Origin of the sequence: Nocardia sp. NPDC019323 (assembly GCF_044389845.1) — a bacterium.
In the GTDB taxonomy this organism is placed as follows: domain Bacteria; phylum Actinomycetota; class Actinomycetes; order Mycobacteriales; family Mycobacteriaceae; genus Nocardia; species Nocardia implantans.
This window is the reverse complement of sequence record NZ_JBIRYN010000006.1, coordinates 1-40940: the sequence shown is the minus strand read 5'-3', so window position 1 is coordinate 40940 and position 40940 is coordinate 1. Positions and strand designations below refer to the sequence as shown.

Below are 40940 nucleotides of genomic sequence, written 5' to 3'. Positions count from 1 at the left end.
GTGACCACGCAGGGCCCCGCTCATGCCGGAAAGGACAGAGCATGAGCGGTCAGGCCCGGAGGCGGCAGCGCAGCGTGACCACGCAGGGCCCCGCTCATGCCGGAAAGGACAGAGCATGAGCGGTCAGGCCCGGAGGCGGCAGCGCAGCGTGACCACGCAGGGCCCCGCTCGCGCCGGAAAGGACAGAGCATGAGCGACCGAGAGGTCCTTCTCGAACGGCGTGACGGGCTCGGCCTGATCACGCTGAACCGGCCCAAGGCCATCAACGCCCTGAACCACTCGATGGCACTGACCATCACCGAGGCGCTGCGCGAGTGGGCCGAGGACGACGCGGTGCGCACCGTCGTGGTCACCGGCGCGGGGGAGCGCGGCCTATGCGCGGGCGGCGACATCGTCGCCATTCACGCCGACGCGAAAAGCGGCGCGAACACCGCGGATTCGGCCACCGGGCGGTTCTGGCGCGACGAGTACGTCCTCAACGCCTTGATCGGGCGCTACCCCAAGCCGTACGTGGTGGTCATGGACGGCATCGTGATGGGCGGCGGCGTGGGGCTCTCCGGGCACGGCAGCCACCGCATCGTCACCGAGCGGTCGAAGATCGGCATGCCCGAGGTCGGCATCGGGTTCGTCCCTGACGTCGGCGGCACCTACCTGCTCGCGCGGACGCCGGGCGAGATCGGCACGCACGTGGCGCTGACCACCGCCCGGATGAGCGCGGGCGACGCCATCGCCGCTGGCTTCGCCGACTATTTCGTCGCTTCCGAGCATCTGCCCGCCCTGCTGGAGACGCTGCGCACCGAGAGCGCCGACATCGCGATCGCCAAGTTCGCCACCGACGCGCCGGACTCCGCGCTGGCCGCAGGGCAGGACTGGATCGATGCCTGCTACGCAGCCGACTCCGTGGAGGAGATCGTCGCGCGGCTGCAAGCGCACGACGCGCAGGAGGCGCGGGCGGCGGCCACCGAGATCCTGGCGAAATCCCCGGTCGCGCTGAAGGTCACGCTGCGCTCGCTGCGGGCGGCACGCACCGCGCCGAGCCTGGAGGCGGTGCTGAACGAGGAGTACCGGGTGTCCATCGCGTCGCTGTCCTCCCATGATCTGGTCGAGGGCATTCGCGCCCAGGTGATCGACAAGGACCGTGCTCCGAAATGGTCGCCCGCGACCCTGGCGGAGGTCACGGACGCGCAGGTGGACGCATACTTCGCCGAGTTGGGCGATCGAGAGCTGGGTCTGCGGACCCCGGAGGTGGGTAGATGAGCAAGCGAATCGGTTTCCTCGGCCTCGGCCACATGGGCGGTCCGATGGCGGCGAACCTGGTGCGGGCCGGCTACGAGGTGCTCGCCTTCGACCCGGTGCCCGCGGCGCGGGAACAGGCCGAGCGCGACGGCGCGCTCGTGGTCGGTTCGGCCGCCGAGGCCGCCGCGGCCGAGACCGTGATCACCATGCTGCCCAACGGCAAACTCGTCCTGGACGTGTACGCCGAACTGCTGCCGGTCGCCGCGCCCGGCACCTTGTTCATCGACTGCTCCACCATCGACGTGGCCGATGCCAAGGCCGCGGCCGAACGCGCCACCGCCGCCGGGCACCGCGCGCTGGACGCACCGGTTTCCGGCGGCGTGGCCGGCGCGGCGGCGGGCACGCTGACCTTCATGGTCGGCGGTGCGGCCGAGGACTTCGCCGCCGCGCTGCCGGTGCTCGAGGTGATGGGCGGCAAGGTCGTGCACTGCGGCGGCTCCGGCGTGGGCCAGGCGGCGAAGATCTGCAACAACATGCTGCTGGGCGTGTCGATGATCGCGCTGTCGGAGTCGCTGGTGCTCGGCGAGAAGCTGGGCCTGAGTCATCAGTCGTTCTTCGACGTGGTCTCCACCGCTTCCGGCCAGAGCTGGGCGCTGACCAGCTACTGCCCGGTGCCGGGCCCGGTGCCGACCAGTCCGGCCAACAACGACTACCAGCCCGGTTTCGCGACGGCGCTCATGTCGAAGGACCTGGGCCTGGCCGCGAACGCGTTGCGGGAGAACAACGTCGACGGGCAGCTCGGTTTGCTCGCCGCGACGATCTACGACCGCTTCAACCAGACGGATGCCGGGCGGGACTTCTCGGCTATCGTCACCGATATCCGTAACCGTTCCGACAAAGAGGGTGCATAAATGGACGCATCGCGAAGCGATTCCGTGGGGGGCGGCGGCCGGGTGACGGGTGGGCGTGAGTTCGAGACGATTCTGCTGGAACGCAAGGGCCGGGTCGGCTGGATCACGCTGAACCGCCCGAAGGCGCTGAACGCGCTGAACGCGCAGGTCCTCGACGACGTCATCGCCGCGCTCGACGAGCTCGAGCACGACGACGAGATCGGCGCCATCGTGATCACCGGTTCGGAGCGGGCCTTCGCGGCGGGCGCCGACATCAAGGAGATGCAGCCCCAGTCGTACATGGACATGTTCATGAACGACTACTTCGCCCGCTGGGACCGGCTGGCGCAGTTCCGCAAGCCCACCATCGCCGCGGTCGCGGGATACGCGCTCGGCGGCGGTTGTGAGCTGGCGATGATCTGCGACATCCTGCTCGCGGCCGACACCGCGAAGTTCGGCCAGCCGGAGATCAAGCTCGGCGTCATCCCCGGCATCGGCGGCTCGCAGCGCCTGACCCGCGCGATCGGCAAGGCCAAGGCGATGGATCTGGTGCTCACCGGCCGCAATATGGACGCCGAAGAGGCCGAGCGGGCCGGGTTGGTCTCGCGCATCGTTCCCGCCGCGCAGCTGCTCGACACGGCGCTCGAGGTCGCGGAGACCATCGCGGGGATGTCGTTGCCGGTCACCATGATCGCCAAGGAAGCGGTGAACCGCTCGTTCGAGACCACGCTCGCCGAGGGCCTGCGGTTCGAACGGCGGGTCTTCCACTCGCTGTTCGCGATCGAGGACCAGAAGGAAGGCATGAGCGCCTTCGTGGAGAAGCGTCCGGCGAAGTTCACCAACCGCTGACGGGGTCCCGCCCGGCCGTATTTCCGGGCCGGGCGGGTTATCCGGTGGGTCCCAAGGTGGGGGCGACGATCTCCGCGGGCACCTTGTTCCCCTCCGGCGGGGGAGCGTTGTCGCCGGTGGCGAGCAGTCCGGCGATCGTGGCGCCCAATGCGATGGTGACCGCAGCCGCCGCGATGAGTTTGCGCCGGTCGACGGCGGCCGGAACCAGGGTGGCTCCGGCGCGCAGCCTGGCCATCCTGACCTCGCCGCCCCTGCGTTCGGCGGCGAGCAGCACGGCGCCGCGCGCGGAGACGAAGTCGGGTTCGGGGTCGTAGACGATCGGCAGATCGATCAGTTCGGCCAGCTCGGCGCGAATGCTGGGACTGCGGGTGCAGCCGCCGAGCAGCACCATGGCCTCCGGTCGCACGCCGGTCTCGTCGATGATCTGCCGCACGAACGACACCGAGTGATGAATGCCCGCCGCGCACAATTCGGCCAGGTCGCTGCGGGTCAGAACGGCTCGGTCGCCGGTGCCGTCGTCGATCGCGGTGACCACCCTTGCCTCGCTCAGCTCTTCGCGATGGCGCCGGACGGTGGTCGCGTCGGTGAGCACGCCGTCGCGGGCCAGGCGCCAGCGCAACAGCGTGTCGTAGCCGTCGCCGCCGAGCACCGTGCTGCGTTTGCTGGACAGGATGGTGTCGGTGCGGCAGTCGGCGTGGGTGATGGTCAGCCCCGAGCTGCCCAGGTCGTAGAGGATCACCGAGCCGCTGTCGGGCAGTTGGCCGGTGAAGCGCAGGTAGCGCAGCTGGGCGAGCGGTTCGTCGACGATGGTCACGTCCCGGCGGCCGATGCCCGCGCGGATGGCCTCGGCGTGCAGCGGGCAGCGGCAGGTCACCGCCGTGCCCGAGATCAGCTCGTCCCTGCGGTCGGCGGCGCCGTTCATCCGGCGGATCGCCTCGAAGACCGGTTCCTCGACGCCGCGACCCGCTCGCCGCGGCACTTCGCAGCTATCGATCGGGGGTAGGTGCGGCTGATCGGAGTGTGTCAGCATCGCGTGGGCGCCGCCAGCGCCCGCCGATACACCCAAGACCAGCACCATGTTCTCCATGGTGGACCTTTTCCGTTCCGCTGCCAAGACGGCATGCCCGGTAATTCGCCGGTTGGATGCCGGAATGTCACCCAGCGGTCGGGCAAAAGGTGTATGCGACCGACCGGTACGCCGAATCAGTCTGTGGCCGTGGCCGACCAGCGCGCCGTGCCCTCCGCGGTGTCGAAGTCGCCCGCGGCGTGTCGGAATTCGGCGAGCAGTTGCAGGAGGGTGCGCAGTCGTTCCGGGGGAAGTCCGGGCAGTGCGAAGACCTTGGCGTTGAGTTCCTCGGTCGCCTTCGCCACCAATTCCCGTCCGGCGTCGGTGATTTCGATCAAGGTAGCGCGCCGGTCGCTGGGATGCGGCACCCGCTCGACGAGTTTCGCCGCCTCCAGCCGGTCGACGGTGTTGGTGACGCTGGTCGGGTGCACCTGCAAGCGGGCGCTGGCCTTCGCCATCGGCAGCGCCCCGGTCTTGCTGAAACTGAGCAGCATGAGCAGCTCGTAGCGGGAGAAGGTCAATCCCGTGGGTTTGAGCGCCTCGTCCACCCGTGCCATCACGATTTGCTGAGCCCGGACCAGCGAGGTCACCGCGGCCATGCCGTCGGCGACATCGCCCCAGCCGTGGCCGACCCACTGGCGGTGGGCCTCCTCGATCGGGTCGTTCGGAAGCGGGCGTGGCCGAGACATGTTCCGATCATTCCATGCCGTCGCAGGAGGGCGGGGGCATCCGGCCAGGCTTCGGATCACCGTGAGCGTAAAGGTAGGCCGCGGCGACCGGCCGCGGGCACTATCTAGGGCGAGGCGGGCGTGGCTGAGTGGTTTAGGCAACGGTCTGCAAAGCCGTTTACGCGGGTTCAATTCCCGCCGCTCGCTCCAAAAGTCCTCGGTGCTCGGTCCACGCCGAGCACCGAGGGAAGCGTGGCCGGGACGAATCCGGGCGCTCGTTTCAGGAGGCTCCGGTCGGCTCGGAATACGCCACGGCCGAGCCGATCACTTCCAGACGCACGCGCTGCCCGGTTACCGGGGCGGCGACGCTGGCCCGGCGCACCCGAATGGGCGTGGCGGTGCCTTCCAGTTCGATGGTCAGGATGACATCGGCGCCGCGGAAGTCGACGGCGCGGACCCGGCCGGTTTCCGTCTCGCTCTCCGAAGCAACATGGGCGACAAGCTGTTCCGGGCGCAGCATGATCGTCGCCGGTCCGCTCGCGGCATCGCGCTGCACCGGGATCCGGCCCAGTGCGCACTTGGCCACGTCGGCTTCCACCACCGCGTCCAGCAGCACGCAATCGCCGAGAAACCGGGCGGTGAACAGGTCCTTGGGCGTGGCGTAGACCTCCTTCGGCGTCCCCACCTGAGTGAAGCGCCCTTCCCGCATCACCGCCACCTGCTCGGCGAAACTGAGCGCCTCCTCCTGGTCGTGCGTCACCAGGATGCTGGTCATGCCCGCCTCGCGCAGCGTGTCGGCCACCGCCTGCCTGGTCGTCGCGCGCAGGCCCGCGTCCAGCGCGCTGAACGGCTCGTCCAGCAGCATCACCGACGGTTTGCGCGCCAGCGCGCGAGCCAGGGCCACGCGCTGCTGCTGGCCGCCGGAAAGCTGATGCGGCCGCCGGTCGGCATAGGACGCGTCCAGCGACACCATCTCCAGCAGTTCGTGCACCCGCCCGCGGCTGTTGCGGCGCAGGCCGGGCAGCCCGTAAGCGATGTTCTGCCCGACGGTCAGGTGCGGGAACAGCGCGCCGTCCTGGGCGACGTAACCGATGTTACGGCGCTGCGGCGGAACCGAGACGCGTTCGCCGACAACGGTTTCCGATCCGATCGACACCGAACCCGTATCCGGCGACTCGAATCCGGCGATCACCCGGAGCAGCGTGGTCTTGCCGCAACCGGACGACCCGACCACCGCGGTCGCGGTGTGATCCGGCACGTCGAGGTCGATCCCGCCGAGCACCCGGGTGTGGCCGAAGGTCTTCGAGACATCGGCGACGACAACGCGACTCATATCCCGGCCGCCTTCCGCGAGTTGGTGAACAGCAGGTAGGTCACCGGCACCGCGGCGACGATCATGATCAGCGCGTACGGCGCTGCGCCCGCGTAGTCCAATTCGCCGGACAGGCCCCAGAACCGCATCGCCAGCGTGCGGGTTCCGTTGGGCGCCAGCAGCAGGGTCGCGGTGAGCTCCGTCGCCACGGCGACGAACACCAGTGCGGCGGCCGCCGCCGCGGCAGGCGCCGCGAGACGCAGCGTGACCAGGAAGAACGTCGCGGGCCCCGATTTGCCCAGCGACCGGGACGCCTCCTCCAAGCCGACCGGCACCTGGGCGAGCCCGGCCCGCACGCTGACCAGGGCGCGGGGCAGGAACAGCAGGAGATAGGCGGCGATCACCATGCCCGCCGTCTGGTAGAGCGCGGGCGCCCACCGGATGGTCACGGTCACCATCGCCAGCGCGATCACGATGCCCGGCAGCGAACTGGTGATGTAGTTGGCGCCCTCGATCAGCCGGGCGAACGCCGAGGTGGAACGCACCGCGATCCACGCGACCGGGAACGCGCACAGAGTGGTGAGCAGTGCGGCGACGGCCGCGAGGCCGATCGTCTGCCCGAGCGCGTTGCCGATGTCGGTGAGATCCCACACCGCCGTGCCGCCGATGCGCAACCAGCGACCGATGGTCCACAGCGGCACCCCCAGCGCGCCCGCCGTCACCGCGACGAGCGCGGCCAGCACCGGCAATGTCCCGGCGCGCAACCGGATGCGGGTCGCGGCGCGCGGCGCACCGCTGCCGATCCGCGCGTAACGTGCCCGGCCGCGCAGCCCCGCCTCCGCCCCGAGCAGCGCCAGGCAGCACAGCACGAGCACACCGGCCAGCATGCTGCCGGCCGGCCCGGCGAAGCTGGACTGGTACTGCTCGAAGATGGCCGTGGTGAACGTGTCGAACCGGACCATCACGAAGGCGCCGTATTCGGCGAGCAGATGCAGTCCGATGAGCAACCCGCCACCGAGGATCGCCAGGCGCAGCTGCGGCAGCACGATCCGCGCGAACACCGCGACCGGACCCGATCCCAGGGCACGCGCCGATTCCTCCACCGCGGGGTCGAGACGGCGCAACGTGGCCGCCGCAGGCAGATAGACCAGCGGGAAGTAGGACATCGTCGAGATCACCACGCCCGCCCACAGGCCGTGCATGGTGGGGAAGACGCTCACCCACGCATAGCTGTTGACGAAGGCGGGGACCGCGAGCGGCGCCGCGAAAACCGGCCCCCACCACGACTTCCCCGGCACGTCGGTGCGTTCGACCACCCAGGCCAGCCCGACGCCGAGCGCCACGCAGATCGGCACGGTGCACACCACCAGCGCGGCCGTGTTGCGCAGCAGCTCACCGACTCTGGGACGGAACACCAGCTCGGCCGCCTGATCGAGGCCGGTGGACAACAACGTCGAAACGATGTAGCCGAGCGGCACGAACGTCGCCGCGACCAGCAGCAGCGCCACGCAGGTGACCACCGGCCCCGGCCTGCCGACCCGGGGCGCGGCGACAGCGGTCCGCAGTGCCACGGCTACAGCAGACCCGCTTCGGTCATCAGCTGGGTGACCTTCTTCGAGTCCAGCTCGGACGGATCGACCGCGGGCGCTTGGAGGTCGGCCAGCGGCGGCAGCGCCGGGTTGGCGGCCACACCGGCGGCCACCGGGTACTCCAGCGACGCGCCGTCGCGCAACACCTCTTGCCCGGTCTTGCCGACGATGAACGCCAGGAACTTCTGCGCCGCCTCCTGCTTCTTGCTCGCCTTCAGCACGCCGCCGCCGGAGACGCTGACGAAGGCGCCCGGGTCCTGGTTCCTGAAGTAGTGCAGGGCGGTGCCTGCGCTGCTCTCCTTGGTGTTCGCCTGATCGCGGTACCAGTAGTAGTGGTAGATGACGCCGCCGTCCGGGCTGCCGGAGTTGACCGCCTTCATGGTGGCGACGTTGTTCGGGAACGGCGTCGCGTTCTCCTTCATGCCCTTCAGCCAGGCGCGGGTGACGTCCTCGCCCTTCAGCGCCAGCAGGGCCGCCACGATCGCCTGGAAGTCGGCGCCGGAGACGCCCGCGCCCCAACGCCCCTTCCACTGCGGCTGCGCCAGATCCAGCAGCGAAGCGGGCAGCTGACCGGGCTGGACCTTGTTCTTGTTGTAGACGAAGACCGTCGAACGCGCCGCGACGCCGGTCCACTTGCCGGTGGACGGGCGGAACTGCGCGGGCACCTGCTCCAGGGTCTCGGCGTCCACGTCGGCGAACAGGCCCGCGTTCTCCACCAGCGCCATGGCGGGGGAGTTCTCGGTGAGGAAGACGTCGGCAGGCGAGGCGGCGCCTTCGGCGACCAGCTGGTTGCCCAGCGCGGTGTCGCCGCCCTGGCGCAACGTCACCTTGATGCCGGTCTCCTCGGTGAACGCCTCGGCCCACTCTTTGGTGAGCGACTCGTGCTGCGCGTTGTAGACGGTGATCTCGTTGGCGTCGTCGGAGGAATTCGAGCAAGCCGTGCTGCCGAGCGCCGTCAAGGTGAGGACCAATCCAGCGGCAATCGTCTTCCATCTGACCGGCTTCATCCTCGTCCTTCCGACCGCGCTACCCGTGCATATGTTGAGGCTTACCTAAGGAAGATACCGCGTCCGACATGCGGGAATGTCCGCAGCCGCCGGCATTCGCCCGGTTCGTCACGCCAGTCCCGAGAAGTCGCGCGGCACAACGTGATTGCGGTCGGCGCAGGTGCCCAGCGTGTAATCCGGTTGCAGTCCGAAGTACTCGCCGCGGGTGAGCGCGCTCCAGCGCCGGGCGTCCTCGGTGCGGGTCTTGTAGAAATTCACCATGTAGCCGCCCTCGTAGAGGCGCAGCAGGCTGTAGCCGCCCGGATACTCCTTGACCGCGGCGACCTCCAGGAACTCCACCGCGCACGGCGCGTCCGGCCTGGTGCGGCGATTGCGGTGGGTGTGGCCGCTGTGCTGCAGGAACACCCCGGGACTGCGAGTGTAGAGCGCCTGCAACTCGGCGCTGTCGCGTCCGTCGAGCACGAACCCCGGTCCGGCGAGGTTGGTCAGCCCCGATTCCGCCGTGACCGGGTGATGGCCGAACACCAGCGTCGGCCGGTCGGGGTCGGCACGCAGGCGTTCGGCGAGGTGATCGAACTGCGGGCGCTCGATGGACCCGCCCGCGCCGTCGAGCCTGCTGGTGTCCAATCCCAATACCCGCAGGCCGCCGACCTCGTGTTCGACCAGTTCCTGCCGCGGGGAGAAGACATCGGCCCAGCAGTCGCGGTGGTCGGCGGGCGCGGGCGCGCAACCGGCGTATTCACCACCCACGTGCGGCCGGTCGTGGTTGCCGCGCACGGCCAGGTAGTCGTCGCCGAACTCGCCCCAGGCGTCGAGGCGCGAGCGCACCGTGCGGATGTCGTGCTCGGAGGCTTCGGCCGTGAGGTCGCCCGCGAGCGCGAGGAGTTCCGCCGCGCGGTCGGGCCTGCGCAAGTCGTCCAGCATCGCGGCCAGCATCACCTCGGGATAGGGCGTGAGGCCGGGGTCCTGCCGGAAGCCGGGCGGCAGGTCGCCGACGATCAGCCCGCTGACCTGCTCGCCGTAGTGCACGTCGTTGGCCAGTGCCACCGTGCGCAGCCTGCGGCCGGGCGGCGGGACCAGCGTGGTGAACTCACCGCGTGCTTCCGGCGCGGCGGGGTCGGCCGTGGTGAGCGACAGCGCCGGTGTGGCGCGCAGGCCCGCCGACCAGGCTTCGAAGCGGTAGGCGCGTCCCGGTTCGAGGCCGTCGATCTCGGCGTAGTGGAAGGGTGTGGGGTGGTCGTCGGCGAAAACCGGCGCCGGTGCGCGCGGGGAGTCGGCGGGAGCGATCCGCACCTGGGTGTCGGTGGCGACGGGCAGCAGGCGACCGGCCGGGTCGGGCGCGAGCGTGGTCCAGGTGACGATCACCGAGGTGTCGGTGACGGTGACCACTTCCAGGTCGGTCGCGATAGTCGTATCCGGTCGAGCCCGAGCAGGTTTCGTGTTGACGGCGAAGGGGAGCAGTGCGCTGAGGCCGAACGCGCGCAGGACGGTCCTGCGGCTGGGGCCGCAGCAACTCATGCGTGAGCGCAGGCGATCAGCGCGTCCCCTCCTGGGAGCAGACCTTCCACTTGCCGTCTTCTTTCTTCAGATGCTCGGTCGTGCTGGTCTCGGTATCGGGTTGCTCGCCAGGCACCGCGACGGTGAGTTTGCCGCTGACCTTCGCGGTCGCGGTGTCCCCGGTGACGACGATGTCGTCGATCCTATCGATGGTGACCGACACCGAGGTGCTGTCGAATTCCCGCTTCTCGCTTTCGGTCATCGCCTCGAACGCGGCGCGTTCGCGGACGCACGCCTGTTCGGCCGCCGCGCGGAAGCCGCGGGTGTCCAGGGTCTCGTAGAAGTCGCGGATCGCCAGCTCGATCCTCTTCTCTTCCGAGGCGAGCGGGCCTTTGCCTCGAGTGGTCAAGAAGAATCCGGCGATCACCGCGCCCGCGATCACCAGCACGACTATGACCACCAAGCCCGCGATCAGGCCGGTGTGGCTCTTCTTCGGCGGTGGTCCCCAGGGCGGGTAGCCGGGTGGCGGATAGCCCGGTCCGGGCGGAGGGGGAGGTTGCCCCGGCGGCGGAAAGGGTTGCCCTGGTCCGGGCGGTGGGTAGCCAGGGGGCGGCTGCGGTGGTTGGTCATCCGGCGGTTGCCCGCCCGGTGGATAAGCCATGTCGTCCTCCGGTCTGCCCCCGGGTGCCTGCATCGCTACGGCAAAGGCGTGCCCGGGTGGCCGGAAACCAAACCGGGCCGGATCATCCGCCGGAACGAGGCGGGCCATGTCGCCGAGAACAAGACGGTTGCGCGCGAGCGGTCCGGGTGTCCAGCCTGCGAACGGGCTGGCCCGCAGCGCGCGCGACACGCGGCGCCTCGTCCGTGTCCTTGTCCGCCCGGCCTGCACCACGCGAGTAGTGCAAGTCCCCCGGTTCGGCGTAATGGCCTGCGGTTCGCGCGGCCTGGAGGCAGGGGGCATCGCGGTGCGCTGTTCAGGCACCCAAGGCGGCATGCCAGCGTGCGGTGTCGGTGTACTGGTGCAGTCGCGTGATGCGGCCGTCGTCGTCGACTTGCCACAGGTGCACGAATTCGGCTTCGTACTCCCGGCCGGTGGCACGGGCCGCGCCGCGATAGCGCCCCGTCACCACAACGGTGCCGTCGGTGGTCTCCTGCCAGGTCTCGTCGTACGGTGCGGTGTCGAACTCTCGCGCGACCGCGCCCCAGACGCGCGCCATCACCGCCAGCGGACCGTGGAAGACGCCGCCCGCGCCGCACGGCAGGCCCGGTGCGGTTCGCGCCTCGAACTCCGGATGCAGCAGGGCCAGGATCGCCGGTCCGTCGCCGGTCTGAGTCGCGGTGTAGAAACCCTTGACGACCTCGGATTTAGTAGACATGTCGCACTCCTTCTAGTGTGATCGTTCTAGAACGAACATACTAGATCCCGGGGCGTGGCGGCAGTGTGTCCGTCGTCATGCCGCCCGATTCGGGCTGTGTTTGCCTGGTGCTTGCCGCATATGTCCGGCTAACATTCGAACATGGGTTCGATAAGCGATGAAACGCCGCGAACCGAGGGAACGGAACCCGAGCTGGTCTACCCGAACCGAACCGGCCACTACTACCGGACGCTGACCTATCCGCCGCGGCCGGTCTGGGTGCGACTGGACGCGATCCTGGTCCGCGATCCGGGGACGCCGCGCCATGTGAACGGCGCCGGGGTCATCATGCGCGGCGAGCGTCCGGGAACCCTGACGCACTGGCTGCCCACCGTCGACGGCGACTGGATGGGCCGGGTGAACTACAGCATCCAGTTCGCCGACGGCCGTCCGGACCTGCAAGTGCGCGACCAATTGGTCCCGGCGTACGCGCTGCGCCCGCGTCATACCGGACAATCCGGACCGGAAGCCGATTGATCCGGCCGCGCGGAAAGGTCGCGCGAGCCGGGCCCGATCCATTGCCGCGAATTCGCCGGTTCTGTCGGTATTCGCGCGACCGCTGCCAGTGTCGTGTGCTGTGCGGTTTGCTGCTCCCGGCTTCGCGGCCCGAATGGGTTGTCCGGTCGATTGCCGGCCCGGTTGTCGGCGTAGGGGGCCGGTGATACGTTGCCCGGCATGGGATTTCAGTTGCCGCATCCCGAGGTGCTGTGGGCGCGCGTGACCGTCTTGGACGTGATCACCTGCGCCACGCACACCGATCGGGCCGCGAGCGGACAGGAGATCGGGCAGACGGCCAGAGTGGAAGGCGGCCGGCTGATCAACGACGACGGCGAGGGCAATTGGTACTCGCTGGTCAGATACCCCGGTGAGCGCGCGCTGCTATTCGGGCGAGACGAGGACAACGAGGTCGCCGGAACCTCCTACGACCCGCTGGCCGCGGCGCCCGCCTGGGTGCGCTCGGTGGAACCGACGACGAAGCTGCCCGGCGGCGTCGAAGGCCCGGTCAGCTTCGTGCGCTGGTGGGAGTTCGGCCGCTGGCAGCACGCGCCGACCGACCTCGACGACGGCCTCGAGATCAGCCTCAGCGCCGCAGCCGACCGGGAGGACTTCACCGGCAGCGTCATGAGCGCCGCCATCCACGCGAACTGGGTGGAGATGGACTACGAGGCGGGCAAACTGATCGCCCGCACCGTCGACCCCACCGCCCTGCACGCCCTCTGTGACGCGACCGAGAACGGCGCCGTCACCAAGGCCCACTTCTACTTCCTCGAGCCCGGCCTCACGGCCCCCGCCTTCACCTACCTCACCAACGCGGGCGTCCTCACTTCCACCGGCAAACCCACCGAACCCCTGCCATAACCGTCGCGCGGCGTACGGCACCTACCATCCGAAAAGGGCTCCCGTCCAGGGAGCCCTTTTCCTATGACAACGGCATTCGCAGCATCGCCATGGAACCGCCCCGAAGACGCACCGCTCATCTGTCACCGGATCGGATATCGCCATGGGCCATCGTCTCGGCCACCTCTTGCCCACAGCGCTGAGCTTCCAGACGAGAAAGGCCCCCGACCGGTCTGGTCGGGGGCCTTCGCTCGGTGCCCTCGGCAGGATTCGAACCTGCGGCCTTCTGCTCCGGAGGCAGACGCTCTATCCCCTGAGCTACGAGGGCGGGATAGGGCTCGGTCGGGGCCGGAATGGCGGTCCGATCGGGCTGGGTCAGCCTATCGTATCGGCGGCCGTCCGCCAAAAAGCGCGGACGGCGGCGGGTTTTCGGGTTATGGGAGAGGGGCCGCGCCGCGGGCGGTGAGCATGGTGGTCATCAGGTCGGATTCGCCGCGCTGGGTGGTGGCCATGGTCTCGGCGAGGGTGCGCACCGCGGTGGTGTCGGCGTGCTGGGCGGCGTAGTCGATCATCGACAGCCCGCCCTGGTGGTGGCGCAGCATGAGCTGCAGGAACATCGTGTCCAGCTTGGGGCTGGTGGCCTGGCGCAGCGCGGCGAGTTCGGCGGGAGTGGCCATGCCGGGCATGGTGGAGACCGGGCCGGAGTGGTGGGGCATGCCGGCGCCGGAATGATCGTGGCCGTCCATCGGCTCGGCCATCCAGCCCATGAACCCGTCGACGCTCTGCGCGGATTCGCCCCACAGTTGCAGCCAGCCCTGCATGCGCCCGATCTGGCTCTGCTGGGTGGTGAGGATGTCGTAGGCCAAGCGCCGTACCTCGGTGTCGGTGGAGCGAACCAGCAGCACACCCGCCATCTCGACGGCTTGGGCGTGATGCGCCGACATGTCCTGGCCGAAGCCGACGTCGACCGGGCCCGGGTCGGGCTCGGCGGAACCGTTCAGCGGTATCCGGGCGAGCACGCCGATCGCGAACCCGATCAGGATGGCGCCGATGATGCCGAGAGTCAGCAGCGCGGTGCGCTGGCGGCGGAACTGCCCGCCGATGCCGGACTCCGCCGGAGCTTCGCGGTCACCGGCTCCGCCCGTCGCTTCCCGGCCGGATGCGGCGGCTCCGCGATCGCCTGATCCGGCGGGTGCTTCGCCGCCGGAGCCAGTGGAGGCTCCTGGATCGCCGGATCTCGAGGCCGCGCGATCGCCGGTCTTGCCGAATTCATGAGCACCGGACGCAGTGGGTGTCGCGCGATCTCCGGCCCCGGCAGTTTCGCGATTCCCGGACCCGCTGACGTCAGGAGCGCCGGACGTTGCGCGATCCTTGGTTTTGCCAGCGTCAAGAGTCCCGGACACTGCGGAGGCTGCCCGATCCTCAGCCCCGCTGACTTCATGAGCCCTGGATGCTGTGGACCCTGAGCGATCCCCGGACACACTGTCGCGAGCCTTGGACCCTCCGGATGCTTCCCCGGCCCCGACAGCTTCGCGCCTCGCGGACTCCGCACCCTTCCGATCGCCGGACACTACTGCCCCGCGGCGGGCGCGGGCGGCACGGGCGCGGGCTGCACCGGCACCGGAGCGCCGGGCACACCGGGAAGCCCAGGAAGACCGGGCACGCCGGGCACACCCGGCAGACCCCCAGGCATGCCGCCGAGCTCGGTCTGATCCTTCTGCGCGCCCTTGCCGTCCATCGGCACCGCGTCGGGGCCGGGCGGCGTCGGGTCGAACGGCGGCGGGTTGTCGGTGTCGAACACGATGGTCGAGCAGTCCGCGCCGACCTCGGGGTAGGTGTAGTTGTTCAGCCGCAGAGCGGTGATGAACTGGCCGACGCGCTTGTCGTCGGGGCTGTCCAGCTTCAACTGGTGCCCCCAGGACTGCAAGGAGACGGCGGAGTCGAGGCCGGGGTAGGGCGACATCAGCGTGTACGGCTTGCCCTCGACCTTCGCCTTCAGCGTCGCGATGCCGTCGGCGTCCACCTTGTCGGGGTTGTAGGTGATCCACACCGCGCCGTGCTCGAGCGAGTGCACCGCGTTCTCCACCCGGATCGGCTTGTCGTAGACCACGCCGGTGCAGGTCGCCCACGACTGGTCGTGCGGGCCGCCGAACGGCGGGGCCTGGTCGTAGGCCACTCGCTGGTTCGAGCCGATGTGCAGCCCGGCGGGGTATTCCTTCTTCACCACGCCCGCGATCCCGTCGGACGGATCCTTCTTCTGCGCGCTCGGCGTGTACTTGTCCAGGTCGGCCTTTTCCCGGTACTTGGGGACCAGGCTGTAAGCCAGCGCGCCGATCAATGCGATGATTACTACGGCCGCGCCGATGGCCAACCAGGGAATCTGGCGATTCTTCTTCGGAAGCTGTCCTTGTCCACCCCGCTTGCGGGGAGACGACAACTTCGCCGCGGCCTTGGCGGCCTTGGCCGATTTGGCGCTGGGACTGCTAGGCATCGCTCAGTGTGCTCTTTCGACGTGGATGGATCCGCTGGCTGCGCAGTGCCCACCCGAGGTGTACACCCGCCAAGACCATAGGATAGAGACTCGTGACTCCAGCTGACCTTGCAGATCTCCTTCGCTCCACCGCGGCGAAGGTGCTTGTCGAACGCGGACTGGACCCCGCGGTCCTGCCCGACGAGGTCACCGTGGAGCGTCCCCGCAACCCGGAACACGGCGACTATGCCACGAACGTCGCGATGCAGGTGGCCAAGCGCGCCGGAACCAAGCCGCGTGACCTGGCCACCTGGCTGGCCGACGCGCTGGCCGAGGCCGACGGCGTCGCCGCGGCCGAGGTCGCAGGGCCGGGATTCCTGAACATCCGCCTCGCGGCCTCCGCGCAGGGCGCGATCATCGAGCGGGTGCTCGCCGCGGGCGCGGCGTACGGCACCGCGGAGACGCTGAAGGGCACCAGGATCAACCTCGAGTTCGTCTCGGCGAACCCGACCGGCCCCGTGCATCTGGGCGGGACCCGGTGGGCCTCGGTCGGCGACGCGCTCGGCCGCATCCTGGCCGCGCAGGGCGCGGACGTGGTGCGCGAGTACTACTTCAACGACCACGGCGCGCAGATCGACCGGTTCGCCGCCTCGCTGGTCGCGGCCGCCACCGGCGCGCCGACCCCGGAGAACGGCTACGCGGGCGCCTACATCGGCGAGATCGCCGACAAGATCGTTGCCGCCAACCCCGGCGCGCTGAGCAAGCCGGAGGCCGAGCGGCTCGAGCTGTTCAGGGCCGAGGGCGTCGAGCTGATGTTCGCGCACATCAAGGAGTCGCTGCACGAGTTCGGCACCGACTTCGACGTCTACTTCAACGAGAGCTCGCTGTTCGCCTCCGGCGCTGTCGAGCAGGCCGTGGAGCGGCTGAAGAACTCCGGCGACCTGTACGAGAAGGACGGCGCCTGGTGGATCGCCAGCTCGGAATACGGTGACGACCAGGACCGGGTGGTCATCAAGAGCGACGGCAAAGCCGCCTACATCGCCGGCGACATCGCCTATTTCCAGGACAAGCGGGCGCGTGGCTTCGACCTGTGCATCTACATGCTCGGCGCCGATCACCACGGTTACATCGGCAGGCTGAAGGCCGCCGCGGCCGCGTTCGGCGACGACCCGGCCACGGTCGAGGTGCTGATCGGGCAGATGGTGAACCTGCTGCGCGACGGCGTCGCGGTGAAGATGAGCAAGCGGGCGGGCACCGTGGTGACCCTGGACGACCTGGTCGAGGCCATCGGCGTGGACGCGGCGCGGTATTCGCTGGTGCGTTCGTCGGTGAACTCGAGCATCGACATCGATCTGAACCTGTGGGCCAGCCAGAGCAACGAGAACCCGGTCTACTACGTGCAGTACGCGCACGCGCGGACCGCGTCCATCGCGCGCAACGCCGCGCAGTTCGACTACGACTCCGTCACCGCCGACCTCGCGCTGCTGTCGGCCGAGGAGGAGGGCGAACTGATCCGCACCCTCGGTGAGTACCCGCGGGTGGTGTCCAGTGCGGCGAGCCTGCGCGAACCGCATCGGGTGGCCCGCTACCTGGAGGAACTGGCGGGCGCGTACCACCGATTCCAGACCAACAAGAACCTGCGCGTCCTGCCGCTGGGCGACGACCCCGTCTCGCCGACGAACGCGGCCAGGCTCGCTCTGGTCAACGCCACGCGACAGGTGCTGGCCAACGGCCTCGGCCTGCTCGGCGTCAGCGCGCCGGAGCGCATGTGACCGGCCGGTCGACCAGAGCGAGGAAGGAAGCGACAGTGAGCGAGCGCAGCGAGGGGCAGCTATGAGCGTGCATCCCGCCGGTCCACGGCATGCCGAGATTCCGCACGCCCCGAACCTGCCGGAGCGTCCCGGCGATCCGAAGCAGATGATCGACCTGCCCGCGAACGTGTGGCCGCGCAACGCCACCCGAGACGACGCGGGCGTGGTCCACTTGGCGGGCGTGCCCGTGTACGAGCTGGCCGAGCGGTTCGGCACGCCGCTGTTCGTGGTGGACGAGGACGACTTCCGTTCCCGCTGCCGCGACATGGTCCGCGCGTTCGGGGCGAACGCGCGAGTGCACTACGCGTCCAAGGCCTTCCTGTGCGGCGAGGTCGCCCGCTGGATCCGGGACGAGGGCCTCTCGCTGGACGTCTGCTCCGGCGGCGAATTGGCCATCGCGTTGCACGCGGGCTTCCCCGCCGAGCGAATCGCGTTGCACGGCAACAACAAGTCCGTCGAGGAATTGGAAGCCGCGGTGTCGGCCGGCGTCGGCCACGTGGTGGTCGACTCGCTCATCGAGATCGAGCGCCTGGAAGCCGTCGCCGCCCGCGCCGGTGTGGTGCAGGACGTGCTGGTCCGGGTCACCGTCGGCGTGGAAGCCCATACCCACGAATACATTTCGACCGCGCACGAGGACCAGAAGTTCGGCTTCTCGATCGCAGGCGGCGACGCGATGGAGGCGCTCGCGCGCGTCTTCGACGCCGACAACCTGCGCCTGGTCGGCCTGCACAGCCACATCGGTTCGCAGATCTTCGAGATCGACGGCTTCGAGATCGCCGCGCGGCGCATGCTCGGCCTGCTGCGCGAGGCCATCGACAAGTTCGGCATCGAGCGCACCGCGCAGATCGCGACGCTGGATCTCGGTGGCGGACTCGGCATTTCGTACCTGCCGTCGGACGATCCGCCGCCGCTGGACCAGTTCGCGGCGAACCTGCGCGAACTGGTGGCCGCCGAAGCCGAACGCGCCGGGCTGCCGACGCCGACGATCGCGGTCGAGCCAGGCCGCGCCATCGCAGGCCCGGGCACGGTGACGCTCTACGAGGTCGGCACCATCAAGGACGTCTCGCTCGACGGCGGCCTGCGCCGCCGCTACGTGAGCGTCGACGGCGGCATGAGCGACAACATCCGGCCCGCGCTGTACCAAGCCGACTACGACTGCCGCCTGGTCTCGCGGTCGTCACAGGCCGGGCCGGTGGTCGCGCGCGTCGTCGGAAAGCATTGCGAGAGCGGCGATATCGTCATCCGGGACACCTGGATGCCCGCCGACGTCGGCCCCGGCGACCTGATCGCCGTCGCCGCCACCGGCGCGTATTGCTACTCGATGTCCAGCCGGTACAACCAGTTGACCCGCCCCGCGGTCGTCGCGGTGCGGGACGGACAGCCGCGCCTGATCCTGCGCAGGGAGACGGTGGCGGACCTGCTCAGCCTGGAGGTGGAAGCGTGACGGCCAACGCGAAGAACGGCGTGTGGGGGACCGATCGCCCGATCGGGGTCGCGGTCCTCGGCATGGGCAATGTGGGCACCGAGGTCGTGCGCATCCTGCGTGAGCACACCGAGGACCTGCGTTCCCGCGTCGGCGCGCCGGTGGTGCTGCGCGGTGTGGCCGTGCGCAGTCTCGACACCGACCGCGGCATCCCCGCCGAGCTGCTGACCACCGACGCGGACGCACTGGTCGCCCGTCCCGACGTCGACCTGGTGGTCGAGGTGATCGGCGGCATCGATCCGCCGCGCCGGTTGATCCTGGCCGCGCTGAACGCGGGCAAATCCGTGGTGACCGCGAACAAGGCGCTGCTGGCCGACTACACCGGCGAACTCGCCGCCGCCGCCGAAGCCAGCCGCGCCGACCTGTACTTCGAAGCCGCCGTCGCGGGCGCGATCCCCGTGGTGCGCCCGCTGATCCAGTCGCTGGCGGGCGACCGGGTGAACCGGGTCGTCGGCATCGTCAACGGCACCACCAATTTCATCCTCTCCGCGATGGACGAGACCGGCGCGGACTATTCGCAGACGCTGGCCGAGGCCACCCGCCTGGGCTACGCGGAAGCCGACCCGACCGCCGACGTGGAGGGTTACGACGCCGCCGCCAAGGCCGCGATCCTCGCCTCCCTGGCGTTCCACACCAGGGTCACCGCCGCCGACGTCTACCGCGAAGGCATCTCGCGGATCTCCGCGGAGGACCTGGAGACCGCCTCGGCGCTCGACTGCACGGTGAAATTGCTGGCCATCTGCGAGCGCGTGGACGCAGGCCCCGGTGAGCCGGGACCGGAGGACGGCGGCAAAGAGCGCGTCTCGGTGCGCGTCTACCCGGCGCTCATCCCGCGCAAGCACCCGCTGGCCGCGGTGAACGGCGCGTTCAACGCGGTGGTCGTCGAGGCGGAGAACGCCGGGCGGCTGATGTTCTACGGGCAGGGCGCCGGCGGCGCTCCGACCGCGTCGGCCGTGCTCGGCGATCTGGTGATGGCGGCGCGGAACAAGTTCTACGGGGGTCGCGCTCCCGGCGAATCGGTTTATGCTGAGCTACCGATCGCGCCGATCGGCGATACGCCCACCCGCTATCACGTGAACCTGCAGGTCGAGGACCGCCCTGGGGTCCTGGCTGCGGTGGCGGGCGAATTCGCCGCACACGGGGTGAGCATCTCGACCGTCCGTCAAGAAGGGCACGGCTCGGGTGCGCGCCTGGTCGTGGTGACCCACCACGCCGTGGAGTCGGCGCTCGCGGACACCGTGGCCGCACTGGCGGAAATGGAATCCGTCACATCCGTGACCAGCGTTCTGAGATTGGAAGGCACCGAAGAATGACCACAGCGTCGCGTAGCGACTCCATCAGGGGCGGCGGCCGGGACAGCGGTGGGCACACGCCTGGCGTCGCGCCCAAGGCCGGAGCGCACTCACGCTGGCCCGGCCTGATCGCGGCCTACCGCGACCGCCTCGCGGGCGCGGCCGACTGGGAACCGGTCACCCTGTTCGAGGGCGGAACGCCGCTGGTGCCTGCGCCGCACCTGTCCGAGATCACCGGCTGCGAGGTGTACCTGAAGGTCGAGGGCCTGAACCCGACCGGCTCGTTCAAGGACCGCGGCATGACGATGGCGATGACCGACGCCAAGTACCGCGGCCAGAAGGCGGTGCTGTGCGCGTCCACGGGCAACACCTCGGCATCCGCCGCGGCGTACGCGACCCGCGCCGGCATGAGCTGCGCCGTGCTGATCCCGCAGGGCAAGATCGCCATGGGCAAGCTGGCCCAGGCCGTGATGCTCGGCGCGAAGATCATCCAGGTGCAGGGCAACTTCGACGACTGCCTGGAGCTCGCCCGCAAGGTCACCGCCGATTTCCCCAGCATCGGCCTGGTCAACTCGGTGAACCCGGCTCGCATCGAGGGCCAGAAGACGGCGGCCTTCGAGATCTGCGACGTGCTCGGCAAGGCCCCCGACGTGCACGCCCTCCCCGTCGGCAACGCGGGCAATATCACCGCGTACTGGCGTGGCTACCGGGAGTACTACGCCGACGGCGTCACCGGCGGGCTGCCGCGCATGCTCGGCGTGCAGGCCGCCGGCGCGGCTCCGCTGGTCAACGGCGCCCCGGTGAAGGATCCCGAGACCATCGCCACCGCGATCCGGATCGGCGCGCCCGCCTCCTGGAACGGCGCCGTCGAGGCCAAGGAGCAGTCCGGTGGCGCGTTCCGCGCCGCCACCGACGAGGAGATCCTCGACGCGTACCGCCTGGTCGCCGCCACCGAGGGCGTGTTCGTCGAGCCCGCGTCGGCGGCCAGTGTCGCCGGCGTGCTCGCCGCACGCAAGGAAGGCTGGCTGGACGCCGGGCTCACCGTGGTGTGCACCGTGACCGGCAACGGCCTCAAGGACCCCGACACCGCGCTGTCGGGCATGCCGCAGGTGCAGCCGATCGCCGTCGACCCGGTCGCGGTGGCCGCCGAATTAGAGCTGGCCTGAGTTGAATTCGCGCGAAAGCCAGGTCATGAGCGCGACGCTGCCCGCTGGTCTGACCGTGACCGCGAGGGTGCCCGCGTCCACGGCGAACCTCGGTCCCGGGTTCGACTCGCTGGGTATGGCATTGGGGATCTACGACGAAATCCAGGTGCGCACCACCGATTCCGGGCTCACCATCCGGGTCGAGGGCGAGGGCGCCGACGATGTGCCTTGGGGCCCTTCGCATCTCGTGGTCCGCGCGATCGAGCGCGGCCTGGAGTCGGCGGGGGTGTGGGCCGATGGCCTCGATGTGGTGTGCCGCAACGTGATTCCGCATTCCCGCGGACTCGGCTCCTCGGCATCGGCGGTGGTCGGCGGACTGGCCGCCGGGTGCGCCCTCGCCGCGAAGCTGGACCCGGCGCTGGCCACGTCCACCGACCGAATGGTGCAGCTGGCCGCGGAATTCGAGGGACATCCGGACAACGCGGCGGCCAGTGTGCTCGGCGGGATCGTGGTCTCCTGGACCGAGACCGATCACCCGGCCGACGAGGCCCCCGGCACGGAATACCACGGTCGCGTCTACCGCGCGGTGCGGCTGGAGGCGCATGCGGCGCTGCGCCCGGTGGTGCTGATCCCGCAGGAGCGCTCGTCCACCGCGCACACCCGCGGCCTGCTGCCCGACGTCGTGCCGCACAGCGACGCGGCGTTCAACGTCAGTCGCGCCGCGCTGGCCGTCGTGGCGCTCACCCAGCGTCCCGACCTGCTGCTTCCCGCCACCGCGGACCGGCTGCACCAGGCCCAGCGTGCTCCCGCGCTACCGTTGACCACCGCTTGGATCACCCGCCTGCGCACGGCGGGCCTCGCGGCCACCGTCTCCGGGGCGGGACCGACCATCTTGGCCCTGGGGACCAGCGAATTTCCCGCGGAACTCCGCGAACTGGCGGCGGCCGACGGCCTGCGCGTGGTGGAGCCGGGAATCGCCGAAGGCGTCCTGGTCGACTGACGGCGAGTCTGTCTTGCCGAGATTCGCAATGGACAGCTATTCTGGGCAAGTCCGTACATCGTGCGCATCAGACGCCGGTGCTTCATCAGGGCAATCGCTCCAGCAGGCTCCAGGCTCGAGCCTCCAGGCCATGGGGGTGCTGCGTAGCTGCGCAACTGGAATGATCTCTCCCCACCTTTCACCAACGGTGGAGAAGCCGCCGGGCCGGCGGGGCAGGTGATACGGCACACAGCGCCCGGACGGACGCATCCCAGTCCGGCAGAATGCCCGGGCTGCGGGACGAACCCTCGAAACAGCACACGGCAATCGAGGGAAGGAAAGGATTTCCGTGACAGATACGGACCTGCTCGCGACACCCGGCGTGGAATCGAGCCCGACGGGCGAGCGCGAAAGTGAATCCGGACAGATTTCGAAGATGAGCGAACACACCGACGTCGCACGATCGGGGCTGACTGGAATGTTGTTGCCGCAACTGCGCGCGCTCGCGGGGGAGCTCGGTATCCGAGGCACCTCCGGGATGCGCAAGGGCGATCTGATCGCCGCCATCAAGGAAAATCAGGCCGCGGGCAAGGCGGCGAAGGTGGAGAAGCCCGCCAAGAGCGAGGCCAAGTCCGCGGCAACCGCCAAGGCCGACGCGCCCGCGAAGGCCGGTGCCACCGCCAAGACCGCCGCTGCAGCGCAGCAGGCGCCCGCCAAGGCCGAGCAGGCGACCCTCGATGTGACGCCCGCGGCCTCCGCCGCGCCCAGCGAGGCTCCCGCCCCGGCGAAGACGGCCCCCGCCGATGCCGCGCCCGCCGCCGACGCGGCGCCGTCCACGGCGACCGAGACCACCGAAGAGTCCGGCCGGGAGAGCGGCCAGCGTGGCCGCGGCCGGCAGCGGCGCGGCCGTGACCAGGCGCGATCCGCCACCGAGTCCGCACCCGCCGAGACCCGTGCCGACGAGCAGAAGCAGGACGCCGAGCAGGGCGGCGAGCGTCGCCGCGACCGCGGCCAGGGTGACCGGCAAAGCGATCGCGGTCAGGGCGACCGTGGTCAGGGCGAGCGCGGCCAGGGCGACCGTGGCCAGGGCGAGCGCGGCCAGGGCGAGCGCGGCCAGCAGAGCCAGAACGGCAGCGCGGGCGGCCGCGGCGGTGACGACGAAGAGGGCGGTCGCGGACGGCGCGGACGCCGCTTCCGTGAGCGTCGTCGTGGGCGCGACCGTGACGGCGGTGGCGGTGGCGGCGAGTCGCGCGAGCTGGAGATCCGCGAGGACGACGTCCTCCAGCCGGTCGCAGGCATCCTCGACGTGCTGGACAACTACGCCTTCGTCCGCACGTCGGGCTACCTGGCCGGGCCGAACGACGTCTACGTGTCGATGAACCTGGTCCGCAAGAACGGCCTGCGCCGCGGCGACGCGATCACCGGCGCGGTGCGCGCCCCGCGCGACGGCGAGCAGTCCAACCAGCGCCAGAAGTTCGATCCGCTGGTGCGGCTGGACACGGTCAACGGCGGCGACGTCGAGGCGGCCAAGCGCCGTCCCGAGTTCGGCAAGCTCACTCCGCTGTACCCGAACCAGCGCCTGCGGCTGGAGACCCAGCCGAACAAGCTGACCACCCGGGTGATCGACCTGATCATGCCGATCGGCAAGGGCCAGCGCGCCCTGATCGTGTCGCCGCCCAAGGCGGGTAAGACCACGATCCTGCAGGACATCGCCAACGCGATCGCGACCAACAACCCCGAGTGCTACCTGATGGTGGTGCTGGTCGACGAGCGTCCGGAAGAGGTCACCGACATGCAGCGCTCGGTGAAGGGCGAGGTCATCGCCTCGACCTTCGACCGTCCGCCGTCGGACCACACCTCGGTCGCCGAACTCGCCATCGAGCGCGCCAAGCGCCTGGTGGAGATGGGCAAGGACGTCGTCGTGCTGCTCGACTCGATCACGCGGCTCGGGCGCGCGTACAACAACTCCTCGCCCGCCTCGGGCCGAATCCTCTCCGGTGGTGTGGATTCCACCGCGCTGTACCCGCCCAAGCGGTTCCTCGGCGCGGCACGCAACATCGAGAACGGCGGCTCGCTGACGATCATCGCCACCGCCATGGTGGAGACCGGTTCCACCGGTGACACGGTGATCTTCGAGGAGTTCAAGGGCACCGGCAACGCCGAGCTCAAACTGGATCGCAAGATCGCCGAGCGCAGGGTGTTCCCCGCGGTGGACGTCAACCCGTCCGGTACCCGCAAGGACGAGCTACTGCTCAGCCCCGACGAGGCGGCGGTACTGCACAAGCTGCGCCGCGTGCTGTCCGGCCTGGACTCGCACCAGGCGATCGATCTGCTGATCGACCGTCTGAAGAAGTCCAAGAACAACCTCGAGTTCTTGATGCAGGTGAGCAAGACCGCGCCGGGCGCGCTCGACGAGTGAGCAGTCCCGCCAGGTTGTCGCCGTGACAACGGCCGAAAGGGTCCCGCTGATGCGGGACCCTTTCGGCGTCTGGGGAGCGAAGAAGACGAGGCCCACCGTGGCCGCGCCGCCGATCAGGACCGCGAGGATCAGTCCGCAGGCCCCGCCGTCGGGATCGGGAGTGGCGGATTCCGAGGTCTGGACGTACACGGCGTTCTTCGGCGCGGGATAGTTCGCCAGGTCGGGGAGTGCGGATACACCGATGGCGACCGAGAGAGTCAGTAGAACGAAAATCGCGGCCGCGATTCGGATGTTCACGGGGTCTCCTTCCTGTCTCGGCACGCCGATGTGCACCAGGTCTGCAACTCTATGAACGAATTCGTTCATATTCGTGAGTAGCGGACTACCCGACTTCAGGGTCCCGGAGGCGGCGCGGATTCGCGTGCCCGGACTTCCGGGGGCGCGAACGGTGGGGGAGTACCTGGGCGGGAACAAACCGCTCGCCGGGGGCGTTTTGGGAGCGTAACGGCAGTTCTGGCATACTGAACGGTCGTTGCGTCTGCTCAGGTGAGCAGAGCTCCCGCCTAGTCGGTTCCGGTTCACGCTTCGCGCGCTTTCGCGCGGGCGACCCGGCGACCACAATCGAGAGGACATCCATGAAGGCAGGAATTCACCCGGCGTATGTCGACACCACGGTCGTCTGTGGTTGCGGCAACACCTTCCAGACTCGCAGCACCAAGGAGTCGGGACACATCACCGTCGAGGTCTGCTCGCAGTGCCACCCGTTCTACACCGGCAAGCAGAAGATCCTCGACACCGGTGGTCGCGTGGCCCGCTTCGAGGCCCGCTACGGCAAGCGTGCAGGCAAGAAGGCCGACGCCAAGTAGCTTCCTCGCCGACGCCCGGTCCTGCTGCGCAGGCCGGGCGTCGGTGTTTTGTCTGGACAGCTACCAGGAGAAGGAAGCACCGTGACGCAACCGTCCGCCATCGACGACATTCTGGCCGAGTACGCCGGCTTGGAGACGCAGCTGGCCGATCCGTCGCTGCACAACGATGCGGGCGCCGCGCGCAGGGTCGGCAAGCGGTTCGCCGAGCTGGCCCCGGTCATGGCGACCTACCGCAAGCTCGAGACCGCGCGCGACGACCTGTCGGCCGCGAAGGAACTCGCCGCCGACGACTCCGCGTTCGCCGCGGAGGTCCCGGATCTGGAACGGCAGGTCGAGGAACTGGAACAGGCCCTCGCCGACCTGTTGGCGCCGCGCGATCCGCACGACGGCGACGACGTCGTGCTCGAGGTGAAGTCCGGCGAGGGCGGCGAGGAGTCCGCCCTGTTCGCCGCCGACCTGGCCCGCATGTACGTGCGGTATGCCGAGCGCCACGGCTGGAAGGCCGAGATCCTCGACGTCGCCCTGTCCGACCTGGGCGGATACAAAGAGGCGACGCTGTCGATCAAGAGCCGCGACGCGGCGCGCGACGGTGTCTGGTCGCGATTCAAGTTCGAGGGCGGTGTGCACCGGGTGCAGCGCGTCCCGGTGACCGAATCGCAGGGCCGCATCCACACCTCGGCGGCGGGCGTGCTGATCTACCCGGAACCCGACGAGATCGAAGCGGTGCAGATCGACGAGACCGATCTGCGCATCGACGTGTACCGCTCCTCCGGCAAGGGCGGTCAGGGCGTCAACACCACCGATTCCGCGGTACGCATCACCCATCTGCCCTCCGGCATCGTGGTCACCTGCCAGAACGAGCGTTCCCAGCTGCAGAACAAGGCGCGCGCCATGCAGGTGCTCGCGGCGCGGCTGCAGGCGCTGGCGGAAGAGCAGGCCGATCAGGAGGCGGCGGCGGGCCGCGCCAGCCAGATCCGCACGGTGGACCGCTCCGAGCGCATCCGCACCTACAACTTCCCGGAGAACCGGATCACCGACCATCGGATCGGCTTCAAGGCGCACAACCTCGACGCCGTGCTGGACGGGGATCTCGACGCCCTGCTGGACGCTCTGGGGAAGGCGGATCGCGAAGCGCGTATGGCCGCGGAATGACCACCCGAGTAGCGCTGCGCCCCGCTATCAACGAGGCCGTCGAGACGTTGCGGACCGCCGGGGTGCACAGCCCGCAGGCCGACGCCGAGCATCTGGCTGCGCACGTCCTCGGCGTGCAGCGGACCAGGCTGATGCTGACCCCGCTCGTCTCGCCCGCCCAGCTGGCCGCCTACCGGGAGCTGGTCGCCCGCCGGGCCGAGCGAATCCCGTTGCAGCACTTGACCGGCACCGCCGTGATGGGCGCGCTGGACCTCGCGGTCGGCCCCGGCGTCTTCGTACCGCGCCCGGAGACCGAGTTGCTGTACGCGTGGGCGCTGGCGCAGCTGGAGGCGCTGCCGCACGATCACGCGCCGATCGTTGTCGACCTGTGCACCGGATCGGGCGCGCTGGCACTGGCCCTCGCACACGCGCGCCCCGATGCCGAAGTGCACGCCGTGGAACTCGATCCCGCCGCGCAGGTCTGGGCCCGGCGCAACGCCGACGACCGGATCGCCGCGGGCGATACCCCGATCACTCTCTACGCCGACGACGCCACCGATCCCGCCCTGCTCACCGACCTGAACGGCCGCGTGGACATCGTGGTGTCCAACCCGCCCTACATCCCCGAAGGCGCTCCCCTCGACCCCGAAGTGGCCGACCACGATCCGTCCATCGCCCTGTTCGGCGGCGCCGACGGTCTATCGGTCATCCGCGGCATGATTCCGAACATCACCAGACTGCTGCGCCCCGGCGGAGCCACCGCCATCGAACACGACGACACCAACGGTTCCGGCGTCGCCGCCCTCCTCACCGCCACCGGCGCCTTCACCGACGTCGTCGAACACCCCGACCTGGCAGGCAAGCCCCGCTTCGTCGCCGCAACGCACACATGAGCAGGTCCTCTGCACGGTCTCCCGCGCCGTTGCGCACCGAATCCGTGTGGTCCTTCCCGGCGCCTGTGCTGCCGACCGAGCACATTCCGCTGATGGTCGCGTCCTCTGACGACCGCACCGCCGGATGAAGCAACACGACGACGCCTGCACGACTGCGAGGCGGCCTCGCATGAACTGGTGGCGCGGGACGTCTCGCGACCGGTCGCTGGGCCGAGGAACAAACGCGTCACCGGCGCGACCTCCACGCGGCACCGCGCAACCGAACAACGGCGGGGGTGCGAGACGATGGCGTGCGGTGCGGCGGAGTACGGATCCAGGCATGGTTCCGAGCCGCAAAGGTCGCGTCGAGGACGCTCCCGATGCGCGGCGGCAGCCGCCGCATCCCACGTGACAACAGATTTCGTACGCACATGGGTAACTCGCCGGGCACGCCCAGAACTCGCTCGGCACCCGGCGCAAGACCTCAACGCAACTCTCGTTTCACCCCACTAGTACGGCCTGAGTTCTCGGAGAGGCGGCCCAGCATGCCAGGATGGTTGCCGTGAGTACCGTCTACGACTGCGCGGATCCCGACTCGCGCGCCGCCGGACTGTCCGCAGCCACCAGCGCCCTGAAATCCGGACGGCTGGTCGTGCTGCCCACCGACACCCTGTACGGGCTCGGCGCCGACGCGTTCGATTCGGCCGCGGTGAGTTCGCTGCTCGCGGCCAAGCGCCGCGGCAGGGACATGCCGGTCCCGGTGCTCGTCGGTTCCTGGCACACCATCGACGGCTTGGTGTTCTCGGTGCGCCCGCAGGCGCGCGAGCTGATCCGGGCGTTCTGGCCCGGCGGTCTGAGTCTGGTTGTGCAGCAAGCGCCTTCGCTCGCCTGGGATCTCGGCGACACCCGCGGGACGGTGATGCTGCGGATGCCGCTGCACCCGGTCGCGCTCGAACTGTTGCGTGAGGTCGGTCCGCTGGCGGTGTCCAGCGCCAACGTGTCGGGGCAACCGCCCGCGAAGACCGCCGCCGAGGCCCGCGAGCAGCTCGGCGACCTGGTGGGGGTGTATCTCGACGGCGGCCCTGCCGAACACGCGGTCGCCTCGACCATCGTGGACCTGACCGCCGACCAGCCGCGGATCCTGCGCGTGGGCGCGGTGCCCGTCGCCGACATCGCCGAGGTGCTCGGCATGTCGCCGGAAGCGCTCAGCGGCGCCGCCCAGCTCGGATGATGGGTTCGAGCGCCGTCGTCCCGCTCCGGGAGCTGCTCGTCGTGCTGCTCATCTCCGCGGTGGTGACGTTCCTGGCCACCGGTGGGGTGCGGGTGCTCGCGATCGGCTTCGGCGCGGTGGCCGTGCCGCGTGACCGCGACGTGCACGTCAAACCGATTCCGCGGATGGGCGGCGTCGGCATGTACATCGGCGTGGTCGCCGCGGTGCTGTTCGCCCACCAGCTGCCCGCGCTGCGCAGCGGCTTCGACTACAAACCCAATATCCCGATCGCCGTGCTGGTGGCCGCCACGATCATCGTGCTGGTCGGCATCGTCGACGACCGCTGGGGGCTCGACGCGCTGACGAAGTTCGCGGGTCAGGTGACGGCGGCGGGCGTGATGGCCGTCATGGGCCTTGGCTGGTACGTCATCTACAACCCGTTCAGCAACACCACGGTGGTGCTGGACGGACTGCAGGGCGGTCTGGTCACGGTCGCGGTCACCGTCACCCTGGTCAACGCCATGAACTTCGTCGACGGTCTGGACGGCTTGGCGGCGGGTTTGGGACTGATCGCCGCGCTGGCGGTCTTCGTGTTCTGCCTCGGTCTGATGAACGAGCAGGGCGGCTCGGTCGACACCTATCCGCCCGCGCTGCTCGCCGCGGCGCTCGCGGGTGGCTGCCTGGGATTCCTGCCGCACAATTTCCAGCCCGCCCGCATTTTCATGGGCGACTCCGGCTCGATGCTCATCGGATTGATGCTGGCCGCGGTCTCGACCGGCGCCTCGGGGCGAATCCCGCTGCAGGGATACGGCCCGCGCGACATCGTCGGTCTGCTTTCTCCGCTGTTGCTGGTCGGCGCGGTGATGTTCATTCCGGTGCTCGACCTGTTGCTCGCCATTGTGCGCCGGGTGCGCGCCGGCGTGAGTTTCTCGACGCCGGACAAAATGCACCTGCATCATCGCTTGCTGCAGATCGGTCATTCCCATCGGCGCGTGGTGTTGCTGATCTATTTGTGGGTCGGCGTGCTCGCCTTCGGCGCGGTCGGCACCTCGCTGATGGATCGCAGGCTGGTCGTATTGCTGATGGCGGGCGGGCTGGTTTTCGCGTTGGTGATCACCGCCGTTCCCGGGCTGCGGCGTGGGGACCCGGCGGGCGACGGATCGGCGTCCGGGTAAAGTCGGCGGCTGTGAGCTTCACACCCAGACCCGTCCCCGGCCCCGACGCGCCGCTGCGCTCCGCGCTGCGTTACGGCCTGATCGGCCTGGGCGTGCTGGTGGTCCTGTCGGTCGCGCTCGGCGCGGCCGTCTCGGGTGTCCCCGGCGTCTGGGGCGCGGTGCTCGGCGCCGCGATCGGCGGCGGCTTCATCCTCACCACCGCGGCCGTGGTGCTGTTCGGCGCGAAACTGCCGCCGAGCACCGCTGGTCTGGTCATGCTGGTCAGCTGGGTGCTCAAGCTCCTGGTGGCGCTGATCGTCGTCGCGATCCTCCAGCGGTTCGACTTCTACGACCGCGTCGTCCTGTTCTTCACCGTGGTCGGCGCCTTGATCATCGTGCTCGGCGCGGAGACCTATGGCGTTGTGCGGCAGAAGGTTCCGTACGTCACGACGACCGACTCCGAACCCGCGTCCGGTACTCGGGAGTAACGAAAACCCCCACCCCCTACACGCTGTCGTAGATGACTTGGTAAAGTGTTGGTAAGCAAGCGACCAAGTCGGGGATCAGTGAGGGGTCACCGCCGAGATCCCCTGCATGGGTCGCTATGCTTACTGCCGTGCCGGGCTCCGAGGGGTGTTCCGGTTCTGCATGTCGACGAATGTCGCCGACACACGTACAGACGCCTGGTGGATTTCGAACCACCGCACAGCTGCTGACGAACTTCGAGCCGACCTGAGTCGACCCAAATTGATCGTCAATGTCCGATCGAACCGCGGGAATGACCGTACCCGCGGCCCGAACACGGGAGAGAACGCTGAGCGTCACCACTCTGGCGGCCGAGTTCCACGCGCCGTCGCTTACCGACTTCTTCCCTCCAGCTGTGCTGTTCGAGGGAACGCCGTTCGAACTCGATCGATTGATGCTGATCCGCATTCTGATGACGGCCGTTCTCGTGGTCGTGATGGTGCTGGCATTCCGCTCGCCCCGGGTCGTTCCGCGCGGCCTGCAGAATGTCGCCGAAATCGGCCTGGTCTTCGTCAAGGAGCAGATCTGCGACGAGGTTCTCGGCAAGGAGACGGGACGGAAGTTCTTCCCGCTGATCGCGACGATCTTCTTCACGGTCCTCTTTCTGAACTTCTCGGGTGTCGTTCCGGGGTTGAACATCTCGTCGAACGCCCGAATCGGCATGCCGCTGGTGCTGGCCGTCATCGCGTACCTGGCGTTCAACTACGTCGGTATCAGGAAGTACGGCTTCTTCAACTACATGCGCAGCAGCATCGTCGTTCCGAACGTTCCCCCCGCGCTGCACGTGCTGCTGATTCCGATCGAGTTCGTCTCGACCTTCATCCTGCGCCCGTTCACGCTGACCGTCCGACTCATGGCGAACATGCTGGCCGGCCACATCATGCTGGTGCTGTTCTTCAGCGCGACCTGGTTCTTCCTGTTCGACGCCACCGCGTGGATGAAGGTGTTCTCGCCGTTCTCGCTGCTGGCCGGACTCGGATTCACGCTCTTCGAGCTGTTGGTCATCTTCCTGCAGGCTTACGTGTTTGCGCTGCTGACCGCCGTATACATCGGACTCGCACAGCACGCGGCCGATCACTGACCCGACCGACACAACTACCGGAAACCTGCTACACCACGCCGACCGGCGGGTGAGCAACAGAAAGGGAATGGAAGACTCATGAGCCTCGCTTACCTGGCCCAGGAAGCCGCCACCAACGAGAGCACCTTCAAGGGCCTGGGCGCCGTCGGCTACGGTCTCGCCGCGATCGGCCCCGGCATCGGCGTCGGCATCGTCGTCGGTAAGGCGATCGAGGGCATCGCGCGTCAGCCCGAGCTGCAGGGCACGATCCGCACCAACATGTTCCTCGGTATCGCGTTCACCGAGGCCCTCGCCCTCATCGGTCTCGTCGCCGGCTTCATTTTCTGATTCCGATGTACGAGTCAGTTTTGCTCGCGGCGGCGGAGGGAGAGGATGTGAATCCTCTCGTCCCCGAAACGTACGACATCGTCTGGTCGATCGTCTGCGTCGTCATCATCGCGGCCCTGTTCTACAAGTACGTGGTCCCGCGCTTGATGAAGACGCTCGACGAGCGTTCCGAGAAGATCGAAGGCGGCATCGCTCGCGCGGAAGCCGCGCAGGAAGAAGCTCAGCTCACCCTGCAGCAGTACCAGCAGCAACTGGCCGACGCCCGGCTCGAGGCCGCGCGCATCCGTGAGGACGCGCGCACCCAGGGCCAGGAGATCCTGGCGCAGATGCGCTCGGAGGCCCAGGCCGAGGCCGACCGCATCATCGCGGCGGGCCACACCCAGCTGGAAGCACAGCGCCAGCAGATCCTGACGGAGCTGCGCCACGAGGTCGGCCGCACGGCCGTCGACCTGGCCGAGAAGATCATCGGGCAGTCGGTTTCGGACGAGGCCAAGCAGGCGGCCTCGATCGACCGGTTCCTCGACGAGCTCGACCAGACCGACGCAGGCATCGGGGTCGGAAGGTAACGACGCGAAAGTGAGAAGCATGTACGCAGCGAGCCGCGAGGCCAGTGCCCGGTCTCGGGAGGCGCTTCGGGCCGCTCTGACCGGAAGCGACAGTGCTGCGGCCACGACGGGCTCGGAACTGTTCGCCGTTGTCGCCGTGCTGGACGACCAGCGTTCGCTGCGTGTGGCGCTCGCGGACGTGTCGGTGCCGGGTTCCGTGCGCGCGGAACTCAGCGAGCGGGTTTTCGGCGGCAAGGTCAGCGCTGCCACGCTGGCAGTGCTGACCACCGCGGTGGCCGAGAACTGGTCGCGCACCTCCGACCTGGTGGACACCTTGGTGTTGCTCGGCCAGGAGGCGTTGCTGGAGTCGGCGGCCCAGCGCGGCCGGATCGAAGCGGTCGAGGACGAGCTGTTCCGGCTCGGCCGGATCATCAGCGACAATCCCGAGTTGGAGCAGGCGCTCTCGGACCGGTCGCAGCCGGCTTCGGCCAAGGGCGAGCTGGTCCAACGGCTGCTCGCGGGCAAGACGGAGCCCATCACCCTGACCCTGGCGGAGCAGGTGGTGACCAGGCAGCGGTCGGGCATCAGCGCCGCCTTCGACGAGCTGTCCGACCTCGCGGCGGCGCGCCGCGATCAGATCGTCGCGCACGTGCGCGCCGCGATCGGGCTCACCGAGCAGCAGCGCGACCGGCTGGCCGCCTCGCTGCGGCGCATCTACGGCAAGGCGACCACGGTGCACATCCAGGTCGACCCGAGTTTGCTGAGCGGAGTCGTGGTGCGCGTCGGTGACGACGTGATCGACGGCAGCGCCATCGGCCGACTGGAGAAGATGCGCAGGGCCCTGACCTAGCGCGCTTCCACCACCCCCGACATTCCAGACCCAGACAGCGAGAGCAGGAAGAACATGGCGGAGCTGACGATCTCCTCCGACGAGATCCGTAGCGCGATCGAGAGCTACACCAAGAGCTACACCCCCGAGACCTCCATCGAAGAAGTCGGTGTGGTCACCGACACCAGTGACGGCATCGCGCACGTCAGCGGCCTGCCTTCGGCGATGGCCAACGAGCTGCTCGAGTTCCCGGGCGGCGTGCTCGGCGTCGCGCTGAACCTCGAGGACCGTGAGATCGGTGCGGTCATCCTCGGCGAGTTCGCCGAGATCGAGGAGGGCCAGGAGGTCCGCAGGACCGGTGACGTGCTCTCGGTTCCGGTCGGCGACAAGTTCCTCGGCCGCGTGGTGAACCCGCTGGGCCAGCCGATCGACGGCCTCGGCGAGATCGAGTCCGAGGAACAGCGCGTGCTCGAGCTGCAGGCCGCGACCGTGCTGGAGCGCCAGCCGGTCGAGGAGCCGCTGGCCACCGGCATCACCGCGATCGACGCGCTGACCGCCATCGGCCGCGGCCAGCGTCAGCTGATCATCGGCGACCGCAAGACCGGCAAGACCGCGGTCTGCATCGACGCGATCCTGAACCAGAAGGCCAACTGGGAGACCGGCGACCCGACCAAGCAGGTCCGCTGCATCTACGTCGCCATCGGCCAGAAGGGCTCCACCATCGCGGGCGTGAAGGCCGCGCTGGAGCAGCACGGCGCGCTGGAGTACACCACCATCGTCGCCGCCCCGGCCTCCGACTCCGCCGGCTTCAAGTGGCTGGCCCCCTACACCGGTTCGGCCATCGGCCAGCACTGGATGTACCAGGGCAAGCACGTGCTCATCGTGTTCGACGACCTGACCAAGCAGGCCGAGGCCTACCGCGCCATCTCGCTGCTGCTGCGTCGTCCGCCGGGCCGCGAGGCCTACCCCGGTGACGTCTTCTACCTGCACTCCCGTCTGCTGGAGCGCTGCGCGAAGCTGTCCGACGAGCTGGGCGGCGGCTCGATGACCGGTCTGCCGATCATCGAGACCAAGGCCAACGACATCTCGGCGTTCATCCCGACCAACGTGATCTCCATCACCGACGGCCAGGTGTTCCTCGAGTCCGACCTGTTCAACAAGGGCGTCCGCCCGGCGATCAACGTCGGTACCTCGGTCTCCCGCGTCGGTGGCGCCGCCCAGACCAAGGGCATGAAGAAGGTCGCCGGTTCGCTGCGCCTCGAGCTGGCGCAGTACCGCGAGCTGGAGGCGTTCTCCGCCTTCGCCTCCGACCTGGACGCGGCCTCGCTGGCTCAGCTCGAGCGCGGCGCCCGCTGGGTCGAGCTGCTCAAGCAGGACCAGTACTCGCCGGTGCCGGTCGAGGACCAGATCATCTCGATCTACCTGGTCGACCGCGGCCACTTCGACTCGATCCCGGTCGCCGACATCCGCCGCTTCAACGCCGAACTGCTCGAGGATCTGCACCGCAGCGCCGCCGACGCGTTCAAGGCGATCGAGGGCGGCAAGGTGCTCGACGGCGAGGCGGCCGAGCAGGTCGAGGCGGCGACCAAGAAGTTCCTCGGCACCTTCCTCACCTCCGACGGCACCCCCGTGGTGAACGAGGCCGAGGCGGGTCAGCTCGACCACGAAGAGGTCGAGTCGCTGTCGGTGACCCGCAAGCACGTCGAGAAGTAACGCGAGCCGGCAAATGCGCTATTCGATCCGCGGCGGACGCGACGGGCAGGGAAGTGGAAGCGACCACTTCCTGCCCGGCGGACGCCGCCCATCCCACGCAGCGAATGAAGGGAGTGTGAACCGCTGATGGCAAGTTTGCGTGAATTGCGCTCCCGCATTCGTGGTGTGAATTCGATCAAGAAGATCACCAAGGCCCAGGAGCTGATCGCGACCTCGCGCATCTCCAAGGCCCAGGCGAGGGTCGCGGCCGCGAAGCCGTACGCGGAGGAGATCACCAAGGTCCTCAGTGAGCTGGCGAGCGCGTCGAAGAACCTGTCGCATCCGCTGCTGACCGAGCGTCCCAACCCGCGCCGGGCAGCCGTGCTGGTGATCACCAGTGACAGCGGCATGTGCGGTGGCTACAACTCGAACGTGCTCAAGCGCGCCGAAGAGCTGATGACCACCCTGCGCGACGAGGGCAAGGAACCGGTGCTCTACGTCATGGGCAACAAGGGCCTGACGTATTACGCCTTCCGCAACCGTCCGTACGTGTCGGCGTGGACCGGGTTCTCGCAGCAGCCGAAGTACACCGATGCTTCGTCGGCCTGCCACCACCTGGTCGATGCCTTCATGGCGGGCTCCGACGGGGCCGTGCCGGCTCCGAACGGCACGGGTGACATCGCCGGTGTCGACGAGCTGCACGTCGTGTACACCCGCTTCGTGTCGATGCTGACGCAGACCCCTGAGGTGCGCCGCTTGGCGCCGATCCAGGTGAGCTACGTCGACGAGAACTTCGACCTGGGTGAGGACATCGTGTCGGATTCCCCGACCGCGGACGTCCACGCGCAGTACGAATTCGAGCCCGACGCCGATGTGCTGCTGGCGGCGCTGCTGCCGAAGTACGTCAACACGCGCATCTACGCGTCGTTGCTCGAGGCAGCGGCATCCGAGTCAGCGGCTCGGCGCACCGCAATGAAGGCCGCCACCGACAACGCCAACGAGCTCGCGAGCGTGCTCCAGCGCGAGGCGAACTCGGTGCGTCAGGCCCAGATCACGCAGGAAATCAGCGAAATCGTCGGCGGCGTGAACGCGCTGGCGTCGAGCTCGGACCGCGACTAAGCGCCTGCGGCTCCCGAGAGCCGCACATCGACACGGAGAGAACCAACACCAATGACCGCAGCTGTCACTCAAGACAACACGAGCCGGACCGGCGGCGCCGCAGGTCGCGTCGTCCGGGTCATCGGCCCCGTCGTGGACGTCGAGTTCCCGCGCGGAGCCATCCCCGAGCTGTTCAACGCTCTGCACGCCGAGATCACCCTGACCTCGGTGGCCAAGACCCTGACCCTCGAGGTCGCCCAGCACCTCGGCGACAACATCGTGCGCACCATCTCGATGCAGCCGACCGACGGCCTGGTCCGCGGCGCCACCGTCACCGACACCGGCAAGCCGATCTCGGTGCCGGTCGGTGACGTGGTCAAGGGCCACGTCTTCAACGCGCTCGGCGACTGCCTGGACACCCCCGGCCTCGGCCGCGATGGCGAGCAGTGGGGCATCCACCGCAAGCCGCCGTCGTTCGACCAGCTCGAGGGCAAGACCGAGATCCTGGAGACGGGCATCAAGGTCATCGACCTGCTCACCCCGTACGTGAAGGGTGGCAAGATCGGTCTGTTCGGTGGCGCCGGCGTCGGCAAGACCGTCCTGATCCAGGAGATGATCACCCGTATCGCGCGGGAGTTCTCCGGCACCTCGGTGTTCGCCGGCGTCGGCGAGCGCACCCGTGAGGGCACCGACCTGCGCCTGGAGATGGAGGAGATGGGCGTCCTTCAGGACACCGCCCTCGTCTTCGGCCAGATGGACGAGCCGCCGGGCACCCGTATGCGCGTCGCCCTCTCGGCCCTGACGATGGCCGAGTACTTCCGCGACGTGCAGCACCAGGACGTGCTGCTGTTCATCGACAACATCTTCCGGTTCACCCAGGCCGGTTCCGAGGTCTCGACCCTGCTCGGCCGCATGCCCTCCGCCGTCGGTTACCAGCCCACGCTGGCCGACGAGATGGGTGAGCTGCAGGAGCGCATCACCTCGACCCGTGGTCGGTCCATCACGTCGCTGCAGGCGATCTACGTGCCCGCCGACGACTACACCGACCCGGCTCCGGCGACCACCTTCGCCCACCTCGACGCGACGACCGAGCTCTCCCGCCCGATCTCGCAGAAGGGCATCTACCCGGCCGTCGATCCGCTGACCTCGACCTCCCGCATCCTGGAGGCCTCGATCGTCGGCGACCGGCACTTCCGGGTGGCCAACGAGGTGAAGCGGATCCTGCAGAAGTACAAGGAGCTGCAGGACATCATCGCCATCCTCGGTATGGACGAGCTGTCCGAAGAGGACAAGGTGCTCGTCGGCCGCGCCCGTCGTCTGGAGAAGTTCCTCGGCCAGAACTTCATCGTGGCCGAGAAGTTCACCGGTCAGCCGGGTTCGGTCGTGCCGCTCGAGCAGACCATCGACGACTTCGACCGGGTCTGCAAGGGCGAGTTCGACAACTACCCGGAGCAGGCCTTCAACAGCTGCGGTGGTCTCGACGACGTCGAGGCGGCCGCCAAGAAGATCCTCGGAAAGTAGTCACCGATGGCGGAAATGTCAGTCGATCTCGTCGCGGTCGAACGCCTGCTCTGGTCCGGCCAGGCGACGTTCGTCAGCGCGCAGACCACCGAGGGCCAGATCGGCATCATGGCCGGCCATGAGCCGCTGCTCGGCCAGCTGGTCGAGGGCGGCACCGTGACGATCGTGGACACCGATGGTCAGCGGGTCGTCGCCGCCGTGCACGGCGGCTTCTTCTCGGTGACCGCGAACTCGGTTCGGGTGCTCGCCGAGTCGGCGGAATTCGCCGACGAGGTGGACGTCGAGGAGGCCCGCCGGGTGCTGGCCGACTCCGACGCCAGCGAGGAGCAGCAGCGGGCCGCGCAGGCTCGGGTGCGCGCGGTCGAGCAGACCGCGAACGCCTGACCACAACCTGTTATCGAGAACGATCGCTGTCGGCGGTGAAGCCTTCTTCACCGCCGACAGCGTCTTTCAGGCGAGTCGGACACGGCCGGGGCATTTGTAAACTCGGGGCCGTGATTGAATGACCGCACGCGGTGTACGCATCGGGCTCGGCGGCGGAAGCCTGCTGACCACGAAGAGCTTGTGAACATCGCCAGTGGAATACCGTGTGGATCACACGGCGGCGGAGCGAAGGGACGAACGCATTGCAAACCGGGATGGTTCTCCTGATCATTCTGGTGCTGACGCTCGTGTTCCTCGCCCTCGCTTCGACTTACCGCCTGATCATGCTGCGGCGCGGCGGAACCGCCGCGATTCTGCGTGTCCTCCCCGCTCGCGGCGGTCAGGGGTGGCGGCACGGACTGATCCGCTACGACGAGGATCGTCTCGTCTTCTTCAAACTCACCAGCTTGAAACTCGGCCCCGACTCCACTATTCAGCGGCAGGGCATCGAGATCGGCGATCGCCGCGGTCCGCGCGGCGACGAGTACGACATCATGACCGACGACATCGCCGTGATCGCGGTGTCCGACCGCGCGGGCGACTTCGAGCTGGCCCTCGACCGCGACTCCTTGACCGCTTTTCTCTCCTGGGTGGAGTCCCGCCCCTCCGATCGCACCCGGCGGATGCCGGGCCTGTAGTCCCCGGTCCGACGGCCATCGGCAGTCCGAGCCCGCCGCGCCCGTTAGGGTTGTGCTGTGAGCGTGCACTTGACCCGGATCTACACCAGGACCGGCGATGACGGGACCACGGGATTGAGCGACTTCTCCCGGGTCGCGAAAACCGACCCACGCTTGGTCGCCTACGCCGACTGCGATGAGACGAACGCCGCCATCGGCGTCGCGATCGCCCTCGGCCACCCGGACGAAACGATGCTCGCGGTGCTGCGGCAGATACAGAACGATCTGTTCGATGCCGGGGCCGATCTCTCCACCCCCGTGGTCGCGGAGCCGAAGTACCCGCCGCTGCGGGTCACCCAGCCCTACATCGATCGGCTCGAAGCATGGTGCGACGAGTTCAATTCCGGGCTGCCCGCGCTCGATTCGTTCATCCTGCCCGGCGGTACGCCGCTGGCGGCGCTGCTGCACACCGCGCGTACGGTCGCCCGCCGCGCGGAGCGCTCGGCCTGGGCGGCGATCGAGACCCATCCGGAGGACACCAACGTGTTGCCGGCCAAGTACCTCAATCGCCTCTCGGACCTGCTGTTCATCCTGAGCCGGGTGGCCAATCCCGGCGGCGATATCCTGTGGAAGCCCGGCGGAGAACGGCCGGGCGTCTGATCGCGTAGCACCGCCAGGCGAGTACCCGAACGATCACTGGGTATGGCCAGCCAAGGTCTCGCAGATCGCAGTACGCCCATCCCGCGGCACTCGCTCCAACGGCGAAAACGTCCGGAGGCGAGGGGAGTCGTGGAGAGGCGGCACCGTAGTGCGCCGCCCCAACTATCCTTGCACCAACAGTGCGCCGAATACGCGGAGAGGCGGCATGGAACGGTTTTTGGTTACCGGCGGAAATCGACTCGTCGGTGAGGTCACGGTGGGGGGCGCCAAGAACAGCGTCCTCAAACTGATGGCCGCTGCGTTGCTGGCCGAGGGCACCACCACGATCACGAACTGTCCGGACATCCTCGACGTGCCGCTGATGGGTGATGTCCTGCGCGGACTCGGCTGCGACGTGACCATCGACGGCGGCGTGGTCAGCATCACCACGCCCGCCGAACCGAAGTATCACGCGGACTTCCCCGCGGTGACCCAGTTCCGCGCGTCGGTGTGCGTGCTCGGTCCGCTGATGGCGCGGTGCAAGCGCGCCGTCGTCGCGCTGCCCGGCGGTGACGCCATCGGCTCCCGCCCCCTGGACATGCATCAGGCCGGTCTGCGCCTGCTCGGCGCGACCAGCGAGATCGAACACGGCTGTGTGGTGGCCAAGGCCGACGAGTTGCAGGGCGCTCGGATCCGCCTGGACTTCCCCTCGGTCGGCGCGACCGAGAACATCCTCATGGCGGCGGTGCTCGCCGAGGGCGAGACGGTGATCGACAACGCGGCGCGCGAGCCCGACATCGTCGATCTGTGCAACATGCTCGTGCAGATGGGCGCGCGGATCAGCGGCGCGGGAACTTCGGTGCTCACCATTCAGGGGGTCGAACGTCTCCACCCGACCACGCACCGCGTGATCGGAGACCGCATCGTCGCCGCGACCTGGGGCATCGCCGCCGCCATGACCCTCGGCGACATCCGGGTCACCGGCGTGAACCCCAAGCACCTCTCGCTGGTGCTGGACAAGCTGCGGTCAGCGGGGGCACGCATCTCTTTCGAGCAGGACGGCTTCCGGGTGGTCCAGGCCGAGCGTCCGCGCGCGGTCAACTTCTCCACCCTGCCGTTCCCCGGTTTCCCCACCGACCTGCAGCCGATGGCCATCGGGCTCGCGTCCATCGCGGACGGCACCTCGATGATCACCGAGAACATCTTCGAGGCGCGCTTCCGGTTCGTGGAGGAGATGATCCGGCTCGGCGCCGACGCGCGCACCGATGGGCACCACGCGGTGGTGCGCGGGATCCCGCGGTTGTCGAGTGCGCCGGTGTGGTCGTCGGACATCCGGGCCGGCGCGGGTTTGGTCCTCGCGGGCTTGGTGGCCGACGGGACCACCGAAGTGCACGACGTCTTCCACATCGACCGCGGATATCCGAATTTCGTCGAGCAGCTGCAGGCGCTCGGTGGCGATGTCACGCGGGTCGGCGTCACGGATTGAGCGCCGCGGCGTTCGGGTCAGTGGGCGAGTTACCGAAAGTGTTCCGCAAAACGCGTGCTGACCAGGGGATTTGACATGGTGCACGCAGACACGTAACTTATTCCAAGTCAGAGCGACACGGACACCGACCCGGGGCCCAGGAGCTGAGCGGAAACGCTGAGCGAGAGGCCAGGGAAACGAGGTAGGACGAGGAGCGCCTGACGATCACACTAGCTCGAACGAGGTCCCAGTTTGCAACTGGGTTCACGGCTGAGCTAAGCTGGAAAAGTTGCTTCACCGATCAATCGGTTCAAACCGAACGATGGTGTGTGCGTGTGTTCTTTGAGAACTCAATAGTGTGTCGATGAATGTCAGTGCCAATTATTTTGGTTTCGGCTCTTCATACCCCCGTGTGGAGGGTCGGACATTTTTAGTCAGCTAATTTCCGGCTGGCGATTGTTTTGCTGGGTTTTCGGACT

39 protein-coding genes and 2 tRNA genes are annotated in these 40940 nt (G+C 68.7%); 30 read left to right on the top strand and 11 right to left on the bottom strand.

Features of this window, described 5'->3' with window-relative positions; translation table 11 throughout:
* Positions 1-189 precede the first annotated feature (189 nt).
* Genes ACH49X_RS22310 through ACH49X_RS22300 form a run of 3 tightly spaced genes read left to right on the top strand, consistent with a single transcriptional unit; the run spans position 190 to position 2975 of the window.
* Positions 190-1257 carry an enoyl-CoA hydratase/isomerase family protein gene (locus ACH49X_RS22310; RefSeq protein WP_357208994.1) on the top strand — a complete coding sequence of 356 codons (1068 nt, stop codon included), beginning with the start codon at positions 190-192 and terminating at the stop codon, positions 1255-1257.
* Positions 1254-2147, top strand: a complete 894-nt coding sequence (gene mmsB, locus ACH49X_RS22305) for a 3-hydroxyisobutyrate dehydrogenase (protein ID WP_357208992.1) — start codon at positions 1254-1256, stop codon at positions 2145-2147. Before ACH49X_RS22310 ends, mmsB begins: the two co-directional genes overlap by 4 nt.
* Entirely contained in the window at positions 2148-2975 is an 828-nt protein-coding gene (locus ACH49X_RS22300) for an enoyl-CoA hydratase (protein WP_357208990.1), read from the top strand.
* A 37-nt stretch (positions 2976-3012) separates the two neighbouring features.
* Here ACH49X_RS22300 and ACH49X_RS22295 read toward each other — a convergent pair whose 3' ends face one another.
* On the bottom strand, positions 3013-3954 hold the full coding sequence (locus tag ACH49X_RS22295) for an Hsp70 family protein (RefSeq protein WP_357296723.1): 942 nt from the start codon (positions 3952-3954) through the stop codon (positions 3013-3015).
* A gap of 224 nt (positions 3955-4178) precedes the next feature.
* On the bottom strand, positions 4179-4730 hold the full coding sequence (locus ACH49X_RS22290) for a MarR family winged helix-turn-helix transcriptional regulator (protein WP_195080588.1): 552 nt from the start codon (positions 4728-4730) through the stop codon (positions 4179-4181).
* Between the two features lie 114 nt (positions 4731-4844).
* Here ACH49X_RS22290 and ACH49X_RS22285 point away from each other — a divergent pair.
* Positions 4845-4919, top strand: a tRNA-Cys gene (locus ACH49X_RS22285).
* 70 nt (positions 4920-4989) lie between these two features.
* On the opposite strand, the gene ACH49X_RS22280 is transcribed toward ACH49X_RS22285, so the two are convergent.
* From ACH49X_RS22280 to ACH49X_RS22255, 6 genes are all read right to left on the bottom strand, one after another.
* Positions 4990-6042, bottom strand: coding sequence for an ABC transporter ATP-binding protein (locus tag ACH49X_RS22280; protein ID WP_357208989.1), 1053 nt, complete (start codon positions 6040-6042; stop codon positions 4990-4992).
* Positions 6039-7592, bottom strand: a complete 1554-nt coding sequence (locus tag ACH49X_RS22275; protein ID WP_195080590.1) for an iron ABC transporter permease — start codon at positions 7590-7592, stop codon at positions 6039-6041. The genes ACH49X_RS22280 and ACH49X_RS22275 overlap by 4 nt, the downstream gene beginning before the upstream one ends.
* Before the next feature lie 2 nt (positions 7593-7594).
* Positions 7595-8617, bottom strand: a complete 1023-nt coding sequence (locus ACH49X_RS22270) for an iron ABC transporter substrate-binding protein (RefSeq protein WP_357103615.1) — start codon at positions 8615-8617, stop codon at positions 7595-7597.
* 108 nt (positions 8618-8725) lie between these two features.
* Complete coding sequence (locus tag ACH49X_RS22265) at positions 8726-10135, bottom strand: metallophosphoesterase (RefSeq protein WP_357208987.1); 1410 nt, start codon at positions 10133-10135, stop codon at positions 8726-8728.
* Positions 10136-10151: 16 nt separating this feature from the next.
* Positions 10152-10775 carry a hypothetical protein gene (locus ACH49X_RS22260; RefSeq protein ID WP_357209027.1) on the bottom strand — a complete coding sequence of 208 codons (624 nt, stop codon included), beginning with the start codon at positions 10773-10775 and terminating at the stop codon, positions 10152-10154.
* Between the two features lie 313 nt (positions 10776-11088).
* The gene (locus ACH49X_RS22255) at positions 11089-11490 is read right to left on the bottom strand and encodes a nuclear transport factor 2 family protein (protein ID WP_357208986.1); all 402 of its coding nucleotides are present in this window, start codon (positions 11488-11490) and stop codon (positions 11089-11091) included.
* A gap of 141 nt (positions 11491-11631) precedes the next feature.
* On the opposite strand from ACH49X_RS22255, the gene ACH49X_RS22250 reads away from it, so the two are divergent.
* Both ACH49X_RS22250 and ACH49X_RS22245 read left to right on the top strand, forming a co-directional pair.
* Positions 11632-12006, top strand: a complete 375-nt coding sequence (locus ACH49X_RS22250; protein WP_195080595.1) for a hypothetical protein — start codon at positions 11632-11634, stop codon at positions 12004-12006.
* A 198-nt stretch (positions 12007-12204) separates the two neighbouring features.
* Positions 12205-12888 (top strand): hypothetical protein, encoded by a 684-nt coding sequence (locus ACH49X_RS22245; RefSeq protein WP_357103608.1) that lies wholly within the window; start codon positions 12205-12207, stop codon positions 12886-12888.
* A gap of 234 nt (positions 12889-13122) precedes the next feature.
* Here ACH49X_RS22245 and ACH49X_RS22240 read toward each other — a convergent pair.
* From ACH49X_RS22240 to ACH49X_RS22230, 3 genes are all read right to left on the bottom strand, one after another.
* Positions 13123-13195: transfer RNA gene (locus ACH49X_RS22240), tRNA-Arg, on the bottom strand.
* Between the two features lie 106 nt (positions 13196-13301).
* Positions 13302-13970 (bottom strand): DUF305 domain-containing protein, encoded by a 669-nt coding sequence (locus ACH49X_RS22235; protein ID WP_357209024.1) that lies wholly within the window; start codon positions 13968-13970, stop codon positions 13302-13304.
* Positions 13971-14437: 467 nt separating this feature from the next.
* Positions 14438-15358 (bottom strand): DUF3105 domain-containing protein, encoded by a 921-nt coding sequence (locus ACH49X_RS22230; protein ID WP_195080597.1) that lies wholly within the window; start codon positions 15356-15358, stop codon positions 14438-14440.
* Positions 15359-15450: 92 nt separating this feature from the next.
* On the opposite strand from ACH49X_RS22230, the gene argS reads away from it, so the two are divergent.
* The 24 genes from argS to murA all read left to right on the top strand — a co-directional run bounded on the left by argS (position 15451) and on the right by murA (position 40482).
* Entirely contained in the window at positions 15451-17109 is a 1659-nt protein-coding gene (gene argS, locus ACH49X_RS22225) for an arginine--tRNA ligase (protein ID WP_195080598.1), read from the top strand.
* Positions 17110-17170: 61 nt separating this feature from the next.
* Complete coding sequence (gene lysA, locus ACH49X_RS22220; protein ID WP_195080599.1) at positions 17171-18592, top strand: diaminopimelate decarboxylase; 1422 nt, start codon at positions 17171-17173, stop codon at positions 18590-18592.
* Entirely contained in the window at positions 18589-19944 is a 1356-nt protein-coding gene (locus ACH49X_RS22215) for a homoserine dehydrogenase (protein WP_195080600.1), read from the top strand. Before lysA ends, ACH49X_RS22215 begins: the two co-directional genes overlap by 4 nt.
* Positions 19941-21089: a threonine synthase gene (gene thrC / locus ACH49X_RS22210; RefSeq protein WP_357103603.1), complete on the top strand. Its 1149-nt coding sequence runs from the start codon at positions 19941-19943 to the stop codon at positions 21087-21089. Before ACH49X_RS22215 ends, thrC begins: the two co-directional genes overlap by 4 nt.
* Before the next feature lie 25 nt (positions 21090-21114).
* Entirely contained in the window at positions 21115-22068 is a 954-nt protein-coding gene (gene thrB, locus ACH49X_RS22205) for a homoserine kinase (protein WP_195080601.1), read from the top strand.
* A 328-nt stretch (positions 22069-22396) separates the two neighbouring features.
* Complete coding sequence (gene rho / locus ACH49X_RS22200) at positions 22397-24466, top strand: transcription termination factor Rho (RefSeq protein ID WP_397070706.1); 2070 nt, start codon at positions 22397-22399, stop codon at positions 24464-24466.
* A gap of 49 nt (positions 24467-24515) precedes the next feature.
* Positions 24516-24677, top strand: coding sequence for a hypothetical protein (locus ACH49X_RS22195; RefSeq protein ID WP_323123962.1), 162 nt, complete (start codon positions 24516-24518; stop codon positions 24675-24677).
* Between the two features lie 424 nt (positions 24678-25101).
* Positions 25102-25332, top strand: a complete 231-nt coding sequence (gene rpmE / locus ACH49X_RS22190) for a 50S ribosomal protein L31 (protein WP_011207583.1) — start codon at positions 25102-25104, stop codon at positions 25330-25332.
* 81 nt (positions 25333-25413) lie between these two features.
* Positions 25414-26484 carry a peptide chain release factor 1 gene (prfA, locus tag ACH49X_RS22185; protein WP_195080603.1) on the top strand — a complete coding sequence of 357 codons (1071 nt, stop codon included), beginning with the start codon at positions 25414-25416 and terminating at the stop codon, positions 26482-26484.
* Entirely contained in the window at positions 26481-27356 is an 876-nt protein-coding gene (prmC, locus tag ACH49X_RS22180) for a peptide chain release factor N(5)-glutamine methyltransferase (RefSeq protein ID WP_357103594.1), read from the top strand. The genes prfA and prmC overlap by 4 nt, the downstream gene beginning before the upstream one ends.
* 541 nt (positions 27357-27897) lie before the next feature.
* Positions 27898-28566, top strand: a complete 669-nt coding sequence (locus tag ACH49X_RS22175) for an L-threonylcarbamoyladenylate synthase (protein ID WP_195080651.1) — start codon at positions 27898-27900, stop codon at positions 28564-28566.
* The gene (locus ACH49X_RS22170) at positions 28563-29720 is read left to right on the top strand and encodes a glycosyltransferase family 4 protein (RefSeq protein ID WP_195080605.1); all 1158 of its coding nucleotides are present in this window, start codon (positions 28563-28565) and stop codon (positions 29718-29720) included. The genes ACH49X_RS22175 and ACH49X_RS22170 overlap by 4 nt, the downstream gene beginning before the upstream one ends.
* Positions 29721-29731: 11 nt before the next feature.
* Positions 29732-30187, top strand: coding sequence for a hypothetical protein (locus ACH49X_RS22165; protein WP_357103590.1), 456 nt, complete (start codon positions 29732-29734; stop codon positions 30185-30187).
* 269 nt (positions 30188-30456) lie between these two features.
* Positions 30457-31305: a F0F1 ATP synthase subunit A gene (gene atpB, locus ACH49X_RS22160; RefSeq protein ID WP_357208985.1), complete on the top strand. Its 849-nt coding sequence runs from the start codon at positions 30457-30459 to the stop codon at positions 31303-31305.
* Positions 31306-31383: 78 nt separating this feature from the next.
* Positions 31384-31632, top strand: coding sequence for an ATP synthase F0 subunit C (locus ACH49X_RS22155; RefSeq protein WP_039796339.1), 249 nt, complete (start codon positions 31384-31386; stop codon positions 31630-31632).
* Positions 31633-31637: 5 nt separating this feature from the next.
* On the top strand, positions 31638-32198 hold the full coding sequence (locus tag ACH49X_RS22150; protein ID WP_067811460.1) for a F0F1 ATP synthase subunit B: 561 nt from the start codon (positions 31638-31640) through the stop codon (positions 32196-32198).
* Between the two features lie 19 nt (positions 32199-32217).
* Positions 32218-33027: a F0F1 ATP synthase subunit delta gene (locus ACH49X_RS22145; RefSeq protein ID WP_195080608.1), complete on the top strand. Its 810-nt coding sequence runs from the start codon at positions 32218-32220 to the stop codon at positions 33025-33027.
* A 54-nt stretch (positions 33028-33081) separates the two neighbouring features.
* A complete protein-coding gene (gene atpA, locus ACH49X_RS22140) occupies positions 33082-34719 on the top strand; it encodes a F0F1 ATP synthase subunit alpha (protein WP_067811466.1) in 1638 nt (545 codons plus the stop codon).
* 126 nt (positions 34720-34845) lie between these two features.
* Positions 34846-35817, top strand: a complete 972-nt coding sequence (locus ACH49X_RS22135; RefSeq protein WP_067811469.1) for a F0F1 ATP synthase subunit gamma — start codon at positions 34846-34848, stop codon at positions 35815-35817.
* A 51-nt stretch (positions 35818-35868) separates the two neighbouring features.
* Positions 35869-37317, top strand: a complete 1449-nt coding sequence (atpD, locus tag ACH49X_RS22130) for a F0F1 ATP synthase subunit beta (RefSeq protein ID WP_067811471.1) — start codon at positions 35869-35871, stop codon at positions 37315-37317.
* 6 nt (positions 37318-37323) lie between these two features.
* Positions 37324-37701, top strand: coding sequence for a F0F1 ATP synthase subunit epsilon (locus ACH49X_RS22125; RefSeq protein ID WP_159839198.1), 378 nt, complete (start codon positions 37324-37326; stop codon positions 37699-37701).
* Positions 37702-37955: 254 nt separating this feature from the next.
* Positions 37956-38378 (top strand): DUF2550 domain-containing protein, encoded by a 423-nt coding sequence (locus ACH49X_RS22120; protein ID WP_067811477.1) that lies wholly within the window; start codon positions 37956-37958, stop codon positions 38376-38378.
* Positions 38379-38435: 57 nt separating this feature from the next.
* Positions 38436-39017 (top strand): cob(I)yrinic acid a,c-diamide adenosyltransferase, encoded by a 582-nt coding sequence (locus ACH49X_RS22115; RefSeq protein ID WP_195080609.1) that lies wholly within the window; start codon positions 38436-38438, stop codon positions 39015-39017.
* Between the two features lie 205 nt (positions 39018-39222).
* Positions 39223-40482, top strand: a complete 1260-nt coding sequence (gene murA, locus ACH49X_RS22110) for a UDP-N-acetylglucosamine 1-carboxyvinyltransferase (RefSeq protein WP_067811483.1) — start codon at positions 39223-39225, stop codon at positions 40480-40482.
* Positions 40483-40940 lie beyond the last annotated feature (458 nt).

Excerpts from the sequence above, each read along its gene's own strand:
- ACH49X_RS22310 (WP_357208994.1), top strand. The coding sequence starts at position 190 with ATGAGCGACCGAGAGGTCCTTCTCGAACGGCGTGACGGGCTCGGCCTG.
- mmsB (WP_357208992.1), top strand. The coding sequence starts at position 1,254 with ATGAGCAAGCGAATCGGTTTCCTCGGCCTCGGCCACATGGGCGGTCCG.
- ACH49X_RS22300 (WP_357208990.1), top strand. The coding sequence starts at position 2,148 with ATGGACGCATCGCGAAGCGATTCCGTGGGGGGCGGCGGCCGGGTGACG.
- ACH49X_RS22290 (WP_195080588.1), bottom strand. The coding sequence starts at position 4,730 with ATGTCTCGGCCACGCCCGCTTCCGAACGACCCGATCGAGGAGGCCCAC.
- ACH49X_RS22280 (WP_357208989.1), bottom strand. The coding sequence starts at position 6,042 with ATGAGTCGCGTTGTCGTCGCCGATGTCTCGAAGACCTTCGGCCACACC.
- ACH49X_RS22270 (WP_357103615.1), bottom strand. The coding sequence starts at position 8,617 with ATGAAGCCGGTCAGATGGAAGACGATTGCCGCTGGATTGGTCCTCACC.
- ACH49X_RS22265 (WP_357208987.1), bottom strand. The coding sequence starts at position 10,135 with ATGAGTTGCTGCGGCCCCAGCCGCAGGACCGTCCTGCGCGCGTTCGGC.
- ACH49X_RS22260 (WP_357209027.1), bottom strand. The coding sequence starts at position 10,775 with ATGGCTTATCCACCGGGCGGGCAACCGCCGGATGACCAACCACCGCAG.
- ACH49X_RS22255 (WP_357208986.1), bottom strand. The coding sequence starts at position 11,490 with ATGTCTACTAAATCCGAGGTCGTCAAGGGTTTCTACACCGCGACTCAG.
- ACH49X_RS22250 (WP_195080595.1), top strand. The coding sequence starts at position 11,632 with ATGGGTTCGATAAGCGATGAAACGCCGCGAACCGAGGGAACGGAACCC.
- ACH49X_RS22245 (WP_357103608.1), top strand. The coding sequence starts at position 12,205 with ATGGGATTTCAGTTGCCGCATCCCGAGGTGCTGTGGGCGCGCGTGACC.
- ACH49X_RS22230 (WP_195080597.1), bottom strand. The coding sequence starts at position 15,358 with ATGCCTAGCAGTCCCAGCGCCAAATCGGCCAAGGCCGCCAAGGCCGCG.
- lysA (WP_195080599.1), top strand. The coding sequence starts at position 17,171 with ATGAGCGTGCATCCCGCCGGTCCACGGCATGCCGAGATTCCGCACGCC.
- thrC (WP_357103603.1), top strand. The coding sequence starts at position 19,941 with ATGACCACAGCGTCGCGTAGCGACTCCATCAGGGGCGGCGGCCGGGAC.
- thrB (WP_195080601.1), top strand. The coding sequence starts at position 21,115 with ATGAGCGCGACGCTGCCCGCTGGTCTGACCGTGACCGCGAGGGTGCCC.
- ACH49X_RS22195 (WP_323123962.1), top strand. The coding sequence starts at position 24,516 with ATGCGGGACCCTTTCGGCGTCTGGGGAGCGAAGAAGACGAGGCCCACC.
- rpmE (WP_011207583.1), top strand. The coding sequence starts at position 25,102 with ATGAAGGCAGGAATTCACCCGGCGTATGTCGACACCACGGTCGTCTGT.
- prmC (WP_357103594.1), top strand. The coding sequence starts at position 26,481 with ATGACCACCCGAGTAGCGCTGCGCCCCGCTATCAACGAGGCCGTCGAG.
- ACH49X_RS22170 (WP_195080605.1), top strand. The coding sequence starts at position 28,563 with ATGATGGGTTCGAGCGCCGTCGTCCCGCTCCGGGAGCTGCTCGTCGTG.
- atpB (WP_357208985.1), top strand. The coding sequence starts at position 30,457 with ATGTCCGATCGAACCGCGGGAATGACCGTACCCGCGGCCCGAACACGG.
- ACH49X_RS22155 (WP_039796339.1), top strand. The coding sequence starts at position 31,384 with ATGAGCCTCGCTTACCTGGCCCAGGAAGCCGCCACCAACGAGAGCACC.
- ACH49X_RS22150 (WP_067811460.1), top strand. The coding sequence starts at position 31,638 with ATGTACGAGTCAGTTTTGCTCGCGGCGGCGGAGGGAGAGGATGTGAAT.
- ACH49X_RS22145 (WP_195080608.1), top strand. The coding sequence starts at position 32,218 with ATGTACGCAGCGAGCCGCGAGGCCAGTGCCCGGTCTCGGGAGGCGCTT.
- atpA (WP_067811466.1), top strand. The coding sequence starts at position 33,082 with ATGGCGGAGCTGACGATCTCCTCCGACGAGATCCGTAGCGCGATCGAG.
- ACH49X_RS22135 (WP_067811469.1), top strand. The coding sequence starts at position 34,846 with ATGGCAAGTTTGCGTGAATTGCGCTCCCGCATTCGTGGTGTGAATTCG.
- atpD (WP_067811471.1), top strand. The coding sequence starts at position 35,869 with ATGACCGCAGCTGTCACTCAAGACAACACGAGCCGGACCGGCGGCGCC.
- ACH49X_RS22125 (WP_159839198.1), top strand. The coding sequence starts at position 37,324 with ATGGCGGAAATGTCAGTCGATCTCGTCGCGGTCGAACGCCTGCTCTGG.
- ACH49X_RS22120 (WP_067811477.1), top strand. The coding sequence starts at position 37,956 with ATGGTTCTCCTGATCATTCTGGTGCTGACGCTCGTGTTCCTCGCCCTC.
- murA (WP_067811483.1), top strand. The coding sequence starts at position 39,223 with ATGGAACGGTTTTTGGTTACCGGCGGAAATCGACTCGTCGGTGAGGTC.